54 protein-coding genes and 1 tRNA gene (2 of these 55 running past the window's edge) are annotated in these 55,979 nt (G+C 65.8%); 16 read left to right on the plus strand and 39 right to left on the minus strand.

All coding sequences use genetic code 11. From position 1 onward, the window contains the following. From fliD to flgB, 15 genes are all read right to left on the minus strand, one after another. Window positions 1-408, minus strand: the beginning of a protein-coding gene (gene fliD / locus THPRO_RS04475; RefSeq protein WP_038089715.1) for a flagellar filament capping protein FliD. The gene continues 1,011 nt to the left of window position 1, outside the view; only the first 408 of its 1,419 coding nucleotides appear in the window; its start codon is at window positions 406-408; its stop codon lies off the left edge, out of view. A 30-nt stretch (window positions 409-438) separates the two neighbouring features. Beyond that, entirely contained in the window at window positions 439-840 is a 402-nt protein-coding gene (locus THPRO_RS16205; protein ID WP_161489928.1) for a flagellar protein FlaG, read from the minus strand. Window positions 841-953: 113 nt separating this feature from the next. After that, window positions 954-2,324 carry a flagellin N-terminal helical domain-containing protein gene (locus THPRO_RS04485; protein WP_038089713.1) on the minus strand — a complete coding sequence of 457 codons (1,371 nt, stop codon included), beginning with the start codon at window positions 2,322-2,324 and terminating at the stop codon, window positions 954-956. Window positions 2,325-2,512: 188 nt separating this feature from the next. Continuing rightward, a complete protein-coding gene (locus THPRO_RS16210; RefSeq protein ID WP_082954439.1) occupies window positions 2,513-7,126 on the minus strand; it encodes a glycosyltransferase in 4,614 nt (1,537 codons plus the stop codon). Window positions 7,127-7,218: 92 nt separating this feature from the next. Beyond that, entirely contained in the window at window positions 7,219-8,430 is a 1,212-nt protein-coding gene (flgL, locus tag THPRO_RS04495; RefSeq protein ID WP_052064318.1) for a flagellar hook-associated protein FlgL, read from the minus strand. 12 nt (window positions 8,431-8,442) lie between these two features. Then, window positions 8,443-10,359 carry a flagellar hook-associated protein FlgK gene (gene flgK / locus THPRO_RS04500; RefSeq protein ID WP_038089711.1) on the minus strand — a complete coding sequence of 639 codons (1,917 nt, stop codon included), beginning with the start codon at window positions 10,357-10,359 and terminating at the stop codon, window positions 8,443-8,445. 37 nt (window positions 10,360-10,396) lie between these two features. Then, window positions 10,397-11,320: a flagellar assembly peptidoglycan hydrolase FlgJ gene (gene flgJ, locus THPRO_RS04505; protein WP_038089709.1), complete on the minus strand. Its 924-nt coding sequence runs from the start codon at window positions 11,318-11,320 to the stop codon at window positions 10,397-10,399. After that, window positions 11,320-12,438, minus strand: coding sequence for a flagellar basal body P-ring protein FlgI (locus THPRO_RS04510; RefSeq protein ID WP_407922440.1), 1,119 nt, complete (start codon window positions 12,436-12,438; stop codon window positions 11,320-11,322). Before THPRO_RS04510 ends, flgJ begins: the two co-directional genes overlap by 1 nt. A gap of 11 nt (window positions 12,439-12,449) precedes the next feature. Next, window positions 12,450-13,157: a flagellar basal body L-ring protein FlgH gene (gene flgH, locus THPRO_RS04515; protein WP_052064317.1), complete on the minus strand. Its 708-nt coding sequence runs from the start codon at window positions 13,155-13,157 to the stop codon at window positions 12,450-12,452. A 14-nt stretch (window positions 13,158-13,171) separates the two neighbouring features. Beyond that, window positions 13,172-13,957: a flagellar basal-body rod protein FlgG gene (gene flgG, locus THPRO_RS04520; RefSeq protein WP_038089706.1), complete on the minus strand. Its 786-nt coding sequence runs from the start codon at window positions 13,955-13,957 to the stop codon at window positions 13,172-13,174. A gap of 18 nt (window positions 13,958-13,975) precedes the next feature. After that, window positions 13,976-14,716 carry a flagellar basal-body rod protein FlgF gene (gene flgF, locus THPRO_RS04525; RefSeq protein ID WP_038089703.1) on the minus strand — a complete coding sequence of 247 codons (741 nt, stop codon included), beginning with the start codon at window positions 14,714-14,716 and terminating at the stop codon, window positions 13,976-13,978. Window positions 14,717-14,736: 20 nt separating this feature from the next. Then, window positions 14,737-16,005: a flagellar hook protein FlgE gene (flgE, locus tag THPRO_RS04530; protein WP_065089285.1), complete on the minus strand. Its 1,269-nt coding sequence runs from the start codon at window positions 16,003-16,005 to the stop codon at window positions 14,737-14,739. A 43-nt stretch (window positions 16,006-16,048) separates the two neighbouring features. Further along, window positions 16,049-16,765: a flagellar hook assembly protein FlgD gene (locus THPRO_RS04535; RefSeq protein ID WP_038089698.1), complete on the minus strand. Its 717-nt coding sequence runs from the start codon at window positions 16,763-16,765 to the stop codon at window positions 16,049-16,051. 17 nt (window positions 16,766-16,782) lie between these two features. Further along, window positions 16,783-17,199 (minus strand): flagellar basal body rod protein FlgC, encoded by a 417-nt coding sequence (gene flgC / locus THPRO_RS04540; RefSeq protein ID WP_038089695.1) that lies wholly within the window; start codon window positions 17,197-17,199, stop codon window positions 16,783-16,785. Window positions 17,200-17,201: 2 nt separating this feature from the next. Continuing rightward, the gene (gene flgB / locus THPRO_RS04545; protein WP_038089853.1) at window positions 17,202-17,600 is read right to left on the minus strand and encodes a flagellar basal body rod protein FlgB; all 399 of its coding nucleotides are present in this window, start codon (window positions 17,598-17,600) and stop codon (window positions 17,202-17,204) included. A 237-nt stretch (window positions 17,601-17,837) separates the two neighbouring features. On the opposite strand from flgB, the gene THPRO_RS04550 reads away from it, so the two are divergent. Next, on the plus strand, window positions 17,838-18,698 hold the full coding sequence (locus tag THPRO_RS04550; protein WP_161489929.1) for a class I SAM-dependent methyltransferase: 861 nt from the start codon (window positions 17,838-17,840) through the stop codon (window positions 18,696-18,698). Window positions 18,699-18,762: 64 nt separating this feature from the next. Continuing rightward, the gene (locus tag THPRO_RS04555) at window positions 18,763-20,757 is read left to right on the plus strand and encodes a transglycosylase SLT domain-containing protein (RefSeq protein ID WP_038089691.1); all 1,995 of its coding nucleotides are present in this window, start codon (window positions 18,763-18,765) and stop codon (window positions 20,755-20,757) included. Between the two features lie 6 nt (window positions 20,758-20,763). On the opposite strand, the gene THPRO_RS04560 is transcribed toward THPRO_RS04555, so the two are convergent. Continuing rightward, a complete protein-coding gene (locus tag THPRO_RS04560; RefSeq protein WP_038089688.1) occupies window positions 20,764-21,258 on the minus strand; it encodes a DsrE family protein in 495 nt (164 codons plus the stop codon). 508 nt (window positions 21,259-21,766) lie between these two features. Here THPRO_RS04560 and THPRO_RS04570 point away from each other — a divergent pair. The 4 genes from THPRO_RS04570 to THPRO_RS04585 are packed head-to-tail and all read left to right on the plus strand — an operon-like array spanning window position 21,767 to window position 25,371. After that, a complete protein-coding gene (locus THPRO_RS04570) occupies window positions 21,767-23,773 on the plus strand; it encodes a UvrD-helicase domain-containing protein (RefSeq protein ID WP_038089681.1) in 2,007 nt (668 codons plus the stop codon). A gap of 5 nt (window positions 23,774-23,778) precedes the next feature. Beyond that, window positions 23,779-24,609: a glutamate racemase gene (murI, locus tag THPRO_RS04575; RefSeq protein WP_038089677.1), complete on the plus strand. Its 831-nt coding sequence runs from the start codon at window positions 23,779-23,781 to the stop codon at window positions 24,607-24,609. A gap of 48 nt (window positions 24,610-24,657) precedes the next feature. Beyond that, window positions 24,658-24,864 (plus strand): YdcH family protein, encoded by a 207-nt coding sequence (locus THPRO_RS04580; protein ID WP_038089674.1) that lies wholly within the window; start codon window positions 24,658-24,660, stop codon window positions 24,862-24,864. A gap of 27 nt (window positions 24,865-24,891) precedes the next feature. Further along, window positions 24,892-25,371, plus strand: coding sequence for an NADPH-dependent FMN reductase (locus tag THPRO_RS04585; protein ID WP_145930693.1), 480 nt, complete (start codon window positions 24,892-24,894; stop codon window positions 25,369-25,371). Between the two features lie 72 nt (window positions 25,372-25,443). Here the strand turns inward: THPRO_RS04585 and THPRO_RS04590 are convergent, their stop codons facing one another. Genes THPRO_RS04590 through THPRO_RS04600 form a run of 3 tightly spaced genes read right to left on the minus strand, consistent with a single transcriptional unit; the run spans window position 25,444 to window position 27,107 of the window. Continuing rightward, window positions 25,444-25,665, minus strand: a complete 222-nt coding sequence (locus tag THPRO_RS04590; protein ID WP_038089669.1) for a SlyX family protein — start codon at window positions 25,663-25,665, stop codon at window positions 25,444-25,446. Next, window positions 25,662-26,609, minus strand: coding sequence for an SPFH domain-containing protein (locus tag THPRO_RS04595; RefSeq protein WP_038089664.1), 948 nt, complete (start codon window positions 26,607-26,609; stop codon window positions 25,662-25,664). Before THPRO_RS04595 ends, THPRO_RS04590 begins: the two co-directional genes overlap by 4 nt. Window positions 26,610-26,654: 45 nt before the next feature. Next, window positions 26,655-27,107: an NfeD family protein gene (locus tag THPRO_RS04600; protein ID WP_038089661.1), complete on the minus strand. Its 453-nt coding sequence runs from the start codon at window positions 27,105-27,107 to the stop codon at window positions 26,655-26,657. Between the two features lie 167 nt (window positions 27,108-27,274). On the opposite strand from THPRO_RS04600, the gene THPRO_RS04605 reads away from it, so the two are divergent. Both THPRO_RS04605 and THPRO_RS04610 read left to right on the plus strand, forming a co-directional pair. Beyond that, window positions 27,275-28,039: a M90 family metallopeptidase gene (locus THPRO_RS04605; protein ID WP_082954442.1), complete on the plus strand. Its 765-nt coding sequence runs from the start codon at window positions 27,275-27,277 to the stop codon at window positions 28,037-28,039. Next, window positions 28,036-29,274, plus strand: coding sequence for a bifunctional alpha/beta hydrolase/OsmC family protein (locus THPRO_RS04610; RefSeq protein ID WP_038089657.1), 1,239 nt, complete (start codon window positions 28,036-28,038; stop codon window positions 29,272-29,274). The genes THPRO_RS04605 and THPRO_RS04610 overlap by 4 nt, the downstream gene beginning before the upstream one ends. Here THPRO_RS04610 and THPRO_RS04615 read toward each other — a convergent pair. Next, window positions 29,271-29,588, minus strand: coding sequence for an antibiotic biosynthesis monooxygenase family protein (locus tag THPRO_RS04615; protein ID WP_038089656.1), 318 nt, complete (start codon window positions 29,586-29,588; stop codon window positions 29,271-29,273). The two genes, THPRO_RS04610 and THPRO_RS04615, sit on opposite strands and share 4 nt — an antisense overlap. Window positions 29,589-29,623: 35 nt before the next feature. Then, window positions 29,624-30,820 (minus strand): formate-dependent phosphoribosylglycinamide formyltransferase, encoded by a 1,197-nt coding sequence (gene purT, locus THPRO_RS04620; RefSeq protein WP_038089654.1) that lies wholly within the window; start codon window positions 30,818-30,820, stop codon window positions 29,624-29,626. A 135-nt stretch (window positions 30,821-30,955) separates the two neighbouring features. Here purT and THPRO_RS04625 point away from each other — a divergent pair, with 135 nt between their 5' ends. From THPRO_RS04625 to THPRO_RS04650, 6 genes are all read left to right on the plus strand, one after another. After that, complete coding sequence (locus tag THPRO_RS04625; RefSeq protein ID WP_038089651.1) at window positions 30,956-31,984, plus strand: class I SAM-dependent methyltransferase; 1,029 nt, start codon at window positions 30,956-30,958, stop codon at window positions 31,982-31,984. Window positions 31,985-31,988: 4 nt separating this feature from the next. Continuing rightward, window positions 31,989-32,420: a hypothetical protein gene (locus THPRO_RS04630; RefSeq protein WP_065089289.1), complete on the plus strand. Its 432-nt coding sequence runs from the start codon at window positions 31,989-31,991 to the stop codon at window positions 32,418-32,420. 5 nt (window positions 32,421-32,425) lie between these two features. Continuing rightward, the gene (locus tag THPRO_RS04635; RefSeq protein WP_236717266.1) at window positions 32,426-33,322 is read left to right on the plus strand and encodes an ABC transporter ATP-binding protein; all 897 of its coding nucleotides are present in this window, start codon (window positions 32,426-32,428) and stop codon (window positions 33,320-33,322) included. A 9-nt stretch (window positions 33,323-33,331) separates the two neighbouring features. Next, window positions 33,332-34,330, plus strand: coding sequence for an ABC transporter permease (locus THPRO_RS04640; RefSeq protein WP_038089648.1), 999 nt, complete (start codon window positions 33,332-33,334; stop codon window positions 34,328-34,330). A 159-nt stretch (window positions 34,331-34,489) separates the two neighbouring features. Further along, window positions 34,490-36,214, plus strand: coding sequence for an autotransporter assembly complex protein TamA (locus tag THPRO_RS04645; RefSeq protein ID WP_161489930.1), 1,725 nt, complete (start codon window positions 34,490-34,492; stop codon window positions 36,212-36,214). Then, window positions 36,211-39,642: a translocation/assembly module TamB domain-containing protein gene (locus THPRO_RS04650; RefSeq protein ID WP_038089643.1), complete on the plus strand. Its 3,432-nt coding sequence runs from the start codon at window positions 36,211-36,213 to the stop codon at window positions 39,640-39,642. Before THPRO_RS04645 ends, THPRO_RS04650 begins: the two co-directional genes overlap by 4 nt. Window positions 39,643-39,647: 5 nt before the next feature. Here the strand turns inward: THPRO_RS04650 and THPRO_RS04655 are convergent, their stop codons facing one another. The 14 genes from THPRO_RS04655 to pcnB all read right to left on the minus strand — a co-directional run bounded on the left by THPRO_RS04655 (window position 39,648) and on the right by pcnB (window position 53,105). Beyond that, complete coding sequence (locus tag THPRO_RS04655) at window positions 39,648-40,718, minus strand: protein-glutamate methylesterase/protein-glutamine glutaminase (RefSeq protein ID WP_052064310.1); 1,071 nt, start codon at window positions 40,716-40,718, stop codon at window positions 39,648-39,650. A 19-nt stretch (window positions 40,719-40,737) separates the two neighbouring features. Further along, window positions 40,738-41,214, minus strand: coding sequence for a chemotaxis protein CheD (locus tag THPRO_RS04660; RefSeq protein ID WP_236717250.1), 477 nt, complete (start codon window positions 41,212-41,214; stop codon window positions 40,738-40,740). A gap of 26 nt (window positions 41,215-41,240) precedes the next feature. Then, a complete protein-coding gene (locus THPRO_RS04665; RefSeq protein ID WP_082954445.1) occupies window positions 41,241-42,110 on the minus strand; it encodes a CheR family methyltransferase in 870 nt (289 codons plus the stop codon). A 6-nt stretch (window positions 42,111-42,116) separates the two neighbouring features. Next, window positions 42,117-42,662 carry a chemotaxis protein CheW gene (locus tag THPRO_RS04670; RefSeq protein ID WP_038089639.1) on the minus strand — a complete coding sequence of 182 codons (546 nt, stop codon included), beginning with the start codon at window positions 42,660-42,662 and terminating at the stop codon, window positions 42,117-42,119. Between the two features lie 11 nt (window positions 42,663-42,673). Further along, window positions 42,674-44,323 carry a methyl-accepting chemotaxis protein gene (locus THPRO_RS04675; RefSeq protein WP_038089637.1) on the minus strand — a complete coding sequence of 550 codons (1,650 nt, stop codon included), beginning with the start codon at window positions 44,321-44,323 and terminating at the stop codon, window positions 42,674-42,676. 75 nt (window positions 44,324-44,398) lie between these two features. Next, window positions 44,399-46,669, minus strand: coding sequence for a chemotaxis protein CheA (locus tag THPRO_RS04680; RefSeq protein WP_038089634.1), 2,271 nt, complete (start codon window positions 46,667-46,669; stop codon window positions 44,399-44,401). Next, complete coding sequence (locus THPRO_RS04685) at window positions 46,666-46,995, minus strand: STAS domain-containing protein (RefSeq protein ID WP_038089632.1); 330 nt, start codon at window positions 46,993-46,995, stop codon at window positions 46,666-46,668. The genes THPRO_RS04680 and THPRO_RS04685 overlap by 4 nt, the downstream gene beginning before the upstream one ends. A 27-nt stretch (window positions 46,996-47,022) precedes the next feature. Further along, window positions 47,023-47,391, minus strand: a complete 369-nt coding sequence (locus THPRO_RS04690) for a response regulator (RefSeq protein WP_038089630.1) — start codon at window positions 47,389-47,391, stop codon at window positions 47,023-47,025. Between the two features lie 57 nt (window positions 47,392-47,448). After that, a complete protein-coding gene (locus THPRO_RS04695; protein ID WP_082954446.1) occupies window positions 47,449-48,624 on the minus strand; it encodes a methyl-accepting chemotaxis protein in 1,176 nt (391 codons plus the stop codon). Window positions 48,625-48,977: 353 nt separating this feature from the next. Next, entirely contained in the window at window positions 48,978-49,820 is an 843-nt protein-coding gene (gene panC / locus THPRO_RS04700; protein WP_038089627.1) for a pantoate--beta-alanine ligase, read from the minus strand. Between the two features lie 3 nt (window positions 49,821-49,823). Continuing rightward, on the minus strand, window positions 49,824-50,636 hold the full coding sequence (gene panB, locus THPRO_RS04705) for a 3-methyl-2-oxobutanoate hydroxymethyltransferase (RefSeq protein ID WP_038089625.1): 813 nt from the start codon (window positions 50,634-50,636) through the stop codon (window positions 49,824-49,826). A gap of 4 nt (window positions 50,637-50,640) precedes the next feature. Further along, window positions 50,641-51,288: a deoxynucleoside kinase gene (locus tag THPRO_RS04710; protein ID WP_038089622.1), complete on the minus strand. Its 648-nt coding sequence runs from the start codon at window positions 51,286-51,288 to the stop codon at window positions 50,641-50,643. Further along, window positions 51,281-51,784, minus strand: coding sequence for a 2-amino-4-hydroxy-6-hydroxymethyldihydropteridine diphosphokinase (folK, locus tag THPRO_RS04715; protein WP_038089620.1), 504 nt, complete (start codon window positions 51,782-51,784; stop codon window positions 51,281-51,283). The genes THPRO_RS04710 and folK overlap by 8 nt, the downstream gene beginning before the upstream one ends. Beyond that, a complete protein-coding gene (gene pcnB / locus THPRO_RS04720) occupies window positions 51,777-53,105 on the minus strand; it encodes a polynucleotide adenylyltransferase PcnB (RefSeq protein ID WP_038089618.1) in 1,329 nt (442 codons plus the stop codon). Before pcnB ends, folK begins: the two co-directional genes overlap by 8 nt. Before the next feature lie 99 nt (window positions 53,106-53,204). On the opposite strand from pcnB, the gene THPRO_RS04725 reads away from it, so the two are divergent. After that, window positions 53,205-53,280 (plus strand) — tRNA-Glu (locus THPRO_RS04725). Between the two features lie 263 nt (window positions 53,281-53,543). On the opposite strand, the gene THPRO_RS04730 is transcribed toward THPRO_RS04725, so the two are convergent. Next, window positions 53,544-54,002: a c-type cytochrome gene (locus tag THPRO_RS04730; RefSeq protein WP_145930695.1), complete on the minus strand. Its 459-nt coding sequence runs from the start codon at window positions 54,000-54,002 to the stop codon at window positions 53,544-53,546. A 111-nt stretch (window positions 54,003-54,113) separates the two neighbouring features. Next, window positions 54,114-54,512, minus strand: coding sequence for an RNA-binding S4 domain-containing protein (locus THPRO_RS04735; RefSeq protein ID WP_065089291.1), 399 nt, complete (start codon window positions 54,510-54,512; stop codon window positions 54,114-54,116). 42 nt (window positions 54,513-54,554) lie between these two features. Here THPRO_RS04735 and THPRO_RS04740 point away from each other — a divergent pair, with 42 nt between their 5' ends. After that, entirely contained in the window at window positions 54,555-55,229 is a 675-nt protein-coding gene (locus THPRO_RS04740; RefSeq protein WP_038089611.1) for a glutathione S-transferase family protein, read from the plus strand. A gap of 36 nt (window positions 55,230-55,265) precedes the next feature. Here THPRO_RS04740 and THPRO_RS04745 read toward each other — a convergent pair whose 3' ends face one another. After that, the gene (locus THPRO_RS04745; RefSeq protein WP_065089292.1) at window positions 55,266-55,706 is read right to left on the minus strand and encodes a YcgN family cysteine cluster protein; all 441 of its coding nucleotides are present in this window, start codon (window positions 55,704-55,706) and stop codon (window positions 55,266-55,268) included. A gap of 2 nt (window positions 55,707-55,708) precedes the next feature. Next, window positions 55,709-55,979, minus strand: the final stretch of a protein-coding gene (locus THPRO_RS04750) for a hypothetical protein (RefSeq protein WP_038089608.1). It continues 398 nt past the right edge of the window; 271 of the gene's 669 nt are visible here — the last part of the coding sequence; the start codon falls outside the window, past its right edge; it ends in the stop codon at window positions 55,709-55,711.

Here is a 55,979-nt window from a genome sequence, read left to right on the forward strand (position 1 = left end):
GGCATTGTTGTAGCTGCCGAACTGGAAGGTCAGCGTGCCTGTCCCGATCGATGCGGTGGCCGAACTGAACGTGCTGCTGGCGAGACTCTGCGCCTGAGCGAGCGCGGTGACGCTGACATTGTAACTGCCGGGCGTGGCGGTGCCGTCGGACGTCGCCGTCACCACGGCATTGTTGCTCGACGAGGCGTTGTAGCTCTGGGTCAAGCTGCCCAGCGCCTGCAGGGTGGAGTTGACCGAGGAAACGTCGCTGTTGATCGCGCCGAAGGCCGACAACTGGGCATTCAGACCATTCTGCTGATTGGTCAACAGCGTCTGCTGCGGCCCGAAATCCGCCTGCAGCAGCTGGCTGACGATCGATTTGACGTTCAGGCCCGAACCGACGCCTGGCGAGCTGATGATCCCGGACATGGCCCTGTTACCTCGCGTTTGCCAATCTCTTCAGGTTTTGACGGCGACGCCCGTCGTCTCCACGTGACGCATCTCTTGCAACCTTTGCGCCAGAGCCACCATAGACTCGGGCGGAATCTGCCGCAACACTTGGCCGTTCGACTGGTCGATCACCTTGATAATGGTCTGATGGGTCGATTGGTCGATACTGAACTGGAGCGTACGGCTTTGAGACTGCAGATAGTCGTTTACCTGAACCAGGGCCTGGTCCAACATCCCCGGCTGAACCTTTCCGCTGGGCGGGCTGCCGGGCGGCGCAGAATTGCCTCCCTGACCCGCGTTTGCCCCAACCACCTGGCCCCCGGCATTCGCCGAAACTGCTGTCCCCTGCGGCGAACCGGATGCCATCGGGATACCCGTCAACAGTGAAAGATCGTTTGTAATTTGGTTCATCCCCTTGAACCTCCACCGCGGGGTCATGAGTGGCGCGTCCCTGCAGACCTCATCTCCCCAACCGGGAAGGTCGGGACTTAACGCCCCGACCCGCCCTTATCGCGACTGCTCTCTTACTTGAGCAGCGTCAGCGCAACCTGCGGGTCCGTGTTGGCCTGGGCCACCATCGCCACACCCGCCTGCTGCAGGATCTGCGCCCGGCTCAGTGCCGCCGTCTGCGCCGCGAAGTTCGTATCCTGGATACGGGACCTCGCCGCCTGCGTGTTCGTCGAAGCCGACTGCAGGTTGGAGATGGTCGCCTGGAAGCGCGACTGCAGCGCACCGAGCAAACCGCCGTCGCGGCTGAGCTGATTGAGCGCGAAGTCCATCGCCTTGATCGCCGTCTTGGCGTTGTCGTAGGTGAGGACGTTGGTGCTGTTCAGGGTCAGCGTGCTCAGGCTGCTGAAGTTCACGCCGGTACCGCTCAGGCCGATGTTGCTCAGCGTGGTTGCGCTGCCGCTCACCGCGATCGCGCCGCCGACCTTGGTGTAGAGCTCGATGCCCGCGGAAATGTTGCCGCCGCTGGCGATCGCGACGCCGCCGCTGCCGGTCACGGTGATGGTCGCGCCGGTGGAGTCGGTCAGGGTCAGCGTGCCCGTACCCGTGGTGGCGGTGACGTTGGTCTGAGTGGTGTAGGCGTTGATCGCCGCCGCCACGTCGGACACCGTCGCGCCGCTCGCCACGTTGACGGTCACGCCGTCGATCGTGATCGTACCCGAGCCGGTGTTCGTGTAACCCACCGTGCCGGCGGTGGTATCGGCGCGCTGCGCGTAGACCTGGCTCTGGCTGCTGACGTTGTTGATGGCGGCCACCACGTCGGACACCGATCCGTTGTTGCCGCTCAGGTTGACCGCGACGTTGTTGATGGTGATGGTCCCCGTTGCGCTGCTCAGATTCGTCGTCGTATTGATGCTGAGGCCGTCGCCGTAGCTCGCGCCAAGGTTCTGGCCGCGCACGTCGAGCCCGTTGGTCGAAATGATCTGACCGGCATTGGCGCCCACCTGGAACACCAGGCTGCTGAGACTGCCGTTGAGGATGGACTGCCCGTTGAACTGGGTGTCCTGCGCCGTAGTGTTGACCTGCGCAATGGACTGCTGCACCTCGGCATTGAGCGCCTGGCGATCCTGCGCGGAGTTGGTCGAATTGGCCGCCTGCACCGACAGCGTGCGGATATTCTGTAGCGCGCCGTTGATCGTATTCAGGGCGCCGTTGGCCACCTGCGCGAAGGAAATGCCGTCGTTCGCGTTGCGCATGGCCTGATCGAAGCCGTTGATCTGGGCCGTCATGCGCTGAGCGATCGCGTACCCAGCCGGGTTGTCGGCCGGGCTGTTGATGCTCAGACCGGAGGACAGCTGTGCGATGGCGCTGTCCAACTGACTCTGCGAAGAGTTCAGGTTGTTCTGCGCGTTCAAGGACGCGATGTTGGTATTGATGACAAGGGCCATGTCTGTAACCTCCGTTACGTGCTACCCGATTTATTTGACTTAAAGCCTGCGCCGCCCGGCGGCTACTCTTGATAAGCGCGCCAAACAGGCCGCTCACGCCCAGAACTATCGGCCGGCCGTAGCGGAACTTTAGGGCTTTTTTTCGGGGGAGCACGGGCGCCGCGGACGGCGCCCGCCGGCAATCGTCGTCAGGGCATCCAGGCGTCGAGCCAAGCGTCTAGATTGTCTTCGAGCAGCCAATGCGAGCGGATATGCTGGCGCAGCCGGTCTCCGGCCTCGGCGGCGGCGTCGAGATCGGCGAGATGGGCGCGGATCGCTTCCACCCAGTCCTTGAAACGGTTGCGCACGCGTGTCACGGGGAAGTCACCCTGATAAGGGGTGAGATCGGTGCAGACCACGGGATAGCCCAGTATTCCGTATTCAAGCAGGCGCAGATGGCTCTTGGCGTGATTGAAGGGCACGTCCTCCAGCGGCGCAATCGCCAGATCGAGATTCAGACTGGCAAGCTTGGCGGGATACTCGTCGATCGGCACCGGCGCGTAGAATTCGGCCACATAGGGCCTGATACGCGGCGGGCACATGCCGAGGAACACCCACTCGACCTCGCCTCCGAGCGCCTCGACTACGTTCTCGATCAGCTCGAGATCGCCGGTATGACTGACCCCTCCGGCCCAACCGACACGCGGCTTGGCGCCAACACGCCGAGAAGGCGCGTAGCGCCCCCAGGTCGCCGCCTCGATGAAATTGGGCACCACCCGAATATCGTCCGACAGGTCGCGATACGCCTCGGCCAGCGGCTCGGTCGCCACCACCAACCGGTCGCAGGCCGCGACCGCGCGGCGCAAACGCTTGTACAAGTCCTTGGGCAAGTGCTGCCGGTGAGCGTTCTTGAGCGGCACATTGGTGACCAGGTCATCGATCTCGAAGACGCATAGGACGTCGGGATTGAATCGCTTATGGCGCTCGATCGCCTCGATCTGGAAGGGTTCCACCTGGCGCTGCACAACCAAAGTATCCGGCTTGATACGCGCAAGTTCCGGCGGCGTATAGATGCGGTCGGTTTCCTGCCCCTGGATACGCCCCGCCTCGATCAAGGCGCGCGTGGGCGCAATGATGCGGTATTCCCCGCATCCCATGCGGTCGGCCGGCTGGGTGATGATGCGCGGCACCGGTCGCCAGGCGGAATCCCAGCGCAGCGCGGGATCGGACTCGGCAACGAAATCGGTGCTGGCGAGACTCAGGTTGCGGTTGTAGGCCGGGTCATTGGCCATCTGCGGTAGCCAGTGCGCATACATGCAGGCCTGCTCGCGTTGGAAACGCGCGAGCTTGGCCGCATCCGGCGCCTGCTCGACCCCCGACTGCTGACTCTTCGAGCCCTCGTGCATCAAAATCGCGTGAGGTGTCCACACCACGCGCTTGCCGAGCGCCTGGATCTTCAGGCACAGATCGATGTCGCTGTAGGAGACGGCCAGCTCTGCGGCATCCAACCCTCCCACTTCGTCGTAAAGCGCCTTGCGCACCAGCAGACAGGCGCCGGTTACGGCGGAATAGTCCTGATCCACCTGCAGGCGGGCGTAATACCCCGGCGATTTGGGATCCTGGCCGATGAAGGGATGCTCGGCGGGCCCCTTCACACCCAACAGCACGCCCGCGTGCTGGATCTTGCCATCCGGAAACAGGAGCTTGGCGCCGACCACGCCGACATCATCGCGCTGGGCATGGGCCATCATCTCATCCAGCCATTCGGCATGCAGCACAGCGGTATCATTGTTGAGCAGCAGCAGATACTCGCCTTGAGCCACCGCCGCGGCACGATTGTTCATTGCCGAAAAATTGAAAGCCTCGGGATAGTCGACGATCCGCAGCCGCCCGGCCAGCTCGCCTTCCAGCGCGCGCAAACCATTGATGTATTCGACAGCATCCTCGTCGCTACTGCCATTGTCGACGATGAGAATTTCGTAATTCGGATACGCGGTCTGGCTGAGCAGCGATTCAAGGCAACGCTGCAACACCGGCTGCTGGTTGCGAGTCGGGATAATGATCGACACCATCGGTTGCGCCGCATGCCGGTAGCGTACACGGTAGGTCGTCGGCAGCGGACCGTTTTCGACCTCGGCATCGACGCTCAGGCGATCGAGATGCGCCGCCAACGCGCGACGGCCTTCCGCGAGCAGTTCATTCAGCGGTCTGGGCGCATAACTCGATTGCTGACGCCGCCCGTACAGCGCACCGGGCACATGGCCGATGGCTTCATCGCCGCCCAGCTCCCAGGCACGCAGCATCAGATCATATTCCTCCAACCCGGCAAGCGTCGGGTCGAAGCCACCGAGGCGCTCTAGAAACGATCGCCGCACCAGCATCAGGCCGCCCGTGTAGGGCATGCTGCGCAGATAATCCAGATTGAAATCGGGTTTGTAGTGCGGGTCGCCCGCCGGCTGCCCATCGGCATCCACCGGGTACTCGTCGGTATAGACCACCTGCCATTCGGGATGCTTGCCGATGGCGGTCGCCAGACGGAACAGGGCGTCGTCGGTCAGTATGTCGCCGGCATGCAGCAGCGCGACCCAATCGGCCGCCAGCGTCGTCAACACTCGATTCACGGAATCGAGCACGGTGCCGTCCATCATGCGGTGCCACAACTGCGACTGCACATGTGACGGCGCATCCGAGTCGCCCACCCATGCAACCGCCGCCGGCCGCAGCCATTGCGCCTCCAGCGCAGCGACCGTGCGCGGCAGCTGGGCGTGATAAACCTCGGGCGCCAGCACCACCACGCCCAGCGACGGCAGACGGTCGGTCGCCATCGTTTCCACCGCCCATTCCCGTCTGTCGGGACCGGCTGCCATCACGGGCGTTTTCACGGCGACCGTTGGCGAAACACTCATGGCTTGCAGCGCCGCGGCCTTGCGTTGCCGGCGAGTCGGCAGCCGCGCGTGTTCCGTCTGCAATGCAGCCAGCCCCTCTAGCCACGAACAGCGGCGCGCCAGGGTTTGATAAGCCTGCATGCGGGCGCGGGCACGCTCGCCGATCCTGCGACGCAGATCGGCATCGCCGGTCAACGTCCGCACCCACTCGGCCGCCTCCGCCACATCAGGGTCGGCCCAACTGACCTGCGAACCGACGAAGCCGGATGAATACACCTCCATTTCGCCGTCGACCGGTATCAGCCGATAGCTCACCAGACAGGCGCTGTCCGGCGTCATGTAGCTCATATTGCCCGACCAGCCGGTCGCGATGACGGGCTTGCCCAGGGCCATGAATTCCATCGGCACCAGCCCTAACCCTTCGGCACGATGCAAGGAGATGAAGACATCACAGCACTGGTAAAGGCTCACTGTGTCCACGTAGCTGAGGCTTTCGGTAAACAGGTGCACGCGGGGGTGCCCGTCGATCAGATCGAGCAGGGATTGCAATCCGCCCCCCCCTTCCGGATTGTTCACCTTGATCAGCAGATGGGCGTGCGCCACGTCCCCGGCACCCTCGAGAAACGCCCGAACCGCGGCCAATGGATTCTTGCGCTGCTGATCGCTGACCGGCTCGAAGGCTGCTGCGAACAACACCGCGTCCTGCGGCAGGCCGAAGTCGGATCGCTGCCGCCGCTCGGGCACCGGCAGGCTGACCGGCACCGGCGCGTCCAGCGCCAGCGGGCCGTCGCAGGAAAATGCCACCGCGGCCTCCACGAAGCGGGAGCCGCCCAGCACCGCGTCCATCACACGCAGGGCTGGGCGCCAGGCCTCCGGCACCACCGGCAGTTCCCACATCGCCCACAGCACATTTACCCGATCCAACAGCCGCAGATGCGGACCGATCGAACCCAGCAGCCAGGGCATGGTTGCCGGAGGCAGTAGAAACAGGTTGATCTCGTAGGGCAATGCTGCGATATCGGCGACGTGCAGATCCGCAAAACGCAGATCGTGACGCCCTCGCCCCTGCCCTGGATCGATGTCGACGATGGCCACGGGCACACCGGCCGCCACCAGCGCCTCCACCACCTGACGGGCGAACACGCCGAGACCCAGATTGCCGCTGACGTGCCCGATCACATTCATGCCCTTCACGGGAGGAGACTGGCGGTGCTCGGCATCGCCTGATGAGGATGCCGACGCCGGCGGAACGGTCGCTTCTGCGGCGGCGGGAACCGCAGCGGCAACCTGCGCCGTATCGCCCGCCTCATCAGTCGTCTCGGCCCCGGCCTGCCGTTGCGCCAGCAGGGCGATGTCGCCGCCGCCGTTGAGGCGTTCGACATGACTGATTCTGAAGCCCTCGAACTCCGCCATGAAACCGATGAGTTCCACGGGCACCGGACGCAGATGCGTCGGATCCAGCCAGAACGTGCGCATCGCCACATCGGGCGTTTCGATGTTCGGCCATTCCAGAATCAACAAACCATCCGGCTTGAGCGCGCGCGCGGCCAGGCGGAAGAAATCCAGCTGCGCCTCCCAGGGCAGATGCTCGATAACGTGGAAGGCGCTGATGAGCGCCAGCGAAGCCGGTCGGGTGTCGCGAAGGCGATCCATCAAGTCGCCTTCCTCGACGGGCAAACCTGCGTCGCGCGCACGCTCGACCGCCACCCGATTGCTGTCGACACCGGTTATCGGGATGCCCGCATCCTGCAGCAGGGCCACCCACTCGCCACGTCCCGCACCCAGATCCAGCGCGGGCGCCTGCAGCGCCTGATGGATTTCCTTCGCAACCGGCAGATAATATTCAAGACGCTGCCGGATACTGTCGAAGCTCCCCCTGAAACGCTCCTCGAAGGCGCTGTAGAAGGCCTGCAGCCGATCCTCGTTTGCCCTTGTCATTGGTTCTGAATTTCCCTGGATGCGGACCTGGCGAGTGCCGGCAACGCCAGCCGGCCGAACGGCACGGCGCTGCGCCGATCAAACGCGACAGACTAAATGTACTTGAATAACGACAGACCCTGAACCTGCAGATAGGTTTTCTGCGAGGCCTGCAGGCCGGCAAGCTGCTGATTGAACAGGCTGATGGCGCTCGCGTAGTTAAGATCCTGGACTTGCGACTGGGTGGTCTGCAACTGCAGTTTCGCGTTGGATTGCAACTGCTGCTGGTCGGTGATGGCATTCAGGCGCGAGCCGACGCCTGCCTGCTTGTTGATGAGGGTGTTCATGGCCTGGTCGAGCGAGCTGAGCGCCTGATTCATGGTGTTGTGCAGGCGCGCCTGGCTGCCCGCATTGCCTCCACTGGGAATATTCAGCGCCGTGATCATGTCCTGCACGGTCTGGAACACGCTCTGCGGCTGGCTCGGCGCGATGGTGAACTGATCGCCGCTGGCGGGCGCCCCCGTGATCGACGTCTGGATGCCGGCGAAGCTGATGGTGGAACCGCTCTGGAAGGACTGGTTGCTGAGCACCGTCGTGCCGCTAGTGGTGTCGACCACGTTGAATTGCGTGGTGCTGGTGAACTGGATCTGGTAGGTGTCGCCGCTGTAGCCCGTGCTCGACGTCACCGAGCCGGGGTCGATGATACCGCTGCCGGTATTGGCGCTCCCCGGGGTCGCAGTGAAGCTGCCATTGCCGTTGGGGATCTGCATGAACACGCCCGACCCGGCGTCGTTGACCGCCACCTGGCGGTTGGCGTCGATCTGCAGATAGCGCTGGGCGCCATCGCCGAGATAGCTGAAGCTGCCGTTCGGGTTCTGGGTGAAGGGCTTGGTCTGGATCTGCGAACCGCTGAAAATGTAGGAACCGTTCGCATCCTGGGTGTTGCCGAGCGCCAGCAGCTGTTTGAGCGACTGGCTGAGCTGCGAGGCGATACTGGAACGGCTGGCATCGGTCTGGGTGCCGTTGTTGCCCTCCAGCGCCAGCGTCCTCACGCTTTGGAGCAGGTTGCCCGTGCTCTGCAGCGTACTCTGCTCGAGGTTGAGACGGGCGGTGGCGGCATCGCCGTTGGATTGGTATTGCGTGTTGGTGTCGATGGCGCTCTGCAGGTTGAGCGCCTGCGCCGCGCCGGCGGGATTGTCGGCTGGCGTCAGTATCTTGCGGCCGGTTGAAAGCTGCTGCTCGGTATGCGAAAGCTGGACCTGCTGGTTCAGCATGGAATCGATCGCCGCCTGACTGATCTGCTGGGTGGAGATGCGTATGCTCATGACGGAACCTCGTTACACCGCGTTCAACAGGCTCTGGAACAGCGTGTTGGCGGTCGTGATGACCTTGGCCGACGCCTGGTAGGCCTGCTGGTAGCGCACCAGATTGGCCGCCTCCTGATCGAGATTGACGCCGGAAATGGACTGCTGCAGCGAAGTGGACTGATTCAGCAGCGCCTGCTGGTTGGAGGCGTTCGACTTCGCTCCCTGGGTTTCATTGCCCACGTTGGCGACCAGCTGATTGTAGACATCACCGATGCTGGCGGTACTGCCGTTCATGAATTTGTTCTGCTGGATATTCGCCAGCGCCAGGGCATTGCCGTTGTCGCCGGGACCCGACGGCGTGACCGTGAACGTATCGCCCGCCTTCGCGGTTCCGCCGAGGGTCGCCTGCCAACCGTTGTAGCTCACCGTCGTACCGGCGGTATTGTAGGCCTGCGTCACCGAAGTGCCGGTGGTCGCGTCGGTCAGCGTATAGGTTGTCGGCGGGTTGTTGAAGGTGATGGTGACCGGATCGCGCAGATTGGGGTTGGTCACGCCCGTCGCCGACACCTGCGGCGCGGTGATGGTTGCGGTACCGGTATTGGTCTGATTGGCGGCGCTGACCACCGGAGCTGCGGCCGCGACCAGACGGGGATCGCTCATCGCCATGGAAATGTCGCGGGCGGCATAGCGCGTCGGTTCGATGGTATAGGCATCGCCGGCACTGACCGTTGTCGGCACCACGATACTCAAGCCGTCGGCCACATAGGGATTGGCCGACGTGCCGGCGCCGGTCATGGTGATCGGCTGGTTGCTGCCGGCGGCCTGCAAGGTCCAGGCAGTGCCGTTGTAGCTGAGTTGATAGTCCTTGGCGGTCAACTGCGAAACGTTGCTGACGGTCACCGCAGGCAGTCCGCTGCCGGCCGCGTTTGCGGCACCGGCATACACACTGGGGCCCGGCACGTTGAAGAAGTTCTGGCCGAGCGTGCCGGTGAGATCGACGCCCAGCTTCTGCTGCGCATTGAAGGCTTGGCCGACACTGATCGCCAGCTGCCCCAGGGCATTCTCCGCCGGCACCACCACCTGATTGCGCGCATCGAGCAGACCGCCGATATTGCCGCCGGGATTAACGTTGGCGACGGGAATGTCGCCATTGGCGGTCTTGAACACCAGGTTGAGCTGGTTGGGATCGCCACTGGTCGGCGCCAGCCCCAGCTGGGTGGTCGCCGTACCCACGACCAGAGCCTGCCCGGTACCGATCATCACGTTGACCGAACCGTCGCTCTGGGTCACGGTACTCACGTTCACCGACTTGGACAGCTGATTGAGCAGTGCGTCGCGCTGATCGAGCAGGTCGTTGGGCTGACCGACCGGGTTGCTGCTGTTCGAGGCCGCCACGATCTGCTTGTTGAGCTGCGCGATCTGGGTGGCCAGCTGGTTGACTGTGTTGACCTCGCTGGTCAACTGGCCGTTGATCTGGCCGTTGGCTTGATTGATCTGGCTGTACAGGCTGTTGAAGCGCGCGGTCAACTGGCCACCCTGCGAAATCAGGGTCTGACGGGCCGGGATCGAGGCCGGCGAGTTGGCCACGCCCTGCACCGCGTTGAAAAAGCTCTGCACCGCCGGCTGCAGACCCGCGCTGGCGTCGGCCAGCAGATTGTCGACCTGGGACGCGTACTGACTGTAGGTCTGATAACGCGCATTGGCGGCGGTCGCGTCGTTGACCTGGCTATTGACCACGCCGCTGAATATCCGCTGCACACCGGTGACCTGCACCCCGCGGCCGAGAAAATAGTTGCCCGCCGACTGAGGTAGCGTCGAACTGAGATCGATACGCTGGCGGCTATAGCCGGGCGTGTTGACATTGCTGATGTTCTGGCTGGTCGTCTGCAGCGCCTGCTGGAAGGCCAGCAGCGCCGAGGTGCCCACACCGAGGATGTCTGTCGCCATGCCGTACTCCCGGGACGCGACCTGCGCCCCATCCGATTCAGGTTAGCGGCCCGTTTGCGCCATTCTTGACCCCCGGATCCAGCGCCAGCAGCGGCTGACTGCCGAGAATCGATTTGATTTTGTCGGCATAGGCTGGATCCGTGGCGTAGCCCGCCTGCTGCAGACCGTCGAGATAGGCGGCGGGATTAGAGGCCTGGGTCATGGCCTCCTGGTAGCGAGGCTGCGTCGAGATGAGGTGCGCGTAGTCCGCGAAGCTCGCCGCGAGCGACGGATAGGCACGGAAGGACGCACGCTCGCGCTGTAGCGCGCCGTCTCGATACTCCATCGTCGGCACGCTCACCTGCGCGCCCTGCCAACTCCCGCCTGCCTTGATGCCGAACAGGTTGAAACTGCTGCGCCCGTCCGGCGTAGTCGGAATCTGCTTGCCCCAGCCGGTTTCCAGCGCCGCCTGCGCGACCAGCACCTCGGGCGCCACGCCGATCGAGACCGCGGCCTGACGTGCGTACGGCAGTACCGCACGCACGAATTCGCCCGGCGTCGCCGGCGGCCACGCCGCCGGACGGGCTGCCTCGCCCGCACCCGCGGTCGGATTCGGCGGCGGCGCGAGCGGCATCGAAACGGCCGGCGCGGCCGGGGGCTTGGCGGGACGACCGCCCAGCGAATGGTCGATCAGACCGCCGAGCTTGAGCGCGTCCCGGCCGGCCAGTTCGATCGCGAGCTGATGGTCGTACAATCCCTGGTACAGGCGCGTCTGCGAGTTGTCGAGCAGGCCATGTTGCGGCGTGGCCTCGCGCATGGCCTTGAGCATCATCTGAATGAACACGGCCTCGAACTGCTTGGCCGCCGCCCGCCGCGCGCCCGGGCTATTGGTCTGCGCCGCCGCCTTGAGCTGCGCCAAGCCCTGGAAATCGGTATAGGTCGAAGCCAGGGCACCGACGTTGCTGGCGAGAGCTCCGGCCATCAGATCACCACCAGCTGCGCGCGCAGCGCGCCGGCACGCTTGAGTGCCTCCAGGATCGCGATCAGGTCGTCGGGCGTGGCGCCCACCCGATTGATCGCCTTGACGATCGAGTTGAGCGTCACCCCGGGCTTGAACACGAAGGCATGCGCCTTGGCCTGCTTCGCGCTGACCTGGGTATTGGGCGTGACCACCGTATTGCCGCCGGATAGCGCATTCGGCTGACTGACCTGCGGGCTTTCCGAAATGGTCACGGTCAGATTGCCGTGGGCGACCGCGGAAGGCAGCACGCGCACGCTGCTGCCGATGATCACCGTACCCGTGCGAGCGTTGACCACCACGCGCGCCGGCGGTGCCGCGGGATCGATATTGATATTTTCCAGATAGGACACGAAGGCCACGCGCTGCCCTCGATCGAGCGGAGCGTTGACCTTCACCGACGCGGCATCCATGGCCTCGGCGGTGCCGGGACCCATGGCCTGGTTGATGGCGTGCGAGAGCCGGGTGGCCGTGGTGTAGCTCGGGTTGTTGAGGTCGAGGGTGATGCTGTTGCCGCGATCGAAGGCGGTGGGCACGTCGCGTTCGACGGTGGCCCCATTGGGCACCGTACCGACACTGAGGACATTGACCTGCACACTGGAACCGCCGCCGCCCGCGCCGTAGCCGCCCACCACCAGATTGCCCTGCGCCATCGCATAGACCTGGCCGTTGGCGCCACGCAGCGGCGTCATCACCAGCGTGCCGCCGCGCAGGCTTTTGGCATTGCCGATCGAGGATACGGTCACGTCGATGTTCTGACCGGGTTTGGCATAAGGCGGCAGACTGGCCGTCACCAGGACGGCGGCGACGTTCTTGAGCTGCGGATTCACATTGCCCGGCAGGGTGACGCCGAAACGCGTGAGCATGTTCTCGATGCTCTGGATGGTGAACGGCGCCTGGCTGGTCTGGTCGCCCGTGCCGTCGAGCCCCACGACGAGCCCGTAACCGACCAGCTGGTTGCTGCGCACCCCGGCCACCGTCGCGAGATCGCGCACCAGTTCGGCCTGTGCACCGCCAGCCAGACCGAGCAGCATGACCAGCACGGCCAGACCGCGGAACATCACAACATGTGGTTCGCGCATCGTCGCCCCCCTCACAGCGGCCACCAGGCGGCGTTGAAGAATTTCGCCAGCCAGCCCTCTCGATTGGCGTCGTTGAGCACGCCGCGGCCGCCATAGGCGATCTCGGCATTGGCGACCTGGGTCGACAGCACCGTGTCCTGCGGGGTGATGTCCGCCGAGCGCACGATGCCACGGAAGCGCACGTACTCGCGCCCCTGATTGAGCGCGATCCACTTCTCACCCTGCACGACCAGATTGCCGTTCGACAACACCTGCGCCACGGTCACCGAGATGGTGCCGCTGAGCTGGTTGCTCTGGGTGCTGCTGCCCTTGCCTGCAAAGGCATTCTTGCTGGCGAGACCAGTGCTGAGCAATGACTTGCCGTTATAAGTGACACCGGCCCCGAGCACCGTCGGCGCGGAGACGTCGACGCTGGTGTCGCGCGACGTGGAGGTGTCTGCCGACTTGTTGGCGTTGGTGTTTTCGTTGAGCACCACCGTCAGAATGTCGCCGACATGGCGCGCGCGCTGATCCGAGAACAACGGCACGCTGTCGGCGCTCTGATAGATCGCACCGTTGTTCTGCGAGGCCGGCTTGGGCGGCACCGGCATCACGGCGGTGAAATCGGGATTGCTGCCGCGGGTCGGTCCGGGCTGCAGGCTGGCGCAGCCGCCAAGCGCCGCCAGCGCCGCCAGCAGCGCGGCGAAGCGTATTCCCCCTGCCATCTTCTGTGCGTTCATATGGGTCCCAAGCCTCACAGGGTCTGGTTGACGTACTGCAGCATCTGGTCGGTGGTGGCGATGGCCTTCGAGTTGATCTCGTAGGCACGCTGGCATTCGATCATGTTCACTAACGACTCGACCGTGTTGACGTTCGAACTTTCCAGCGCGCCCTGCTGCAGCGAGCCCAGGCCATTGACGCCCGGCGTGCCCGATTGCGCGGTGCCGCTGGCCGCGGTTTCCAGATACAGGTTCTGCCCGACCGCCTGCAGACCCGCCGGATTGATGAAATCCGCCAACTGCACCGTGCCGATCTGCGTCGGTGTGGTGCTGCCGGCCACGGTCGCGGTCACGGTGCCGTCGGTGCCGATGGTGATCGACTGGGTATTCGGCGGCACCGTGATGCCAGGCTGCAGCGGATACCCGTTGGCGGTCACCACTTGGCCGTTGCTGTTGAGCTGAAACTCGCCGTCACGGGTGTAGGCCACGGTGCCATCGGGCATGGTGATCTGGAAAAAACCGCGTCCCTGGACGGCCAGATCGAGATTGTTGCCCGTCTGGATGATGTTGCCCTGGGTGAAGATTTTTTCGGTCGAATCGATACGCACGCCGGTGCCGATCATCAGGCCGGAGGGCAACTGGGTATTCTGCGACGACTGCGCACCCGGCTGGCGCACGTTCTGATACAGCAGATCCTCGAACGACGCACGCCCCTTCTTGAATCCAGTGGTGCTGACGTTGGCTAGATTGTTGGCGATCACGTCCATGCGCGTCTGCTGCGCATCGAGTCCGGTTTTCGCGATCCACAAGGCTGGATTCATGTTCTTATCTCCCGATCATCAGGCCAGGCGTATCAGCTGGGCGCTGGCCTGATCGTTGTTTTGTGCGGTCTTCATGAGCTTGACCTGCATCTCGAACTGGCGCGCCAGCGAAATCATTTTGACCATCGCATCGATCGTGTTGACGTTGCTGCCCTCCAGCGCCCCCGAGACCACCGATACGTCCGCGCTCGCAGGCAGTGGCTGGTTGTTGCGCGTGTGCATCAGGCCGTCCAGGCCTTTTTTCAGCTCGCTGTCCGGCGGATTCACCAGCTTGATCCGATCCACTACCGCCAAGGCGTTGGGCTGCTGTCCGGTCGGCAACACCGTGATCGTCCCATCATGGCCGATATCGACCTTTTCATGCGGCGGCACCGCGATCGGTCCGGAGTTGCCGAGCACCGGGTACCCCTGGCTGGTGGTCAGCAAGCCATTGCCGTTGAGTTTCAGCTCGCCGGCGCGCGTATAGGCTTCCTGGCCGTCTGGCCCCTGCACCGCAATCCAGCCGGGCCCGTTGATGGCCACATCCAGCGAACGGCCGGTGGTGATGAGCGGACCCTGCGTGAAATCCGTGCCCGTACCCTCGTCCTGCGTGTAGACCCGGCTGGCGTAGCCCGGCCCCTCGATGGGCACCGACTTGAAGGCCTCCAGGTCGCGCTTGAAGCCGACCGTGTTGGCATTGGCCAGATTGTTGGTCGTGTTCGCCTGCGCCAGGAGAGTTTCCTTGGCTCCGGACATGGCGATATAGAGCATGCGATCCATGGCGCGTCACCGAATCCCGATCAGGTCATGTTGATGATGGTCTGGGTCACCGTATTGGCCGTGGTGATCACCTTGGCATTGGCCTGGTAGTTGCGCTGCTCGGTAATCAGGTCGACGAGCTGCTTGGCTTCGTCGACATTGGAATTCTCCAGCGACCCGGCCTGTATCTGCCCAAGGCTGCCCGTGCCCGGCGCACCGAGGATTGGCGTGCCCGAGGCATAGGTCTGCCCCCAACCGGTATTTCCCACGGCCTGCAAGCCCTGCGGGTTGGTGAAGTTCGCCAATGCGATCTGCCCCAGCGCCTGCGACTGGCCGTTGGTGTAACGCGCCGAAATCACGCCGGAATTATCGATGTTCAGGCCGGCGAGCTGGCCCGAGGTATAACCGTTCTGGGTCAGACTGTTGACACTGCTGGTATTACCGAACATGGTCGAACCGGTCAGATTCAGCGTGACGTTCATGGCCGCCGCGCCATTGGTCGGCGAATAGGCGTCGTAGGGGATTTGGCCGTTTGCGGGCGTCACCAGGTTGCCGTTGGCGTCGAAGGTCAGCGTCGCCTGCGGGTTACCGCCGGTGGTCACCGTGGTGCCGTCGACCTGGGTCAGCACCTGCCAGGTCGTATTGCCGGGCGTGGTCGTGGTCGAGGGCGTGGTCGTGTCCTTGCGGAAGTAGAAAATCGCGGTATGCGGCGCGCCCAGCGAATCGTAGACCGTGGCTGGCGTGGAGTAGGTATACGACGCGGTATTGGTCGGATTGATCGTGCCAACGCCGAGGTCGGGCGCTGCCGCGTTGAGGTTGATCGAGGCGGCGATAGTGGAGGTCGCCTGCGGTGGGCCCGCGCTGGTGGAGAGCTGCAGGTTGGTCAGACTGCCCTGGTTGAAGGTCGGGTTGGTGGACTGCGGATTGATCGGCGCATAGACCTGCAGCTGCTGCCCCTGGGCATTGACCACGTAACCCTGCTGGTCGACCTGCATGGCGCCGGCGCGGCTGTAGACCTGCGTGCCGTTGTTGCTGAAGATGAAAAATCCCTGGCCGTTGATCGCGGCATCGAGGGTGTTGCCCGTATTGTGCAGCGTGCCCTGGCTGAACTGCTGGGTCACCGCCTGCAGCTGCACGCCCGAACCCACGGCCTTGTTGCTGATGCCGTTGTAGGCCGTGGCGTAGATGTCGCCGAACTCCGCGCGCGAGGATTTGAAACCCGTGGTGCCGGCGTTGGCGATGTTGTTGGCGGTCACGTTGAGCGCCTCGGACGCCGCGTTCAAACCGGTCAGTGCCGTTCCGAAAGACATTGTGCGTTCTCCTTATCTAATGCGCCTTAACTGCCGGATCGCTCTAACTGATCTGCCGTACCTGGGAAAGGTCGACGCTGCCCATGCCGTCGCCCAGAGAAAGGGTGATCGGCCCCCCGTTCTGCGCCAGCGTGACGCTCGATACCTGCGCAGGGGACAGCACGTTGAGCCCCTGGTTCTGACCGTTGACCTGACCGACCGCCTTGACCTCGTAGGTCCCGGCCGGCATCGGCGTGCCCTGCATGTTGGTGCCGTCCCAGCTGAAATTTGCCAGACCCTGCGCCTGTGTGCCGAGATCGATCTGCTTGACCAGCTGGCCGCTGCGGTCATAAATCCCCACCGAAACCTGCGAGGCCGGCGAGCTGATGTCGACCGAACCCTGCAGCGAGCCGGTCGCCGGCAGCACCGCCATCGAGGACGGCGCCAGCACGGTCCGACCGACCAGACTGGCCGCCTGCAATGCCTGATTGGTCGACAGCGACTTCGACAGCGTGGCGAACGATGAGGACATGTTCTGGATACCGGACACGGTACTGAACTGCGCCAACTGGGCCAGCATGTTCTGACCGCTCATCGGCTGCGTGGGATCCTGGTTCTTGAGTTCGGCCACCATCAGGTTCAGGAACGCCTGCTGCCCCAGCTGGCCGGTGGATGAAGCCGTACCACTGGTCGCGGTGGTCGGGGAACTCGTGCTGCCGGTAATACCGAGCTGCGCGAGAATGCTGGGGTCGAAACTCGAATTGACGGCGCTTGTGCTCATGCTTCCACCTCGAAGGATTACTTGCCGAGCTGCTGCACGGTGCTGAGCAGCAGCTGCTGGGTTGTGGACAGGACGTTGACGTTGTTCTGGTAGCTGCGCGAGGCCGAGATCATATTGGCCATCTGCTCGACCGTATTGACATTGGTCGTGTAAACGTAGCCCTGCTTGTCGGCGAGCGGATTGCCCGGCGAATATTCACGTCGGACGGGCGCCTGGCTCTCCTGGATATCGGTCACGCGCACGCCCACTGCCGAACCGCCGCCCTGGGCATGGAACAGCGCGGTGGCGAAGACCGGCTGACGGGCGCGATAGGCCGCCTGCTCGCTGGAGGCGACGTCGTCGGCATTGGCGAGGTTGCTGGCCACGGTATTCAGTCGCACGCTCTGCGCGGCGAGGCCTGAACCGGCGATATTGAAAATACTGTACAGACTCATGATCAGGTCCCCATGATCGCCTTGCTGAGCCCCGAGAGACGTCCGCTCAGAATGGTCAGCGTGGCCTGGTAACGCAGCGCGTTCTCGCCGAACGCCGCCTGGTTGTACTGCAGGTTGACCGTATTGCCGTCCAGCGACGGCTGCAGCGGCACCTGATACAGCACAGGCGCAGGCCCTCCGGCGGCGGACGGCTCCATGTGCTCGGGGTTGGTGCGCATCAGCGGCAGCGCGCCACCCTGTCCGCCCTGCGCCGCCAGCGCCGCCTTGAAATCGATATCGCGGGCCTTGTAGCCAGGCGTATCGGCATTGGCGATGTTCGACGCGAGCAGTTGCGCCCGTTGCGCCTCGAGTTGCAACGCCTGCGGGAACACACCCAGTGCCTGATCGATCGAAAACGGCATTGCCAGCATCCTAAAGTTTCCACACAGTGGGTCGATAGCAATATGGATGCCAATCCAGAAAGCCAGTACCCATGCGGCTTTGCGGCTGCGGCAGCCGCTCAGGCGGCAAGCTTTCGCCGCTGTCGCGGCAAGCGACGTCGCCGCAGGCCACCCCGCATATCAAGCCGATAAAGCGTTTTGATCCATGGCCTGACGGGGGTTAGCATGTGCGGCCCAAGCCGGAGCGAACGAACGCCCATGCCCCAGGAACCCATTGAACAATGGATGCAACGCGTCGCCGATGCGATCCATCCGCTTGCCGAACAGGCGCAGGCGCATCGCTGGCTGTTGAGACAGAGTCTGTTCACCCATTTCCAGCGGCTCGTCACCCTCACCAGCCTGGGCGGCATCCAGGGCCCCATCCTTGACGTGGGCGCCGGCACCGGCGCACTGACCCTGGACCTGGCCTGGCAGACGGACGGCCAGACCCGCATCACGGCCGTCGACAACGACGCCGAAGCGCTGGCGCTGCTGGCGGCTCTGGCGAAGCGGCTCGGCGTGTCCATCGAAATGCTGGCAGGCGAAGCCTCGGCGCTGCCGGCCGAAACCGCGAGCCAGGCGATGACCGTCGCGCGTTACGTGTTCCAACACCTGCCCTCGCCACAATACGCGCTGGCTGAAATGCGCCGCGTGACCCGCCCCGGGGGACGCATCATGATCATCGACGTCGACGATGGGGTCGCGCTGGGCGAGCCGCCGGAAACGCCTGCGCTGGCGACGCTTCGCGAGGCCATCGGCGCGCTGCAGATCCGTCGCGGTGGCGATCGCCGCATCGGCCGGCGCCTGTACGGTCTGATGCGCGCCGCTGGCCTTGAGGCCATACAGGTCATCCTCATGCCCCGCGTCCGCCTCGGGCTGCAGCATGGGCGCAACGCCGAAATGGAGCAGCATCAGATCGAGCGCCTGCAGAGCGAACGCGCCGCGCTGCTCGATGCGGGCTTGATCACCGCCGAAGCATTCGAGGCCGCCGTGGATGCGCTTCGGCAAGACTTCGCGCAGGACCGGTTCGAACTCGACGCCGACTTCATTGCTATCGGCCAGGTGCCCCAGAACCCGTAAATTCTCTTTGCAAAACGCTGATTTGCGGCTCACAATCTACGCATTGTCGAGGGAGACGATACGCATGCGAGCCGTCCTGACAAGGGTGCTCATCATACTGATGCTCGCCGCTTCCGGCATGGCCTCCCAGGCCGCATCGGCCGATTCAGCGGCACGGTTCAGGGCAGCGCTCGACGCCCTGGCCTCCAATCGTATCGACCGTTTCGAGACGCTCGCGCATGACCTGCGCGGCAATCTGCTTCATCCCTACCTGCGCTACGCCTATCTCGAGCATACGATCGAACAGGCGCAACGCCCGGCGATCGACGCCTTTCTCAAAGCCCATGCCAGCCTGCCGATCAGTACCACCCTGCGTCACGACTGGCTGCTCGAACTCGCCCGTCGCCAGGACTGGGCCACCTTCATCGCCGAAGACCGGGGCCATGGCGGCTCGCGCATCGCCTGCGCGCGCGCGCGGGCACTGGCGGCAACCGGACATGTCGATCAGGCCCTGTCACTGGCCAAACGGCTCTGGCTGGCTGGCTACTCGCGTCCGCAAAGCTGCGATCCCGTGTTCGCCTTGCTTTCCGGGCACGACAGGCTGACGCCGGCGCTGATTCGCGAACGCCTGTTGCTCGCACTTGGGTCGCACAACCTCGGCCTCGCGCGGTATCTGGCACGCATGCTGCCCACCGAAGAGCGTGCCGAAACCGATCAATGGCTGCAGGTCTACGAAAACCCGGCATCCCTGCGCCATCTCGATCTTGCGGCACTCGGACCGGCGGATGCGCGCGACCGCGTGCTGCTCGCCGCCTTCGACCGTCTCGCCCGCCGCGATCCCGCACTGGCCCGCCGCATCTGGGTGCAAACCGCCACGGCCCAGATCACCCTGCCGGCGAGCGTGCGCAACGAAATCCTCCGCGATATCGCCCTCAATGCCGCTTGGGACGGCCTGCCCGAGGCTCATGCCTGGCTCGACGCGCTACCCGCGACCGCGGTCGACCGCATGGTGCGTATCTGGCGCGTGCGCGTGGCTCTGCGTAACGGCAACTGGCTTGACACGCTCAAGGCCATCCGGGCGATGCCCGCGGGCGAACGCAGGAAAGCCGACTGGCAATATTGGGAGGCCCGCGCGTTGGCGGCGCTCGGGCAGCCGGAGGCGGCGGAAAAAATCGCCAGCCCGCTGTCGCGGCAATTCAGCTACTACGGCTTTCTCGCCGCCGATTTTCTCCAGCGCCCGTATGCCGCCGGCAAACCCTTGCCGCCCGCCGACCCTGCATTGCAGCGCCAGGTGGCGGCCCGTTATCTGGTGCGTGTCGCCTTCGCGCTGGAAACGGCCGGGCAGCATGCCGATGCCAAGGCCGCCTGGCGCGCCGCGCTGCGCCAGATGGGAGCGGCCGACCGCTTGGCCGCCGCCGAGTTGGCATATCGTCGGGGCTGGGCCTACGGCACCTACGCTGCCGCCGCGCGCGCCGGCATCCGCAACGCCTCAAGACTGATGTTCCCGTTCGACCAGATGCCCCACGTGCAGGCCGCGGCCGATCACAACGGACTCAAGCCCGGGCTACTGCTCGCCGTCATGCGTCAGGAAAGCGCCTTTCAGACCAGCGTCTGTTCGGACAAGGGAGCCTGCGGCCTACTGCAGCTCTTGCCCGACACCGCCTGCTGGATCGGACGCAAGACTGGCTTGGGCGATCTGACCTGCAGCCTGCAGGCGCTGTCCAGACCCTCGATCAATATCCGCGCCGGCGCCAACTATCTGGCCTATTTATTCGATCAGTTCGATCACGATGTAGTGCTCGCGCTGGCGGCCTACAATGCCGGCCCCACCACCGTAAACCGCTGGATCGCCGCGCGTACGGCCGCAAAACCGGGTTCGGCCCGCTGGCTGGCGACATTGCCCTATGGCGAGACCCGCAACTACGTCGAGGCCGTGCTGTTCAACCGTGTGATCTACGAACGCCGTCTGAATCCCGCTGGAACGGCCAAGGACAGCACCCGGTTTGCATCCGCCAGGCATGACCATCGCCTGGCGGATGCGTTGCTGCCCCGCAGTCTGGTCTACGGGGCGAGCCGCTGAATCGCTTCAGGGCTTGATGTAACGGAAGCCCGCGGCCTCAAGCTGCATGATGCGCACGATGCCGCCCGGCACCACTACCGCAGAATCGACCAGCTTGGGCAGATGCCCGGTCTTGCGCTTGAAGTTCATCATCGTGTTGTGGCAGGCGTCGAATTCAACACCCTCGGCGTTCAGACTCTGGATACGAGCCGCCATCTTGCTGTCCTTGAACAGCATTTTCAGACCGGGACCATAGGCCACGACCACCACCTGCGCCTTGTCAGGGCCGAAAAAATTGAGCACGTTGGCGGCGTTGTTGAGCACCAGGGTCCAGCGCTTGGGATTGGCCTGGCTCACCTGGATCACCACATGCTCCTTGGCGAACGGGTGGGAATGCACGAACTCCGGCTTGTCGTAGTTGTAGTGCTTCATCATCGACCAGTCCTCGGCCTGCGCCGGCTGGAAGGCGGCCAATGCGAACAGGGCCAGCACGGGTAAAGCCAAATGGATCTTGCGCTTCATCTCCTACTCCTTGGGTCTCATTAGAGTGATTCGAATACAGCCCAGACGGGGCGTGTCGATGGTATTTTCGATGTCGGTTACGACCCTCCAGGCAGGTGAAGGCCGGTCGACACACCATGAGACAACTTTGACGGCCGAACTATTCCATCATCTCCACGTCTGCTTGCATAAGCGGCAGCATGAGGAGCAAGAAATGCGTGTATGCGATGGCAGCTGCAGTCGGCTGGCGGTCCTGGAACGGTATTTGCGGTCGGCGCGGACCGAAGCGCTTGTCCTAAAACTCCGGCAGGAGGCATCCGTACTCGCGGCGGACGGCTACGCCTCGGCTGCCGAGACGATGATGATGGCCGCGGCGGTCCTGGACCGCCCGCCCCGCACTCGCGGCGTATCCGGCCAAGACCGCGGATGATCGCGTCGGGCGATCACGCTGTCGCCAGGCGCCATGGGGATGATACGATTCGCCCCCCTGACCGGATGCCTGCCGGCATCGCCGCACAATCCTGCTGACATGGCTGCCCAAACCGATCTCGAAGGACTCAATCCCGCCCAGCGCGAGGCGGTGAAACAGACCGGTCGCCCCCTGCTGGTGCTGGCCGGCGCGGGCAGCGGCAAGACCCGCGTGATCACTACCAAGATCGCCTATCTCGTCCGCGACTGCGGTATCCGGCCGCGCGGCATCGTCGCCGTGACCTTCACCAACAAGGCCGCGCGCGAGATGAAGGCCCGCGCCGCCGCCCAACTCGCACGCGACGAGACGCGCGGCCTGACGATCTCCACCTTTCATACCCTGGGGCTGAATTTCCTGCGTCAGGAAATGCGCCTCGCCGGCCTCAAGCCGGGCTTCACCATCTTCGACGCCCAGGACGGCGCCGCACTGATCAGGGAACTCACGCACAAGGACGGCGCCGGCGACGAGGAACAGATCCGCCACTGCATCTCGCGCTGGAAGAACGACCTGCTGCCGCCGGAAACGGCCCAGTCGCAGGCCGAAAACGAATTCGACCTGCGCGCGGCCAAGGTCTATCAGCGCTACCAGCGCTCGCTGGCCGCCTACAATGCGGTCGATTTCGACGATCTCATCCTGCGCCCGGTCCGCTTGCTGGGGGAGCACCCGGAAGCGCTGGAGCGTTGGCAAAACCGTGTGCGCCATCTGCTGGTGGACGAATACCAGGACACCAATGCCTGCCAGTACGCCTTCATGCGCCAGCTCGTCGGCGTCGACGGCGGACTTACCGTGGTCGGAGACGACGACCAGTCGATCTATGCCTGGCGCGGCGCCCGCCCGGAGAACCTGTCGCGGCTGCAGGCCGATTTCCCGCGCCTGCAGGTGGTCAAGCTGGAGCAGAACTACCGTTCCACCGGCAGGATTCTGGCCTCGGCCAACCACCTCATCGCCAACAACCCGCACACCTTCGAAAAACGCCTGTGGAGCGCCTTCGGCGCGGGCGAGCTGCTGCGCGTGCAACCGGCGAGCAGCGCCGAGGACGAAGCCGCGCGCGTGGTTTCGGAAATCATCCGGCGCCACTTCCAGGATCGCTGCGAATACCGCGATTTCGCCATCCTCTATCGCGGCAATCACCAGTCGCGCCCCTTCGAGCGCTGGCTGCGCGAACACAGCATTCCCTACCGCATTTCCGGCGGCACCGGCTTCTTCGAGCGCCAGGAGGTCAAGGACTTCATGGCCTACCTGCGCCTGCTGGTGAACCCCGACGACGACGCCGCCTTCCTGCGCGTGGTCAACACCCCGCGCCGCGGCATCGGCCCCTCCACCCTGGAAATCCTGGGCGACTATGCCGGCGGACGCGGCGTCGGCCTGCTCGCGGCCGCCGGCGAAATAGGCCTGGAGCAGCAACTGTCCGGGCGCGCCATCGCCGCGCTGCGGCGCTTCACCGACTGGGTCGGCGAGCGTGCGCGCGAGGCCGAGGACGCCGAGCCGGTCCCCTTCGTGCGCCGCGTGCTGGAAGAAATCGACTACGCCGCCTGGCTGGAGGAAAACCACGACGATCCGAAGGCCGCCGCGCGCCGGCTCGATTACGTCCACGAGCTGATCGACTGGATGCAGCGCCTGTGTCAGGACGAACCCGATCGACGCCTGCCCGACCTGGTCTCGCACATGTCGTTGATGGACATCCTCGAACGCAACGGCGAGGAGGAGAACACCAATGCGGTCAACTTGATGACCTTGCACGCCGCCAAGGGGCTGGAGTTTCCGCACGTATTCCTGGTCGGCATGGAGGAAGAACTGCTGCCGCACCGCACCAGCATCGAATCGGGCGATCTCGAAGAGGAACGGCGGCTCGCCTACGTCGGCATCACCCGAGCACGTCGCAGCCTGACGCTGACCTACGCGGAAAAACGCAAGCGCTACGGCGAGGAATACGACTGCGAGCCCAGCCGCTTTCTGGAAGAACTCCCGGCAGAACATCTGGAATGGCGCCGCGAGCCGCCGAGCGCCGAGGAAGCCCGCGACCTCGGCCGAGCGCATCTGGCCAACCTCAAGGCGATGCTGGACTGAAGCGCATGGACGTCTTGCCGGCGCATCGTCATCGTCTGCCTATCGGCGTCTTCGATTCCGGCGTCGGCGGACTCACCGTGCTGCGCGCGCTGCGCCAGCGGTTGCCCGCCGAAGACCTGCTTTATCTCGGCGACATGGCGCGCCTGCCCTACGGCACCAAGAGTCCTCAGACGGTGGCGCGCTACGCCTGCCAGGCCGCAGGCGTACTGGTCGGGCGCGGCATCAAACTGCTGGTCGTGGCCTGCAACACCGCCTCCGCCCTTGCCCTCGAGGCCCTGCGCGCGCACTTCCCAGAACTGCCGGTCATCGGCGTGCTCGAACCCGGCGCGGCGGCAGCCTGCGCCGCCACCCGCAGCGGGCGCATCGCCGTGATCGCCACCGAGGGCACCGTGCGCGGCGGCGCCTATGTGCGGGCGATCCGCGCCCTGCGCCCGGAGACTGAAGTCAGCGCCGCCGCCTGTCCGCTGTTCGTACCGCTCGCAGAGGAAGGCTGGCACTCCGGGCCGGTGGTGGAAAGCGTGGCGCGCCATTATCTGACGCCGCTGCTCGAAAACGCCGCGCCCGATGTACTGGTACTCGGCTGCACCCATTTTCCCGTGTTCGGCGACACGCTGCGCCTACTCGTCGGCCAGGACATCGAACTGGTGGATTCGGCCACCACCACGGCCGACGCGGTCGCCGAAGCATTGTCGCATGGCGGCCTCGCCGCGCCGACCGGACATGTGGGCGAAAGCCGTTACATGACGACTGATGCGCCGGAGCGTTTCGCCCGCGTCGCCGCCGCCTTTCTCGGCAACGGACAAACCCCGACACACGTCGAGCTGGTCGACCTGTGAGACGTCCCAGGTTCGTGGTATGTTGGCACATCGCGCCCGGGATCATCCATGGATAACGAAAACATCGCCGACCTGCAGGCCCGCATCGCCGCCTTGAAAGTCGAACACCGCGACCTCGATGCCGCCATCGTCGCGATGAGCCTCGCGCCCGGCGCCGACCAGCTGCAGCTAACCCGTCTCAAGCGCCGCAAACTGCAGCTCAAGGACAGCATTGCGCGTCTCGAAAGCCGGCTGATCCCGGATCTGGACGCCTGAGCTGCAGCAAACGCGCGCAGAGTGCCGATGAAAATCCTCGCGATCTCGGGCAGCCTGCGCCAGGCTTCGCTGAACAGCCTGCTGCTGCGCGCGGTCGCCCGCCTCGCGCCCGCTGGCATCGAGGTCACACTATACCGCGGCCTGGGCGAGCTGCCGCTATTCAACCCCGACCTCGAAGCCGACGTCTGCACGCCCGTGGCCGACCTGAGACGGCGGATTCTGCAGACGGACGCCCTGCTCATCGCCAGCCCCGAATACGCGCACGGCGTAACCGGCGCGATCAAGAACGGCCTCGACTGGATGGTCGGCAACGAGACCTTCGTCGACAAGCCGGTGGCCCTGCTGAACGCATCGCCACGGGCCGTACATGCGCAGGCCGCCCTGCGCGAAACGCTCTGCACCATGTCCGCCCGCATCATCGACGAGGCCTGCATCACCGTACCGCTCATGGGTGCGAGGGTCGACGAAGCGGACATCGCCGAACACCCGGAGATGGCGCCGCGCTGACCGGCATGCTCCTCGCTCTGGCGCGCGCCACCACCCGGACTGACGGCACATAGCCGCGAACCGGCACACGCGTCAATAATGCGGCGGCGGTGGCTCCTGTTCCGGCGACAGCGCCGCAGCCGGCGTCAGTTCGGCCAGCTGGCCCTTGAGGCGCTCGATGGCCATCCAGGCATCGCGCAGTTCACGCTCGCGCGCCAGCAGCGCATCGGTCAGCGCATCCATGCCGGCTTCGAGATGCGCCATGCGCTCCTCCAGCTCGATCAGACGCGGCTCGTGCGCATCCAGCCCGCTCATCGACCGTCCTCGCCGCCAGCGGCCGCCCCGGCGGGCAGATCGGCGATGCGCATGGCCGTCGCCACCATGCGCGAAAGGTCGCCGGTATCCGCGGGAATCACCACCGCGGTCCCCTCCTTGGCCAAGTGGCCCCACTGCACGATGTAGTCCTTGGCCACCTGCATGCGCATCGCCTGCTCACCGCCCGGCGTCTGCAGCGAGGCGGCGATCGCGCCGATCGCGTTGGCGGTGGCCTCGGCCACCAGCTGGATCGCCTTGCCCTGCCCCTGGGCCTCGAGGATACGCGCCTGGCGCTCGCCCTCGGCCAGATTGATCTGCTGCTGACGTTCGCCCTCGGAGATGTTGATCTGCTGCTGCTTCTCGCCCTCGGAGCGGGCGATCATGGCGCGTTTCTCGCGCTCGGCGGTGATCTGCAGCTCCATCGCGCGCAGCACCTCCTCCGGCGGGGAGATGTCGCGGATCTCGTAGCGCAGCACCTTCACACCCCAGTTGATTGCCGCCTCGTCGAGCGCGCTCACCACCTCGGTGTTGAGTTCCTGACGCGAGGACAGCACCTGATCGAGGTGCAGGCGGCCAACCGCCGAGCGCATGGTGGTCTGCGCGAGCTGCACCACGGCGGCCACCGGGTCCGAGGTACCGTAGGCCGCGGCACGCGCATCGGTGATCTGGAAATACAGCACGCCGTCGACGCTGACCTGCGTGTTGTCCAGCGTGATGCAGACCTGCTTAGGAATGTCGACCGGCGTCTCGCGCAGGTCGAAGCGATAGGGCACGGCATCCACGATGGGGATGATCACGTTCAGCCCCGGCTCGAGCACCCGGTTGAAGCGGCCCAGGCGCTCCACCACCCAGCCGCGCTGCTGCGGCACGATGCGGATGCCGCGGACGATGACGAAAGCGACGATCACGGCCAGCGCGATCAGAACGACGAGCAACGGATTCATCTGACAAACTCCTTGGCTGGGTATGGCGGCGCACCGGCGGCCGAATCAGCGCCGCAGGCTCGGTTCATCGGACGTGGCGGGACGGACGAGAATCAAGCGACTGCCTTCGCGGCGCAGGATGGTCAGCCGTTCGCCCGGCGCGACGTCACCGGGATCGGCCAGGCTGGCGGACCATTCGCTGCCGCGGTAGCGCACGCGCAGGCTATGCGACGACACCTGCAGCACCTCGACCTCGTGGCCGCTGTCGTCCTGCGCGGTACGTTCCGATGCGGCATTGCTCATGCGGCGACGCAGACGATGCGCGGCAATCAGGAACAGCAGCGACAGCAGGGTCGCCAGCCCCAGGTCGGCGGTCGCGCCGAGCTGCCACACCAGTTCGGCACCGCCCGCCAGCAGCAGGGCCAAGCCGAAGGCAAACAGATAAAAAGTACCGCTGACGATTTCGGCGGCGCACAGCGCCGCACCCAGCAGCACCAGCACCGTACCCAGACCGTTCATCACGGCACCCCCTGACCCGTTTAGAAGTTGGCGAACCGCCATCGGAGCGGTCAATTGTTGGGGTATCCTATACCGTGTCGACACCGAAACCCAGCCGAGGCATCGACCGCGACGCAACGCCGCGAGACATCCGCGGCCGGCCGTCCCGCCAGCGCGAATCTCCATCCATGTGGCCATTGAACCGACACACCGATCCCACCCCTCTCACGACCGCCGCATGGGCACGCGCGCGCGCCGGCCAGGGCGTGCTCCAGGGGCTGACGATGGCGGAACGGACGCGACTGTGGGCGCTTGCCCACGACTTCCTGCACAGTCGCAGCCTCCAGGCCGCCGGCGATCTCGCGCTGGACGACGCCGCGCGGCTCAGGATCGCGCTGCTGATCTGCCTGCCCATCCTCGGCCTCGATCTCGGCTGGTACCGCGGCCTGCACGAAATCGTCGTGTATCCCGACGCGTTCGCGCCCGAACGCAGCTGGACGGACGATTTCGGCATCGTGCACGACGGCCGCATGGCGCTCGCCGGCGAAGCCTGGGACGAAGGCCTGATGCTGCTTTCCTGGCGCGACATCGAAGATGCCGGTCCGCTCGACGGGCATCACGTGGTGCTGCACGAGTGCGCCCACTGGCTGGATCTGCAGAACGGCGCCGCCAACGGCCGCCCGCCGCTGCACCGCGACATGGACCCCGCCGACTGGACGCGCGGATTCGCCGCCGCCTACGAGGCATTTTGCGCCGCGCCGAATCGCTGCGCCGCGCTCGACCCCTATGCCGCCGAGGACCCCGCCGAATTCTTCGCCGTCTGCTGCGAACTGTTCTTCGAATGGCCGCAAGCCTTGCGAGCCTGCTGGCCGGATATCCATCGCCTGCTGACCGCGTTTTTCCGGCAAAGCCCCGAAGACCGTCAGCCACCCGACAAAGGACACACTCGATGACCCCCCGTGCGCGCCGCCGATCCATCCAGTTCGCCAACGCTCGCGGAGAACGCCTGGCCGGTGTACTGCACCTGCCTGCAGACGCGCCGCGCGCGGCGGTGCTCTACGCCGCCTGCTTCACCTGCGGCAAGGATATTCCGGTCGCCGTGCGTCTCGGCAACGCCCTGGCCGAAGCCGGTTTCGCCATGCTGCGCTTCGACCTTGCCGGACTCGGCGAAAGCGAGGGCGATTTCACCGCCGGGAGCTTCAGCGCGCAGGTCGACGACCTGCTGCATGCCGCGGACTGGATGACGCAGCAGGCGCTGCCCCCGCAGCTGCTGATCGGCCACAGCATCGGCGGCGGTGCCGTATTGACCGCGGCCCCCCGGCTGCCCACGGTACGCGCGGTCGCAACCCTTGCGGCCCCCGCCGATCTCGAGCATCTGGTCGGCCTGCTGCGGGCGGCGGCCGGCGACTCGCTGGACGGGCGTGCCACCCTGGAACTCGGCGGGCGCCGTTTCGAGTTTTCACGCGGTTTTCTTGAGGATCTGGCCGCCCAGACGCCCTTCACCGAAACGGCCGCACAGCTGCAGCGCCCACTGCTGGTGCTGCACGCGCCGGACGACGACACCGTGCCCTACGCGCATGGCCTCGCGCTGTTCGAGGCGGCCGCCGAACCGCGCGGCTTTGTCAGCCTGGACGGCGCCGACCACCTGCTACGGCGCCAGGCCGACGTGGATTACGCTGCGGCGTTGATCGCGGGATGGGCAGGGCGCCACCTGACGCCGCGAGCCGGCTCGAAGGCCCAGCGGCTGCCGACCGTCGGCGACAGCGAGGTGGTGGTCCGCAGCCGCCCCGGACAGCGTTTCGCGCAGGACATCCATACCCGTGACCACCACTGGGTGGCCGACGAGCCGCTCGCGCTCGAAGGCGACAACCTGGGTCCGGCGCCCTACCCGCTGCTGCTCAGCGCGCTGGGCGCATGCACGGCGATGACACTGCAGGGCTACGCGGCGCGCAAGGGCTGGCCGCTGAGCGCGGTCACGGTGCGCCTCGAGCATCGCCAAGTCGCGGGCCAGGGTGCAGGCAGCCTGGCCATCGAACGCAATATCGAGGTCGAGGGCACGCTCGACCCCGCCCAGCGCGCGCGCCTGCTTGAAATCGCCAACCGCTGCCCGGTGCATCGCAGCCTGAGCAGCACGCCCATCGCGATCCGCACCGAGCTCAAGGCGATCGCGTCGGAAAACGGCGGCTAGGGCGTCTCGCGATAGGCGGAAATCAGCACTTCGTGCTGCTCCAGCCGCCCTTCGCCACGAAACGCCTCCTTAGGCAGCGGGTTGCGATGCGCTTCCTTGAAATCCTCGCTCCCGATCCAGTTGCGGAAGGCCTCCTCGCTCTCCCAGCGCGTCAGCACCACCCAGGGCGCGTCCGCCGACTTGGGCCGCATCACCTCCATACTGACGAAGCCCGGCTGATGCTCCACCTGACCGCTGCGGCGCCGAAAGCGCGTTTCGAACTCCTCTTCCCAGCCCTCGGCCACGGGCACGCGGTTGGCCACTACATACATCATCGGATCGTCTCCTGCGGGTTGGTGGTGCTGCTGGATCAAGAGGCTACCGGGCGCACGCGCGAAGCCGCTTCCGCCGCGCGCGCGCGCGCCTCGTCGACATCCTGCCCGCGCGCCAGCGCGACGCCCATGCGCCGCCGCTCGAAGGCCTCGGGCTTGCCGAACAGGCGCAGCTCGGTCCCGGGCACGGTCAGCGCCTCGGCGACGCCCTCGAAGGCGATACCGCGCGCATTCATTCCGCCGTAGACCACCGCACTGGCACCGGGGTTCAGCATTTCGGTCGACACCGGCAGACCGAGGATGGCGCGCGCGTGCAGGGCGAACTCGCTCTGCGCCTGGGTGATCAGGGTCACCAGGCCGGTATCGTGCGGGCGCGGGCTCACCTCGCTGAACCAGACCTCGTCGCCGCGCACGAACAGCTCGACGCCGAAGATGCCGCGCCCGCCGAGGGCATCGGTGACCTTGGCGGCGATCTCCCGCGCACGCGCCAGCGCGGCCTCGCTCATCGGCTGGGGCTGCCAGCTTTCCACGTAGTCGCCGCTGACCTGGCGATGCCCGACGGGCTCGCAGAACTGCGTGCCGATCTCGCCGTCGGCGCCGCGCGCGCGCACCGTCAGCAGCGTGATCTCGAATTCGAAGTCGATCATTTCCTCGACGATCACCCGATCGCGGCGCACACGACCGCCGCTCTGCGCATACGCCCAGGCGGCCTCGACGTCGTCCTCGCCACGCAGCAGGGACTGCCCCTTGCCGGAAGACGACATCACCGGCTTGACCAGGCAGGGAAAACCGATCCCCGCGCAGGCCGCGCGCAGTTCGTCCAGCGAATCGGCGAAGGCGTAGCGCGAGGTGGGCAGACCCAGCGTCTCCGCCGCCAGCCGGCGGATACCCTCGCGGTTCATGGTGAGCTGCGCCGCGCGCGCGGTGGGGATGACCTCGGCCAACCCTTCGGCCTCGATCTCGGCCAGGGTATCGGTGGCGATGGCTTCGATCTCCGGCACGATGAGCTGCGGCCGCTCGGACTCGATCAATGCACGCAGGGCGGCGCCGTCGCTCATGTCGATGACCCGCGCATGATGGGCCACCTGATGGCCGGGCGCGTCGGCGTAGCGGTCCACGGCGATCACCTCGACGCCCAGCCGCTGCAGGGCGATGATCACCTCCTTGCCCAGCTCGCCTGCCCCCAGCAGCATCACCCGTGTGGCATTCGGCGTGAACGGCGTCCCCAATCGCATGTCTGAATCCCTCGATGGCAAAGGCGCCATTATAGCCATGCCCGGCCGGACGGACCGGCGCCGACATGCGCCTGTCGTCGGTCCGGTGCTAGGATATGCCCCCTCCACGTACCAATCGCCACCGAGCAGGTGCCCATGAGCAGCCAGATCGATTCCCTGCGACAAGACATCATGCGCCGCGCCCAGGGCGCGGTGAGCCTGAACATCGCCTACATCGGCATCGCCAACGGCCTGTTTGCCGCCGTCGACCGGCTGACGCATGCCAGCGTGCCCGAACTCGCACAGGACACCAGCATGGATTCCGGCTATGTGGACCGTTGGTGCGACGCCGCCTACGCCTTCGAGTATCTCGAAGAGATCGAACCGGGCGTGTTTCGCCTCAGCGAGACCGGCCGGGCATTCATCCCCGACGGCCCCGGCACCCTGATGCCCTTCGCGGTGATGTCGGTGCTGTCCGCGCACATGGCCGAGCGCGCCGCCGGCCTGATGCGCACCGGCGAACGCCCCGGCGAATCCGTGCTTGCCGAACGCGAGACCATCCTGCCCTGGTTCGGTCCCATGCTCGAATACCAGTTCGGCCCGCTGCTCGACAAACAGGTGCTCGAACAGGTACCGGTTTTCCGCGACGTGGACGCACGCGGCGGTCTGGCGGTCGACCTCGGCTGCGGCAACGGCTGGTATCTGCGCCGACTGGCCCGCCGCTACCCGCGCCTGCGCGGCATCGGCATGGACGGCTTCGAGGAAAACGTCAATCAGGCGACCCGCCTGGCCGAGGCCGAAGGCCTGGGCGACCGGCTCAAGTTCGCCGTCGGCGACCTCAACCGCTTTCACATCGAGGAACCGGTCGACCTGATCGCCATGAACCGCGCCCTGCACCATGTCTGGGACCAGAAGGAAAACGTCTTCCGTATCCTTCGCGAGCACCTCAAGCCCGGTGGCGCCGCCGTCATCTGGGAGCCCAACTGGCCAGCCAGCCGCAGTGAACTGCGCAGCCCCGAACGGCGCGCCATGGCCTTCCAGAATCTGGGCGAGCACATCCAGGGCAACCACTTCCTGCGCCCGGAGGAGATCGCCGAGCAATTCCGCGCGGTCGGCCTCAAGCCTGAAGTCTATTTCGTTGCCGACGGCCGCGATGCGGTGGTCACCGGCACCCTCGCGGAGTAAGCGCGTGGCCCATACCGAAAGCGGGCAGACGCCCGACGCCGCCATCGAAAAGCGCATCAGCCTGAAAACGCGCGGCGGCGAGCGCGTCAGTCTCGACGTCACCCTGGCGGACGCGAACGGGCGTCAGAGCGCGCTCGAATACCTGGAACATCTCGACGAAACCATCCGTCGCAAACTGGGCGACACGCCGGTGTTCGCCGGCTTTACCGCGCCCAATCCCTACGACCATGCGCGCATCGAGGCGATGATCGTCAACATCGCCTCGTTTCACGATGCCACCTTCGGTACTTTCAACCAGCGCACCACCTTGCCCGAGGACGAGCGCAACGAGTTCGTCGAGATATTCCTGCTCGCCTGCGCCAGCGTGGTCGAGGGTCGGCAGATCGTGATCGATCTTTCCAGGGGGCGCGTCGACCGCGACCGCAGTCTCGATTGAACGCCGTGACCGACGCCCCGCCGCAAACCGCGCTGGCCGCGAGCGGCCTGGAAAAACGCTACGGCAAGGTACATGCCGTACGCGGCATCGACTTGGCCGTGCCGGCCGGGCGCTGCCTGGGCCTGCTCGGCCCGAACGGCGCCGGCAAGACCTCGACCCTGGAAATGCTCGAAGGCCTGAGCGAGCCATCAGCCGGCGAGATCCGCTACCGCGGCGAGCCGCTCGGCGCGCGCTTTCGCAACGAGGCCGGGATCATGTTCCAGCACACCGCCCTGCCCGAGCACATCAGCGTGCGCGAGACCCTGCGCATGTTCTCGCGCCTGTATCCGCGCACCCGGTCGGTCGAGGAGCTGATCGCCCGTTGCACGCTGGAGGAATTTCTCGACCGCGACAGCCGCCGCCTGTCCGGCGGCCAGCGCCAGCGCCTGCTGCTCGCCATCGCCCTGATCAACGACCCGGACATCCTCTTCCTGGACGAGCCCACCACCGGCCTCGACCCCCAGGCGCGGCGCAATTTCTGGCACCTGATCGAGGACATCAAGGCCGAGGGCAAGACCGTTCTCCTGAGCACGCACTACATGGAGGAGGCCTACACCCTGTGCGACGAGATCGCGATCATGGACCATGGCCAGGTGATCGCCCTCGGCACCCCCGACGAACTGCTCGCCCGCCACTTCAGCGACGTAATCCTGCAGTTGCCCATCGATGCGGTAGCCGATCCCGAACGCCTGCCCTTCGAGATCCGCCGCAAGCACGATCACCTCGAAATCGAGACCGGCGACGTCAACGGCACGCTGGCCCAGCTGCTCGCCGCGCAAGTCCCCCTCGGGGGTCTTCGCATCCGCGGCCGCACGCTGGAAGACCTCTTCCTCGAACTCACCGGCGAGGCCCTGAGGGGCTAGGAGAACCCAGTGTTCGCACGCATTTTCGCCGTCATCCAGGCCCGCAATCTCGAATTCCTGCGCGACCGCGCCGCGCTTGCCTGGAACTTCGCGCTGCCGCTGTTCGTGGTGCTCGGCTTCGCCTTCGCCTACAGCGGCAATACGCTGAGCACCTACAAGGTCGGTGTCTACGGGCCGCATGCGGACAGCGGCTTCTTTGCCACCCGCTACATCCGCTTCGTACCCGTCCACACGCTGGACCAGGGCATCGCCTGGGTCGGCCACCAGAAGCTCGACATGTTCGTCGACCCCGGCGACAAGCGCTACTGGATCAACGACAGCTCGCCCAAGGGCTATCTGCTCGCACGCATCCTCGCCGGCAGCGAGGCCCAGGCCGGCGAGTATCGCCAGGCCACCGTCAAGGGCCGCCAGATCGGCTACGTCGACTGGCTGATCCCCGGCGTGCTCGGCATGAACATGATGTTCTCCGCCCTGTTCGGCGTCGGTTACGTGATCGTGCGCTATCGCCGCAACGGCGTGCTCAAGCGCCTCAAGGCGACGCCGCTCGCCGCCTTCGAATTTCTCGCCGCCCAGGTACTCTCGCGTCTGTGGCTGATGCTCATCGTCACCGCCATCATCTTCTTCGGACTCAAGCTGATGCTCGGCTTCCCGGTGATGGGTTCCTATCTCGATCTGCTGTTGGTATTCCTGCTCGGTTCGGCCTGCCTGATCAGCCTCGGCATGCTGGTGGCGGCCCGCATCCGCAGCGAGGAACTGGCCGGCGGCCTGCTCAACGCCATCACCTGGCCGATGATGTTTCTCTCCGGGGTCTGGTTCTCGCTCGCCGGACTCAATCCCTGGATGCAGAAATTCGCGCTGATCTTTCCGCTCACCCACATCATCGACGCCGCCCGCGCGATCATGCTCGACGGCGACGGCCTCGCCGCCATTGCCCCCCACCTGATCACCCTGGCGGTGATGACCGCGGTTTTCCTCGCCATCGGCGCCCGCAGCTTCCGCTGGGAGTAAGCCGCACAGCGTAACCGCGGCCCCATGCGTGCCGCCGCGCCGCGCGCTGCCCGGACCAAGCTCGCAGGGTATGATTCACCCATGCACGCCGCCGTGATACCGCCTCCTCCCAAGCTGCCCCCCGTCCCCCGGACACGTCGCGGGCGCATGATTCGCGGCATGGCGATCCTGATGCTGACCATCGCCGGCGCGCTACCGCTCGCACCGGCGCGGGCGGCCGATGCCACGATCGCCATCGAGGGCATTACCGGTTCGCTGCTCGACAATGCCCACGCACATCTTGCCGCGATCACGCTCGCGTGCGACGCCCCGCCCTGGCGGGCCGATTCGGCCCTGGCACAGGCGCGCCGTGCCGTGGGCAAGGCGCTGGCGGCCCTGGGCTACTACCGCCCTGAGATCGCGTCCCAGCTGAATCGCGACAAGTCATGCTGGCGAATCAGGCTCGATGTGAAGGCCGGCAAACCGGTGCGCATCACCGCACTGAAGCTCGATCTTGCCGGTCCGGGCCGACACGATGCCGGCCTGCGCGCCATCATCGACGACAGCGGCCTGGCAACCGGGCAGGTGCTCGATCAGGGCCGCTACAGCGCGCTCAAGCAGCGACTGGAGGCCTACGCCCACGAGCACGGCTATTTCGATGCGCGCTTTGCCGAGCACCGCATCCTGGTCGACCCGACGACCCACGGCGCCAGCATCGCACTCGCCCTGGACACCGGGCCGCGTTACGCCTTCGGCCGCACGCAGCTCGACATACACGCGCTCGACCCTGCGCTGGTAAGCGGTTTTCTGACCTACCGCCCCGGCGAGCCCTATAACGCCAACGCGGTCATCGAGAGCCAGAGCGCGCTGGTCGCGAGCGGGTATTTCGACAGCGTGCGCCTGCAGACCCTCTCTCGCGAGCGCGCGCACGGCGAAGTGCCGATGCGCCTGACAACCACGCCCGCACGGCGCTATCAGCTACTTACCGGCGCCGGCTATTCGACCGATACCGGTCCCACGCTGAAGCTCGATTTCCGCAACCGCCGGGTCAACCGCGCCGGGCACCGCTATGCCCTCAATCTGCAACTGGCACGCATACAGTCGCAGGCCACCGCACGCTACGAGATCCCGCTGGCCAACCCTCGCACCGACTGGCTGACGCTGGAGGCCGGCTACCAATATCAGAACACCCTCACCGCCCAGAACCGCACCTGGAAGCTCGCCGCCACCCGCACGCATCTGCTGTCGGACGGTTGGCTGCGCCGCCTCTCGCTCGAATACCTCAATGAGAATTCCACCATCGCCGGCGAAACGCTGTCCGGCCATTTCCTCATCCCCGGCATCGGCTTCAGTCGCACGGTGGCCGACGCCCCCGTCTACCCACAACGCGGCTGGTCGGCCGACGCGCGGCTGAGCGGCGCGGCGCGAGGCGTCGTGGCCACGGAGAGCTTCGTCCAGACCCGGCTTTCCGTACACACCATCACGCCGCTGCTTGGCGGCCGGGTATTCGCGCGCGCCGCGCTGGGCGCGACCGCGGTCCAGGATATCAATGCCTTGCCGGCCACCCTGCGCTTCTTCGCCGGCGGCGCACGCAGCGTGCGCGGCTATGCGTACCAAAGCCTTGGCCCGACGGACTCTCAGGGCGTGGTGGTGGGCGGTCGCTATCTGGCCGTGGGCAGCCTCGAATTCGATCACCATCTGGCCGGCCAGTTCTACTGGGCCATGTTCTACGATGCCGGCAACGCCTTCGACAATTGGCCCTTCACCCTGCGCCGCGGCGCAGGCGTCGGGCTGCGCTGGCACTCTCCGCTCGGCCCCATCCGTCTGGACATCGCGACGCCGCTCAATCCTCCGCCCGGCGCCAGCCGTTTCGTCATCCAGGTCAGCATGGGGCCCGAGCTGTGAGACGGCTGCTGATTCGGCTGTTTTATGCCGGCCTGCTGGCATTCGTCATGCTCAGCGCCCTGCTCTATGTCCTGATCGGCACGGCCGCAGGCAGCCGCTGGCTCCTGTTATCCGCCGCCCATTTCACGCACGACCGTTTCACCTTCGCCGCCAGCTCGGGCAATCTGCTCGACGGGCTGCGCGTCGACGGTCTGCGGTGGCGCTCACCCGAACTCGACATCGACATCCGGCACGCCCTGCTGCGCTGGCGCGCACTGGACCTGCTTGCCGGCAGGCTGCAGATCGAAACCCTGGCCGCCGAACAGGTGCGCATCGTCCGCCACCCCGGCCCCGCCCAGGCCTCGTCAACCGGACCGCCAGTGCTGCCGGTCGCCGTCCGCGTCGCCGACCTGAGGATCGACGACCTGGTGTTCGTCGACGGCCAGCAGCGCTTCCGCCTCTCGCGCATGCGCGCCGGGCTGACGCTTGCGGGCAGCCGACTGAGCCTCGCCCGGCTGCGCCTCGAAAGTCCGCAGGGCAGCCTCGCCATAGTCGGCGACATGCATCTGGCGGCGCCTTACATGCTCGATCTGCGTACGGCCTGGCAGGTCGAACCCGAAGCGGACACGCGGTTCGTCGGCCACGGCTCGATTCGCGGACCCTTGCAGGCGCTACACATCCGCCAGCAGCTCACCGCACCCTTCACGGTCTCGCTCGACGGCCAGACCGATGCCTTGCGCCAAACCGGCAGCGTCGAATTGAGCTGGAAGCACGCGCGCTGGCCGCTCAGCGGCCCGGCGGCAATCCAAAGCGCCGCCGGGCGGCTGCAGGCCACGGGCGGCCTTGCCGCCTACCGCCTGCACCTTGACACCGCACTGAAGGCCCGGCAGCTCGACGTCTCTCGCCTGCAGGCCGACATCGAAGGCGATCGCACCGGCCTGCGTATCGACCGCCTTACCGCGTCGCTGCTCGGCGGCACGCTGCAGGCCCATGGCAAACTCGCCTGGCAGGCGAAACCTGCCTGGCAACTCGCGGTCAACGTCCACGACATCGATCCGGGGCTGTTCGATGCCGCCTGGCCGGGCAGACTGACGGGCAAGGCCTTTCTGCATGGCGACGACCGGCAAATCGCCTTCGCGGTCGACCCTGTCACCGGACGGCTGCGGGGGCTGCCGGCAAACCTGCGCATGCAGGGCGTGCTCGAACTCGCCAGGCGCGAGCTCAAACTCGACGGCGCGCGGCTCGATGTGCTCGGTGCCCAGGCGGACCTGAACGGACGCGCCACCGAGAGCGGCGCCGATCTGCATTTCGTGCTGGAGGTGCCCAAGCTGAAGGCCTTCGACGCGCAGGCCGGCGGCAGCCTGCGCGTCAGCGGACAGATCAGCGGCCCCTGGCGCTGGCCGCGCGTGGATGCCCGTGCAGAAGGCCGCCAGCTGCATCTGCGCGAGCTGTCCGTCGCCCGCCTGGAGGCCACCATCAAGCCCGCCGCGCAAGATAACCTGCAGGCCCGAGTGATCGTGCAGGGTCTCGATCGCGGAGGACTGCGCATCGAACGTCTCGCCCTCTCGGCCGACGGCAAACCCGCGCGCATGCGACTGGCGCTGCACGCTCAGGCACCGCAGGGCCGGCTCGATGCCGCCCTCACCGGCGGCCTGTCCAGCAGGAAAACCGGATGGGACGGCCGCCTGGAACGCCTGGAACTGCTGCCCCGCAAGGGCAGCGCCTGGCGGCTGAGCCGCCCGGCCGGACTTCGTATCGCCCCCGGCCGGATCGATCTCGCACTCGCATGCCTACGCCCCGTGAGCGATGCGACGGCCCATCTTTGCCTGCAGATGGCCTCCTCGCCCAAGGGCATCGCGCTGCAGACCGAATGGCAAAAACTGCCGCTGGCGATGCTCGATCCCTGGCTGCCGCCTTCACTGCGCGCGGGTGGCCATCTCAGCGGGCAAGGTCGGCTGCAAGGTCCTCTGGATGCGTTACAGGGACAGCTGACCGCCAGCGCCCCCGACGGCCACATCGAATTGACGCGCAGCACGGGCAAGCGCCGTTATGCCCTTCCGCTCACCCAACTCACCCTCGGATTGCATCGCGAGCAACTGACGCTGAGCGTGAACGGCGGCCTGCCCGAAGGCGGGCAACTGGCAGCCCGCCTCGATACCGGGCTCGCGGCCCAGGCGGCATTGAGCGGCCACATCGACTTGAAGCTGCCTCATCTGCGCTTCCTCGACGGCCTGATACCCGACACGCAGGGCATCGAGGGCGCGCTCACGGCCAATCTCACGCTTTCGGGTACGCGCGCCGCGCCCTCGATCGAGACCCGAGCATCGCTAGAACGAGGCGCGATGACCCTCAATCGGGCGGCCATCCGGATGCAGGACGTGCAGGCCAGTCTGCAAGGCTCCGGCCAAACCCTGGACATCGCGCTGCAGGCTCGCTCAGGCCCGGGCCGGATCGATGCCAAGGGACGGGTTAACGGCCTATTCACCCCACAACCGGTGCTGCAGCTTGACGTGAAGGGCGAACGCTTCGAAGCGGTGCATTTACCCCAGGTCAGCGCCCTGATCAGCCCTGCGCTGACCGTCACGGCCGACCCCCGAAAAATCCGGATCCGCGGGCGGGTCGAAGTGCCGCAGGCGACCATCAAGGTGAAGCGGGTACCGCCGGGTGCCGTGGACGTCTCTGCCGACACGCGCATCGTCGGCGCGGCGGCACCCTCGCCGATGCATGGCCCGCAACTCGACGCCGCCATCGAGCTCTCGCTGGGACAGGCGGTCAAGCTCGATGCCTTCGGCCTGGCCGGCCAGCTGACCGGCGACATGTTGATCAGCCAGCGAGCGGATGCCCCGACGGTTGCCGACGGCAGCCTGCGCATCGTCGACGGCACCTATTCGGCCTACGGCCTCAACCTTGCGCTGAGTCGCGGCGTACTGAACTTCGCCGGCCCGGTGGACAACCCCGGGCTGGACGTGGTGGCTCAACGCCAGACCGGCGACGTCACCGCACAGCTGACGGTCACCGGCACGCTCAAGTCGCCGCGCTCGCAGGTCAGCGCCACGCCGCCGATGTCCGAATCCGAAGCCCTGTCCTGGCTGATCACCGGGCACGGTCTGGCCGGCTCGTCGAAAAGCGATGCCGCCCTGTTGCTCAAGGCGCTCGCCAGCATGCACGCGGGCGACGGCGGCAACGGCGGCCTGCTCTCATCGCTCAAGGCGCGCACCGGCCTCAGCGACATCGGCGTGCAGGGCGGCAGCAGTCTGCAGCAGAGCTCGCTGCTGCTCGGCAAATACCTCACGCCGGATCTTTACGTGCGCTACGCGGCCGGCCTGTTCGACCACAGCAACACGGTCTCTCTGAACTACCGTCTTTCTCAGCACTTCAGCGTGGAAGCCAAATCGGGCAGCGCGCAGGGCATCGATCTGCTCTACCAGATCGTCTTCGGCCCGCGCTGAAGCAGTCAGGCTCGGCGGATCAGCTCGACGATCTCGGGAAAGCCGCCCACGCGCTCGGCCGCATCGAGCTTGATCGCCTCCTTGGGCATGCCGAACACCACGCAGCTCGCCTCGTCCTGCGCCATGGTCGTCGCCCCCGCCTCGCGCATCAGCCTCAGGCCGCGCGCGCCGTCCCCGCCCATGCCGGTCATGATGATGCCGACGGCATTGCGGCCGGCCACCTGCGCAGCCGAGCGGAACAGCACGTCGACCGAAGGCTTGTGGCGATTGACCAGCGGCCCGTCGAACACCTCGGCATAGTATTGCGCACCCTGGCGGGCGATCTTCAGGTGCTGCCCACCTGGCGCGATCAGGGCCAGCCCGGGGATCAGACGATCGCCCGATTTGGCCTCGCGAACCTCGATCTGGCACAAGCCGTTGAGGCGTTCCGCGAAGGCGGCGGTAAACATCGCCGGCATATGCTGGACGATGGCGATGGGTGCGCACACCCTCGGCAAGTCGGTCAGCACGGTTTCAAGCGCCTGCGTGCCGCCGGTCGAGGTGCCGATGGCCACGATGCGCTCGGTGGTGCGCAGCATCGCCTCGCCGCCAGCGGGGGCTGGCGTTGCCGTCGCCGGCCCGGCGGGTGCCGGCGCGCGCCTTTGCAGGTTGCCGGGATTCACGCGCGCGGCCGCCTTGACCGCGGCGATCAGGTCGTTGGCGCTGTCGAGCAGAAAATCGCGGATGCCCACCGTCGGCTTGGTGACCACGTGCACCGCGCCGGCGGCCAGCGCCTGCAGTGTGGTGGCGGCGCCCTTTTCGGTCAGCGTCGAGCAGATGATGACCGGCGTGGGCCGCTCGCGCATCAACTGCCCCAGAAAGGTGATGCCGTCCATCCTCGGCATCTCGACGTCGAGCACGATCACGTCGGGCCACTGCCGCTTCATCCTTTCCTTGGCGAACAACGGGTCGGCGGCGGCGCCGATCACTTCGATCGAGGGATCCGAGGACAAGGCCGACTGCAGGACCTGCCTGACCACGGCCGAATCGTCGACGACCAACACCTTGATCTTGCCGCCTGCGTCGGATTGCGTCACGGTCCGCCCCTCGTTTTCATCATGATTTCATGGATTTATACCAGAGATAGACCAGGCCGTCGTCAAGGTCCAGCACCAGGCTGCGATGCCCGTCGCCACCCAGATGCTCGGCGGCGACCTTGAACCCGTAAGCCGCCATCAACACCCGCGCGGCCTCCACATTGCGTGCCGACACGCCCTCCCGTGCGGGACGCGATTTCAGCGCCGGAAACATATTGCCGCCGCCGAAGAGCTTGACCTCGTAATCCCTGGGATGCGTGCGCGAGCTGCGTATCCTGGCCATGAACAGATGCATCATCTCGTCGGCATATTTGCCGTCCCATTCGCCGGCAGCCTGGGGCGCGCGACGCTGGCCGCGGCACGGCAGCATGAAATGCCCCATGCCGCCGCATCGCAGCTCGGGATGCCAGAGCGTCACCGCGACGCAGGAACCGAGTATGGTCTTGATCCGTGTGCCGGCCTTGCCGAAATAGAAACCGCCCGGCGTCAGATACACATCGTATCGCTGCCAGTCCCTGCGGTTCACGGACGCCGGTAGATCGAGGGCGCCTCGACGATCAATTCCGATGTCACGCCGTTGAGGCTCTCGGAATGGCCGACGAAGAGATAGCCGCCCGGGCGCAAACGGGCGATCAGGCGGGCAATCAGCGCCTGCTTGGTCGGCAGATCGAAATAAATCATCACGTTGCGCAGGAAAATGACATCAAAAAGACCCAAGCCCTCCGGCAACTCGGCATTCAGATTGAGGGTCCGGAATTCCACGCGTTCGCGCAGCTTGCGGGCGACGGCGAACAGGCCTTCCTTGGAACCGGTGCCGCGCAGGCAATAGGCGCGCAGATAGGATCGCGGGATGCGCTCGGCCCGATCGAGCGGGTAGATGCCGGCCCGCGCCCGCTCCAGCACGCGCTGGCTCAGGTCCGTGGCCAGCACCGACCAGGGTCTCGCGCCGGCGTGCTCGGCCAGGGTCATGGCGATGCTGTAGGGTTCCTCGCCACTCGAACAGGCCGCACTCCAGATGCGCAACCCCTGCGGCGCGCGGGTCAAGGTCGGCAGCACATGCTCGACAAGGTAGTCGAAATGTTTCTGCTCACGGAAAAAATAGGTTTCGTTGGTGGTCAGCAGATCGATCGCCCGTTGCGCCTCGGAACCCGGGCGCGGGTCGCCGTCCAGCAGTGCGAGATATTCGCGATAGCCCGCACAGCCGAGTTCGCGCAGCCGTTTTTCGAGACGCCCGGCGACCAGTGCGCGCTTGGCCGTACTCAGGTGTATGCCGGCGCGACGGTAGATGAATTCGCGGATGGCCTGAAACTCGCGATCGCCCAAAGGCACACCGCGGCCGGTGCCGTTCGCCGCCGCCCCCTTTTGCGGCCTGTCCGCCGTCGCGCTGGCCATTGACGTTCAGGACGGCCGCGGCGCGGTCGACATGGCCTCTGCGAGTGCGGACATTTCCGTCACCGACAGGGCCTGGTCGATGTCCAACACGACGATGAAGCGACCATCGACCTTGCCGATGCCTTCGATGAAATCGTTGCGCAGCCCGGCACCGAACGCGGGCGGCCGCTCCTGGCTGCTGGGCTCGATCTCGACCACCTCATTCACAGAATCGACCAGAATGCCCAGATCCTGATGGGTCTGCTGCTTGCTCAGCTCGATGATGACGATGCAGGTTCGACGGCGGATTTCGGTTGGCGGGCGGCCAAAGCGGACCGCGAGATCGATCACCGGCACCACGCGTCCGCGCAGATTGATCACGCCGCGCAGGAAGGCCGGCATCATCGGTACTGTGGTCACGGCCTCGTATTCGATGATTTCGCGAATGTGCGTGATATTGACCGCGAAGGTTTCCTCGCCCAGCGTAAAGCTCAGGTACTGCCCGGCCTGATCGGATGCCTCGCCCGTGACCGGCTCGCGCTCCGCGTCCGAAATCTCCAGTTGATTGGCCATCGAAGCCTCCTTCAGAACCGCACGAATTCGCCTTCATCCGGCAGCTCACTCTCCTTGCGGCTGTCCGGCGCGGCCCGCTTGAACTCCTGCGGCGTTCTGTCGACCTTGAGGCGATGCTTGGCCTGGGTGGCTGACCCAGCCTGCTGGAACGAGCGCTGCGCACGCAGCTTGAACACCGACATGATCTGCTGGAGCTGCTCCGCCTGGCTGTTGAGTTCTTCCGCCGTCGCAGCCAGCTCCTCGGAGGCCGAGGCATTCTGCTGCGTCGCCTGGCTGAGCTGGTTCATCGCCACGTTGATCTGGCCGACGCCACTGCTCTGCTCGTCCGACGCGGCGGCGATTTCCTGCACCAGATCGGAAGTCTTGCGCACACCCGGCACGATCTCTCCCAGCAGCTGCCCTGCGCGCTCGGCCAGACCCACGCTGCTGCTGGCAAGCTGGCCGATCTCCTGCGCCGCCACCTGGCTGCGCTCGGCCAGCTTGCGCACTTCGGCCGCGACCACCGCAAAACCCTTGCCGTGTTCGCCGGCACGCGCGGCTTCGATGGCCGCATTGAGCGCCAGCAGATTGGTCTGGTAGGCGATGTCGTCGACGATGCCGATCTTGTCCGCGATGTCCTTCATGGCGCGCACGGTCTGCTCGACGGCCTGCCCGCCTTCGGTCGCCTTGCTGGCGGCCTCGCCGGCCATGCCGTCGGTAATCTTCGCGTTCTCGGCGTTCTGGGTGACCGACGCGCCCATTTCCTCCATGGAAGCGGTGGTTTCCTCGACGCTCGCCGCCTGCTCCGTCGATGCCTGGGAAACCGACTGCGCGGTCGCACTGACCTCTTCCGAAGCGCTGGACAGCGAATCGGCGGCGCTGCGCACCTCCGCGATCACACCCGCCAGGTTTTCCGCCATGGTGCGCATCGCCGCCAGCAGGCGCCCGGTTTCGTCGCGCGATACCGCATCGATGGTCACGCTCAGGTCGTTGTTCGCCAGACTGTTCGCGACGTCCACCGCCTCGGCGATCGGGCGGGTGATGCTGCGCGTGGTCAGCCACGCGAAACCGACGCCCAGCAGCAAGCCAACGACAATGACGCTGATGGCCAGCGTGCGCGATTCGCTATAAACCGCATTGGCCTGCGCGTAGGAATTATCGAGATGCTGCTGCTGCAACGCAGTCAACTGATTGAGGCTGACGCGCAGTGTGTCGACCACGGGCAGCCCTCGTGCCGAAAAACTGGCAGCGGCCTGGGCCGCATTTCCCGCCTTCAGCTGCTGATGGGCTTCGTCCTTGATGCCCTTGAGCTTGTCGAGCGCCTGACTGATTTCACCCAGCCCGGCACGGCCCTGAGAGGAGGTCAGCAAGCCGTTCAGCTGTTCCAGGCGCTTGCCGATCTGGGTTTCGTGGTCATGGATGCGCGAGGCCAGCTGCTCGCGCTGGGCGGCATTGCTGGTCAGCATCATGCCCTGGAAATCGGCTTCGTCCTCCAGGATTTCGTCCTTGATCTGCATCACCAGCTTGGCCTTGACCCAATCGCGCTGGACGATCCGGTCCGTGCCCTGCTTGATCATCGACATCTCGTGCACGCCCATGCCCGCCACGATCACGAGCAAGGCCAGCAAGACGCCGAACCCGATGCCCAGACGGACACCTATTTTCAAATTTCTGAAAGACATAGTCCCCTCACTCGCATGTCGTCATATGCATGGTTGTTCGCATGGTTATCCCGTTTCGTCGCTCGCGCGTCCCGCTCAGCCGCCTGCAGGTTCGCCCTCCGTTGCCGATACGCGCGGCAGACCCGGCGCCCCCTCACGCAGGGCCGCAAGCTGGCTCAGACCCACCGCGTCGAAAATCAGCGCCAGCTCGCCGCTGCCGAGAATCGTCGAACCGCTGATGCCCTTGAGATGTGCGAAGAGGTCGCCGAGCGGCTTGATGACCGTCTGCAGCTCGCCGAGGAGATCGTCCACCACCAGCCCGAAGCGCCGCCCGCCGGCCTGCACCACGACCAGGCTCTCGCGCCCCTGTGCGCGCGACGTCAAGCCGAAGAAATCGGCTATGCGCAGATAGGGAATCACCTCGTCACGGACTTGCACGTAGGCACCGTGCGCGGACCGCTGCTCGACGCGGTCGAAGTCGATGCATTCAACCACCATGTCCAGCGGCAGCACGAATTTCGATTCGCCGACGCCCAGCAAAAACCCGTCGATGATGGCGAGCGTCAGCGGCAGGCGCAGGCGCACGGAGGTGCCACGCCCCGGCATGCTGTCGATGTCGATGCTTCCGCGCAGCCCTTCGATGGTCTTCTTGACCACATCCATGCCGACGCCGCGCCCGGACAGGTTGCTGACCTGTTCCGCCGTGGAAAAGCCCGGCTCGAAGATCAGTTGATACAGGGCATGCGTGGATAACTGATCCTCTTCGCCGATCAGGCCGCGACCGATCGCCTTGTTGCGGATGCGCTCGGGGTCAAGCCCGGCACCGTCGTCGCCAACCTCGATCACCACGCTGCCCGAATCGTGGAAGGCCGCCAGCCGGATCGTCCCCTTGCCGCTCTTGCCTCGCGCCATCCGCACGTCCGGCATTTCGATGCCATGGTCGATGGCATTGCGCACCATGTGGGTCAGGGGATCGGCGAGTTTCTCCACCATCGTGCGGTCGAGCTCGGTCTCGCCACCCTCAACTTGCAGGGTCACCTCCTTACCGAGTTCGCGCGCGGTGTCGCGCACGATGCGGTGGAAGCGCGCGAAGGTCTCGCCGATCTCGACCATGCGCAGCCGCAAGGTGCCTTCGCGGATCAGCTCGACGAGCCGTCCGACCTCGATCGACGCCTCCTGCTGCGGCGCATCGGGATTGGCCGCGCCCAGGGTGCGCATCGCGGAACTCGCGATCACCAGCTCTCCGACCAGGTCGATGAGGGCATCCAGCTTGTCGGCCTGCACCCTGACCGACTGCGTGTCACGCGCCTTCACTTCCTTGATCTTGTTCTGCTTTTCAAGAGCGGCCTTGACGATCGGGGACTGGACCGCGCCTTGCTCCACCAGGATGTGACCCAGGGGCTCGGGATTTTCGGCCTTCGCCTGCGCGGCCAGGGCCTCGGTGAGTTCGCGCTGCGTGACCGTGCCGACCTTCACCAGGATCTCGCCAAGCCGGAGATCGTCCTCCGGCAGGGACTGGATCAGCGCCAGAAACTCTTCCGCCTTGCTGGCCATCGGCAGGATGCGGAGTTCGCAGTCCTCCCTGACGAACTCGAACACATCCTCCAGGGTCTGCTTGCTGACGTCGCCGCGAAAATGGATCTCGAAACCCATGTAGCAGCACTCGGGATCGTAATCGACCTCCGGTATCCGCTCGGGCAGCAGTTCGACGCCCACCAGCTGCCCCAGCGACTTCAGATAGCGCACGAAGGACAGCGGGTCCATGCCGTTGCGGAAGGTGTCTTCGCCGAAACGCAGGGACAAATGCCAGCCTTCCGCCTCGGGTGGCCGGGTCCACGATTGAATCGCCGACTCGACCGCATCCCCGGCCGAAATCAGCTTCTGCCCGTTGGACGAGCCTTGCGGCTCGGGCTTGTCGGCAGCGGGCCGGTCTGCCGGAGCGGGCGGCCTGCCGGCAACGGCATCCACCGACTCGCCGCCTCGCAGGGCGACGATCAGCGCCCGCCCCTGCGCCTGCTGCGCGTCGTCGAGCGGGCGCGACTCCGCGGCACAGTCCACGAGCGTGCCGAGGTGATCGGTACACTGGATCAGCAGGCTGACCCACGGTGGCGCGAGTTCGAGCGCACCGTCCCGTGCGCGATCGAGCACGCTTTCCATTTCGTGGCCGAAGGCGACGACGTCGTCGAGCCCAAACAGACCGGCAGAGCCCTTGACCGTGTGCGCCGCGCGAAACAGGGCATTGACGTCCTCGGGGTCCGCTTCGGCCTCCTCCAGCCGCAGCAGGATCGACTCCATCTGCAGCAGCAGTTCGTGCGCCTCCTCGAGAAAGGTGCCCAACGCGCCGCTCATGTCGAACCCGTCGCTCATCGCTTGCCCCCCTTCGGGCGAATCACCAGCGGATCGCCGAAGAAACGTTCGAGCTGGCAGAGCTCGAGTGCCTCGATGACGCACGCACTGTGCTGCGCCAGGTGTAGAGCCTTGCCGTCATGCGCCGCCGCGCGCTTGCCCGCCATCAGCAACTGCAGCCCGGCGCCGTCGATGTTGTCCACGCCGGACAGATCCAGCACCAAACTGGCGCTCTGTTGCAGCGCCTCCGCGACACGCGCATGCACCTCGGCAACCGAGTAAATGTCCAGATCGCCGCCCAGCGCCAGCTGCAAGCCTTCTCCGGTTTCGCTTTCGACGATATCCATGCCACCACCTCCCGGGGGTGCGGATGCTCAGGGTCCGACCAGCTTGGACACCGCGGCCAGCATCTGCGCGGGCTGGAAGGGCTTGACCATCCAGGCCTTGGCGCCGGCCGCACGTCCCTCCTCCTTTTTCGAATCCTGGCCTTCGGTGGTCAGCATGATCACCGGTACGAAGCGGTATTCGGGCCTTTGTTTGAGCTGTTTGACGAAGGTGATGCCGTCCATTCGCGGCATGTTCACGTCGCTGATGACCAGCTGCACCTTCTTGCCCTCCAGCCGGGTCAGCGCTTCCTGCCCGTCGCCCGCCTCCATCACCTCGTATCCGGCCCCCGTCAGCGCCATTTTCACGACCTGACGCAAGGAGGCGGAGTCGTCCACAATCATCACCGTCTTAGGCATCCCATCGCTCCCGATCCATATCCAACGATTGAAATTCGACCCACGCGGCCACGCGCCTCAGAAAAAGGTCACGTCGCCCGTATTCGACTGCGAACCCTGCTCGCCGCGGTGATTGCGGCGCTGCTCGTCGGTGGTGTAGCTGCGCTCCACCTCGGACAACCATTGTTCGATCACCTCGCGCACGTCGACAGCGCCCGCGCCATGATGCCGATCGAGCAGTTCACCCAGGCTGTTCAGGCTCGATTCGGCGTGATCGAGTATCTGGCTCACGCGATCCTGGAACTGCAGCGAGACCAGCATCTGCGCGACGTCCATGCGGATACCGTCGTTTTCGCGGTGGACCACTTCGGCGGACGTTCGCGTGTTTTCGGCGAAACGGCGGAAACGGTCGAGCACCGCATTGACCGCGGCGTCCGCGGCTTCCATCGCCTGGCGGTCGGCCTCGCCCGAGGTGCTGGCCGAGCTGCCGATTTGCCCGAGCGAGTCGGTGATGCTTTGAATCTTCTCGGCCATCCGGCGCACGGTATCGGTCGACAGGCCGGACAGTTTGCGCACCTCCTCGGCGACGACGGCGAAACCGCGCCCCTGCTCGCCGGCACGCGCCGCCTCGATGGCCGCGTTCAATGCCAGCAGATTGGTACGCGAGGCGATGACCTCCACCTCGCCGGTCATGCTGCGCAACGCCTCCGCATAGGCATCCAGCCCCTCCAGTGCCTGCGCCAGCGTGCGCCGGCGCCGCCCGGTCTCGTCGAGCGTGCTCAGCACCGACTTGAGATCGGATTCGTTACGCGCGAAATCGTCGGACGCGTCCGCACCCGAGCCGTTCGATTCCGCGCCAACGATCGAAGCGGCGGTCTGCACCGCCTGATCCAGGCGTTCCTGCAGGCTGTCGAATTGCCCGACCAGGGCATTGATGCCCTCCTCGGTCTGGAGCTTCGCCGTGTCGATTTGACGGGCCAGTATCTGCAGCGCCTGTGCGATGGCCAGAGTATCGGACTCCTGGCCGCTGACGAGATGTTCGCCGCCTGCGGAGGTCGCTGCGGCCGGCGTCGTCGGCATCGATGCCGGAACCTCGGCGCGCGCACGCCAGATCCAGGCCAACACCAGCAAGGCTGCCAACGTCAGTGCCAGCGCGCGGGGCTGTCCCCAAATCGACAGCGCCACGATCGAGACACTCCACGGTATGGCCGCGCCCGCGGCCCACATCCGACCAGCCAGTGTATTGCTCGTCATGCGGGTATCGCCCTTCCCTTTCGTCTGTCGCCGGCAACTGACCGGGGCTTGTTATCAGTATTGTGATAGGCCCAAAACAGCGGACACGGTCCGAGGACCGCATCCCCATACAAGGCTTCTATGGATATATCGTCATCTGTCGGGAATAGTTGAATGCCCGTGGACAGATAGAGCTTAGCCAATCCCCAGCCGATTCCCATCTTGCCGGCCCAGGGCAGCGATCAACACACACGGATTGCGACAAGCAAAACTTATTAAAGGTTCAGAATTTTCACATTTTCGTCACAATCAGCCGTGGGCGGAGACGAAAAAAATGGCGGGATGCGCGCGCGGGCAACCCGCGAGGCTGCGGCCTAGGCGACCGGGAGACAGTCGATCAGACGCACGCCGCCGAGCCATGCGGCGGCCAGGATGACCAGCGGCATGGCGGCGGTCTGCACGGTCGCCAGGTCGTCCGCGCGGCGAATGGCGACGTATTCGACCTTGAAGCCGACCCGTTCTAGGGCCTCGGTCGCGGCGCGCTCGATGGTTTCGATCGCGCCGCCGCGGCGCAGCAGCGCCTCGGCCCGCACGAGTCCCTGATGCAGCAGCGCGGCGCGGACGCGATCCGCATCGCTCAAGCGCGCATTGCGCGAGCTGAGCGCGAGGCCGTCCTCGGCCCTCACCACCGGCACGCCGTGTATGCGCACGGGAATGTCGAGGTCGGCGGCCATGCGCCGCACCAGCAGCAGCTGTTGGTAGTCCTTCTCGCCGAACACGGCCTCGTCGGGCTGCACCAGGTTGAACAGCTTGCAGACCACCGTGGCGACGCCAGTGAAATGTCCCGGCCTGCGCTCGCCCTCCAGCAGATCGCCCAGCCCCGGCACGCTGACCCGCGTGGCGACGTCCAGCCCGCCCGGATAGAGCGTTTCGGCGTCCGGCGCGAACAGCAGATCGACCCCGTCGCGCACCAGCACGGCGCGGTCGGCATCCAGCGTGCGCGGGTAGCTGCTCAGGTCTTCCGGGCGATCGAACTGCAGCGGGTTGACGAATATGCTGACCACCACGCGATCCGCGCGCTGACGCGCCTCGCGGATCAGCGCGCGGTGGCCGTCATGCAGATTGCCCATCGTGGGCACCAGCGCCACGCGCTCGCCCTGCAGCCGCCAGCCTCTGACGATGCTGCGCAGTTCCAGCGGTCTCCCCGTTTCGCGCATGGGTCAGAAACCGTGTTCGGGCGCCGGGAAACGCCCCCCGCGGACCGCCTCGACATAGGCGCGCAAGGCGTCGCCCACGCGCTCGTGTCCAGGCATGAAGTTGCGTGCGAACCGCGGCGGCTTGCCCGGCGTGATGCCGAGCACGTCATGCAGTACCAGGATCTGTCCATCGCAGGCGGCACCGGCGCCGATGCCGATCACCGGGATGCCGGCAGCCTCGGTGATCTCGGCCGCAAGGCTGACCGGTACACATTCCAGCAGCAGCATTTCGGCGCCTGCCGCCTCCAGCGCGCGGGCATCCTCGCAAAGGGCCTGGGCGCTCGCCGCGTCGCGCCCCTGCACCCGGTAACCGCCGATTTTGTGCACGAATTGCGGGCGCAGCCCGAGATGCGCGCACACCGGCACGCCGTGCACGCTCAATTGTTCGACCACGGCCATCTGCCCGGCGCCGCCTTCTAGCTTGACCATCTCGGCACCGCCCTCCTGCATCAGCCGCGCGGCATTGCGCAAGGCCATGGCGGGATCCGTGAAGCTCATGAACGGCATGTCGGCCATCAGCAGCGCATGCCGCCGGCCGGCGGCCGCCAGGCGGGTGTGATAGACCATTTCGTCGACGGTTACGGAGACCGTCGTCTCGTGTCCCTGCACCACCATGCCGAGCGAATCGCCGACCAGGATCACGTCGGTGCCGGCCTCGTCGACCAAGCGTGCGAAGGCCGCATCGTAAGCGGTCAGACAGGCGATCTTGCGGCCCTCGCGGCGCGCACGGCGGAGGTCGGCGACCGTCACGCGTTTCTGTTCGTTATGTACGCTCATGGAATCACATCGTGAAAGGCAGAGGATTGAAATAGCGGCGCCCACTGGGCGGTGTGCGGATTTCCTCGACCAGCGCCTGATAGTCGCGCTCGTTGCGCACGATATCGATCTCGCTGGCATTGACGATCAGCAGCGGCGCCGCGTCGTAATGGTAGAAAAAATCGGTGTAACGCGCGCACAGCCGAGTGAGGTAGGCCGGGTCGAGCTGGCGTTCGTACTTGCGGGCGCGCTGTTCGATCCGCCGTAGCAATACGTCGACCGGCGCCTGCAGATAGACCACCAGATCCGGCTGCGGCGCCTCCAGCGTCAGCTGCGCATAGACCTGCTCGTAGAGCGCCAGCTCGTCGTCGTCCAGCGTCACCTCGGCAAACAGCCGGTCCTTCTCCAGCAGAAAGTCGGCCACCCGGGTCGAGGCAAACAGATCGCTCTGGCGCAGGCCGCTCATCTGGCGTACCCGCGTGAGCAGGAAGCTGAGCTGCGCAGGCAGGGCGGCGCGCGCGGGGTCTTCGTAGAAACGTTCCAGGAAGGGGTTGTCCTCGGGCGTCTCAAGCAACAGGGAGGCGCCAAAATCCTCCGACAGCCGTCGCGCCAGCGTCGTCTTGCCGACCCCGATCGGGCCCTCGATGGCGATATAGGCAGGCAGTTCACTCATCCGCACGATCCACAGGTTTGAGTCCCCTCGCGGGACAGCGCGCAACCAGGGTGTCCAGCGCACCCAGCCCCGGAATCGTCAGGCCCGGAGCGATTTCGGCGAGAGGATACAGGACAAAGTCGCGTTCATGCATACCCGGATGCGGCAGCGTCAGGCGCGGCGAGTCCATCCGGCAATCGCCATGCAGCAACAGATCGAGGTCCAGGGTACGCGGCCCCCAGCGCTCGCCGCCGCGCACCCTGCCCTGTTGCTGCTCGATGGCCTGCAGGGCGTCTAGCAGCTCAAACGGCGACAGGTGCGTGTCGAGGCACGCCACCGCATTGACATAATCGGGCTGGTCACCCGGCCCCATCGGCGGCGTGAAATAAAGACGCGAACAACGGCGCAGAGCGCTTTCCGGCAGCGCATCCAACGCCACCATCGCGCGCTCGACCTGTCGGCGCGGATCGTTCAGATTGCTGCCCAGGGCCACATAGGCCGGACAGATTTCAGGCATCGCTCGGCTTGGCCTTGCGGGCGCGGCTGCGACGACGCCGCTTGCGGCGCGCGCCCTCCGGCCGCCCGGCCGACTCCAGCAACTGCTGCTGGCCCGCCTCATCGGTCTCCTGCAGCCGAGTCCACCATTCGCACAGCTCGGCATCGATCTCGCCCACCTGCGCCCGCAGACACAGGAAGTCGTAGGCGGCGCGGAAGCGGGGGTGCGCCATCAGACGCATCGGGCGCTTGCCCTGGCGTTGCGAGAAGCGCGGCTGCTGGGTCCAGATCTCGCGCATCGGCAGACTGAAGCGCTTGGGCAAGCTGATGCGGCGCGTCTGCTCCGACGCCACCTCCGCCGCCGCGATCTGCAGCGCAGGGAGCTCACCCAGCTCGTCGTTGGCGAGATCGCGCACGCGCAGGCGTACCGGCTCCCACAGCAACGCGGCGAACAGGAAGGCCGGCGTGACCGGCTTGCCCTCGTTCACGCGGCGATCCGTGTTTTCGAGCGCCCGCAGCAGGAAGGTCAGCGGGAATCCATCGACTTCGCGGGCCAGCGCCGCCTCGGTGGCCGGAAACAGAACCCCGAACAGACCGTAATGCCGCAACAGCTCGAACGACTGCACCGCCGCGCCGCCCTGAAACAGCTTGAGCACCTCGTCGAACAGCCGCGCGGGCGCCACATCCGCAAGCAAGGGCGCCAGCTCGAACAGCGGCGCCTCGCTGGCCGCCTCGATACGAAAGCCCAGCTTGGCGGCAAAACGTACCGCGCGCAGCATCCGCACCGGATCCTCGCGATAGCGCACCTCGGGATCGCCGATCAGGCGCAGCACACCCTCGCGGATATCGCCCACCCCACCGGTGTGATCGACAACCGAGAAATCGCGGATGTCGTAATACAGGGCGTTGATCGTGAAATCCCGCCGCCAGGCGTCCTGCTCGAAGGTGCCGTAAACGTTATCGCGCAGGATACGGCCTTCCTCGCTCAGCGCCGCGTCGCCTTCGTCCTCGGCGATATCGTGCGGCGCGCGAAAGGTCGCGACCTCGATGATCTCCCGCCCGAAACGCACATGCGCCAGACGGAAGCGGCGGCCGATCAGCCGACAGTTGCGAAACAGCGTCTGCAGCTCCTCCGGCCGCGCGCTGGTCGCAATGTCGAAATCCTTCGGCTCGCGCCCCAGAAGCAGATCGCGCACGCCGCCGCCCACGAGGTAGGCCTCATACCCCGCATCCTTGAGGCGATACAGCACCTTCAGCGCGTTCGGACTGATCCGGGCGCGGGAGATGTCATGCTCGGCACGGGGGATGATGCGAGGGCTGGCGGGAACGGGTGGCGAATTCAAGCTGTATGCAGGCTCACGGTATGAATAAGGGCAATGCGTCTTGTGAAAACTGAACCGGCCGGTATAATACCAGCCTTTCCGCACTACTGCAGTCTACCTGCTCCCATCGTCTAGCGGTCTAGGACGTCGCCCTCTCACGGCGAAAACCGGGGTTCGAGTCCCCGTGGGAGCGCCAAACCCCAAACGGGCGGCACTGCATCCACTGTTCTTCTGGGATCAAACCGGCACTCCAGCCTCCAGGCCCCGGGACAGTCGCTACCCCCCCATACCGCCCGCACGCTCTATTAGCTGGCAAGCCCGCCTGCCTTCTTCGGAAACCCGCACGCTGTTCTTCTGATCTATCGGGGATTGCTGGTAGGTCGGTTCATCTTCGCCCAATAGCAGCGTTCGCATGACGGCACCCGCGGCGCCAATCCCGCCTCGGGTGCCGGTTGCCGCTTAACGCGGCTTGGCGCCCATGGCGATCGGCTTGCCCTGGGACAATGAGGTCAGATAGGCGACCATGTCGGCCATGGCCTTGCTGCCGCCGGCCGGCGGCTTGCCGCCGAGGCCGCGCGCCACGCAGCCGCGAATCTGGTCCTCGAGGGTGATGACCTTGTGCGCGCGGGGGTTGTAGCGCGGGAAGATGGCGGCGGCGTTGGCGAGGCTCGGGAAGTGACGCCCGTGCACGACCGTCGGCCCCATGCCGGCTGCCCTGTGGCACGATTCGCAGGTCATGCCGCGCCCGCCGAACGTGTCATGAATGAACATATGCTTACCGTCGGCAATGGCCTGGGCCAACGGCCCTGCGGCGGCATGCGCGCTGCTCGTCGCGCCGAGACCGGCGACGACGGCGATCGCCATGACCGCGCCCAGACGCGCGAAGCGCCCTCTTCTTGCTGCAGACACTCGGGACATTCCACTCTCTCCTTGGATGGATTGAATAACGGATCCGTTAACGGATCTTCTTGAACCAAGGAGTTGGGACCGCGATCCCGCGCAAATGTTCCCCGGCAACGCCGGGACGGCTCAGTCCAGGCCACGCAGGGCGCGGATTCGCCGGCGGGAACGCTTGTCCGGACGATGCGCCGGCGCGGCGGCGCCCGCGCGTTCCAGGCGACGGGTTTCCGCCTGATGCGCACGAACCTCACGGGAGGTTTCCGATTCGCGATAAAGCGCTTGCGCCTGCGCGGCGGGACCGCGCCGTTCGCCGAGCTGCAAGACCTCGACATCGAAACGCGCCTCGTCGCGCACGATCTCGAGGCGGTCGCCCGCCCGCAGGTTCCGCGACGGCTTTACGCGTACTCCGTTGAGATGTACCTTGCCACCGTTGACGGCGGCCGCGGCCAGGCTGCGCGTCTTGAAGAAACGCGCAGCCCAAAGCCACTTGTCGATTCTTACCCCCTCCGACGGCGACGACGGCATCATCGGCCGCCACCCCGACACCCCCACGCGATCGCGGAGTTGCCCATGTCCCTCGAATTGATCAGCTTCAAGCTTTGTCCCTTCGTGCAGCGCAGCGTGGTCACGCTGCTGTACAAACAGGTGCCCTTCGAGATCACCTACATCGATCTGGCGTCGCCGCCGGAGTGGTTCCTCGCCATTTCGCCCTTCGGCAAGGTGCCGGCCCTGCGGCTGGATGACGGCAGTGCGCTGTTCGAGTCGGCCATCATCAACGAGTATATCGACGACATCACGCCGCCCCAGCTCAATCCCGCCGACCCGCTCAAGCGCGCGCGCAACCGCAGCTGGATCCAGTTTGGCGAACAGTGCATCGTGGATCAATACCAGTTGACCGTGGCCAAGAACGAAGACGATTTCGAGGCGGTGCACACGCGTGCGCGGAACAATCTGGACAAGGTCGAGGCCATCCTCGGCGAGGGCCCCTGGTTCAACGGTCGGGATTTCTCGCTGGTCGACGCCGCCTATGCGCCGATTTTCATGCGTTATGCACTGATCAAGCCGATGGACGACGTCATGTCGGCATCGCGCTATCCGCGGCTCAATGCGTGGGCGACGGCGCTGCTCGACCTACCCGCGGTGCGACGCTCGGTGGTCGAGGATTTCGATCGACTGTTCGCGGAATACGTACGCAAGAGCAGCCCCTATGCTGCAGACCGGCTGCTCACCGCCTCGGCCGCCTGAACCGCAACCGGCTGCGCCGGGCGACCGCGACGCCGCTCAGCGCAGCCACTCGACGATATGGGCCTCCAGATCGGAGACCACACGCTCGCTGACGCAGCGGCCGCGCACCGAAATCCCCGCGCGATGCACCGCCTCGCGGTCGCCGCATACCAGATAATGCCATTCGGGTAATCCCCGCCCCTCCGCCAGGCGACGATAGGCGCAGCTTTGCGGCAGCCAGTCGAAACTCGCCAGATCCTCGAAGGTCAGCTGGATGCAGTCGGGCACGATCGCGCGCCGATGCGCGTAGTCGCGGCATCTGCAATCCCCGGGGTCGAGCAGATGGCAGGCCACGTCGGTGAAATATAGCTCGTTGGTATCCTCGTCCTGCAGTTTGTGCAGGCAGCAGCGGCCGCAACCGTCGCATACCGCCTCCCACTCCTCCCGACTCATCTCGGCCAGCGGGGTGTCGCGCCAGAAACCGGGCCGCAGGGCCATCGTCACGCCCTCCCGGCCATGCGTTCGATGCGTGCGCGTACGGCAGCAAAGGCGGACGGCGTCACATAGTGCAGTACCGCGCGCCCGTCTTCGGCGCGCAACAGCGCCAGCCCGCGCCGCGGATACAGCCAGTAGACCTGCCGCTTGCCGACATCGATCCGTGCGGCCGGCGCGCCGAACGACTTGAGCACCAGATCCTTCTCGTAACGCACCTTGGGTGCGTAGGTGATGCCCGCGATAGGCAATCCAAGCGCCTTGCCGGTGTCGGATTCC

Source organism: Acidihalobacter prosperus (genome assembly GCF_000754095.2).
Taxonomy (GTDB): Bacteria; Pseudomonadota; Gammaproteobacteria; order DSM-5130; family Acidihalobacteraceae; genus Acidihalobacter; species Acidihalobacter prosperus.

Excerpts from the sequence above, each read along its gene's own strand:
- THPRO_RS04615 (WP_038089656.1), bottom strand. The coding sequence starts at position 29,588 with ATGATGTATGTAGTGGCCAACCGCGTGCCCGTGGCCGAGGGCTGGGAA.
- THPRO_RS04580 (WP_038089674.1), top strand. The coding sequence starts at position 24,658 with ATGGATAACGAAAACATCGCCGACCTGCAGGCCCGCATCGCCGCCTTG.
- flgB (WP_038089853.1), bottom strand. The coding sequence starts at position 17,600 with ATGCCGTTTTCGATCGATCAGGCACTGGGTGTGTTCCCGCAGGCGTTG.
- THPRO_RS04590 (WP_038089669.1), bottom strand. The coding sequence starts at position 25,665 with ATGAGCGGGCTGGATGCGCACGAGCCGCGTCTGATCGAGCTGGAGGAG.
- THPRO_RS16205 (WP_161489928.1), bottom strand. The coding sequence starts at position 840 with ATGAACCAAATTACAAACGATCTTTCACTGTTGACGGGTATCCCGATG.
- THPRO_RS04600 (WP_038089661.1), bottom strand. The coding sequence starts at position 27,107 with ATGAACGGTCTGGGTACGGTGCTGGTGCTGCTGGGTGCGGCGCTGTGC.
- THPRO_RS04510 (WP_407922440.1), bottom strand. The coding sequence starts at position 12,438 with ATGCGCGAACCACATGTTGTGATGTTCCGCGGTCTGGCCGTGCTGGTC.
- THPRO_RS04645 (WP_161489930.1), top strand. The coding sequence starts at position 34,490 with ATGGCGATCCTGATGCTGACCATCGCCGGCGCGCTACCGCTCGCACCG.
- purT (WP_038089654.1), bottom strand. The coding sequence starts at position 30,820 with ATGCGATTGGGGACGCCGTTCACGCCGAATGCCACACGGGTGATGCTG.
- flgE (WP_065089285.1), bottom strand. The coding sequence starts at position 16,005 with ATGTCTTTCGGAACGGCACTGACCGGTTTGAACGCGGCGTCCGAGGCG.
- THPRO_RS04735 (WP_065089291.1), bottom strand. The coding sequence starts at position 54,512 with ATGATGCCGTCGTCGCCGTCGGAGGGGGTAAGAATCGACAAGTGGCTT.
- panB (WP_038089625.1), bottom strand. The coding sequence starts at position 50,636 with ATGAGCGTACATAACGAACAGAAACGCGTGACGGTCGCCGACCTCCGC.
- flgF (WP_038089703.1), bottom strand. The coding sequence starts at position 14,716 with ATGGATCGCATGCTCTATATCGCCATGTCCGGAGCCAAGGAAACTCTC.
- THPRO_RS04740 (WP_038089611.1), top strand. The coding sequence starts at position 54,555 with ATGTCCCTCGAATTGATCAGCTTCAAGCTTTGTCCCTTCGTGCAGCGC.
- THPRO_RS04595 (WP_038089664.1), bottom strand. The coding sequence starts at position 26,609 with ATGAATCCGTTGCTCGTCGTTCTGATCGCGCTGGCCGTGATCGTCGCT.
- flgK (WP_038089711.1), bottom strand. The coding sequence starts at position 10,359 with ATGGCGACAGACATCCTCGGTGTGGGCACCTCGGCGCTGCTGGCCTTC.
- THPRO_RS04570 (WP_038089681.1), top strand. The coding sequence starts at position 21,767 with ATGGCTGCCCAAACCGATCTCGAAGGACTCAATCCCGCCCAGCGCGAG.
- THPRO_RS04535 (WP_038089698.1), bottom strand. The coding sequence starts at position 16,765 with ATGAGCACAAGCGCCGTCAATTCGAGTTTCGACCCCAGCATTCTCGCG.
- THPRO_RS04585 (WP_145930693.1), top strand. The coding sequence starts at position 24,892 with ATGAAAATCCTCGCGATCTCGGGCAGCCTGCGCCAGGCTTCGCTGAAC.
- THPRO_RS04485 (WP_038089713.1), bottom strand. The coding sequence starts at position 2,324 with ATGGCCCTTGTCATCAATACCAACATCGCGTCCTTGAACGCGCAGAAC.
- THPRO_RS04685 (WP_038089632.1), bottom strand. The coding sequence starts at position 46,995 with ATGGATATCGTCGAAAGCGAAACCGGAGAAGGCTTGCAGCTGGCGCTG.
- THPRO_RS04675 (WP_038089637.1), bottom strand. The coding sequence starts at position 44,323 with ATGTCTTTCAGAAATTTGAAAATAGGTGTCCGTCTGGGCATCGGGTTC.
- THPRO_RS04745 (WP_065089292.1), bottom strand. The coding sequence starts at position 55,706 with ATGGCCCTGCGGCCCGGTTTCTGGCGCGACACCCCGCTGGCCGAGATG.
- flgC (WP_038089695.1), bottom strand. The coding sequence starts at position 17,199 with ATGAGTCTGTACAGTATTTTCAATATCGCCGGTTCAGGCCTCGCCGCG.
- flgJ (WP_038089709.1), bottom strand. The coding sequence starts at position 11,320 with ATGGCCGGAGCTCTCGCCAGCAACGTCGGTGCCCTGGCTTCGACCTAT.
- folK (WP_038089620.1), bottom strand. The coding sequence starts at position 51,784 with ATGCCTGAAATCTGTCCGGCCTATGTGGCCCTGGGCAGCAATCTGAAC.
- THPRO_RS04550 (WP_161489929.1), top strand. The coding sequence starts at position 17,838 with ATGCCCCAGGAACCCATTGAACAATGGATGCAACGCGTCGCCGATGCG.
- THPRO_RS16210 (WP_082954439.1), bottom strand. The coding sequence starts at position 7,126 with ATGACAAGGGCAAACGAGGATCGGCTGCAGGCCTTCTACAGCGCCTTC.
- THPRO_RS04665 (WP_082954445.1), bottom strand. The coding sequence starts at position 42,110 with ATGGCCAGCGCGACGGCGGACAGGCCGCAAAAGGGGGCGGCGGCGAAC.
- flgH (WP_052064317.1), bottom strand. The coding sequence starts at position 13,157 with ATGAACGCACAGAAGATGGCAGGGGGAATACGCTTCGCCGCGCTGCTG.
- THPRO_RS04690 (WP_038089630.1), bottom strand. The coding sequence starts at position 47,391 with ATGCCTAAGACGGTGATGATTGTGGACGACTCCGCCTCCTTGCGTCAG.
- THPRO_RS04670 (WP_038089639.1), bottom strand. The coding sequence starts at position 42,662 with ATGGCCAATCAACTGGAGATTTCGGACGCGGAGCGCGAGCCGGTCACG.
- murI (WP_038089677.1), top strand. The coding sequence starts at position 23,779 with ATGGACGTCTTGCCGGCGCATCGTCATCGTCTGCCTATCGGCGTCTTC.
- THPRO_RS04680 (WP_038089634.1), bottom strand. The coding sequence starts at position 46,669 with ATGAGCGACGGGTTCGACATGAGCGGCGCGTTGGGCACCTTTCTCGAG.
- THPRO_RS04695 (WP_082954446.1), bottom strand. The coding sequence starts at position 48,624 with ATGACGAGCAATACACTGGCTGGTCGGATGTGGGCCGCGGGCGCGGCC.
- THPRO_RS04555 (WP_038089691.1), top strand. The coding sequence starts at position 18,763 with ATGCGAGCCGTCCTGACAAGGGTGCTCATCATACTGATGCTCGCCGCT.
- flgL (WP_052064318.1), bottom strand. The coding sequence starts at position 8,430 with ATGAGCATACGCATCTCCACCCAGCAGATCAGTCAGGCGGCGATCGAT.
- THPRO_RS04730 (WP_145930695.1), bottom strand. The coding sequence starts at position 54,002 with ATGTCCCGAGTGTCTGCAGCAAGAAGAGGGCGCTTCGCGCGTCTGGGC.
- THPRO_RS04610 (WP_038089657.1), top strand. The coding sequence starts at position 28,036 with ATGACCCCCCGTGCGCGCCGCCGATCCATCCAGTTCGCCAACGCTCGC.
- THPRO_RS04560 (WP_038089688.1), bottom strand. The coding sequence starts at position 21,258 with ATGAAGCGCAAGATCCATTTGGCTTTACCCGTGCTGGCCCTGTTCGCA.
- flgG (WP_038089706.1), bottom strand. The coding sequence starts at position 13,957 with ATGAATCCAGCCTTGTGGATCGCGAAAACCGGACTCGATGCGCAGCAG.
- panC (WP_038089627.1), bottom strand. The coding sequence starts at position 49,820 with ATGCGCGAAACGGGGAGACCGCTGGAACTGCGCAGCATCGTCAGAGGC.
- THPRO_RS04710 (WP_038089622.1), bottom strand. The coding sequence starts at position 51,288 with ATGAGTGAACTGCCTGCCTATATCGCCATCGAGGGCCCGATCGGGGTC.
- THPRO_RS04605 (WP_082954442.1), top strand. The coding sequence starts at position 27,275 with ATGTGGCCATTGAACCGACACACCGATCCCACCCCTCTCACGACCGCC.
- THPRO_RS04625 (WP_038089651.1), top strand. The coding sequence starts at position 30,956 with ATGAGCAGCCAGATCGATTCCCTGCGACAAGACATCATGCGCCGCGCC.